Origin of the sequence: Micromonospora sp. NPDC049497 (assembly GCF_044465805.1) — a bacterium.
GTDB lineage: Bacteria > Actinomycetota > Actinomycetes > Mycobacteriales > Micromonosporaceae > Micromonospora.
Genome location: NZ_JBITMC010000024.1, coordinates 1 through 56809, shown reverse-complemented (window position 1 = coordinate 56809; position 56809 = coordinate 1). Strand labels below are relative to the sequence as shown.

Annotated in this window: 49 protein-coding genes, 2 tRNA genes, 1 rRNA gene and 1 other RNA gene (1 of these 53 cut by a window edge); 22 read left to right on the top strand and 31 right to left on the bottom strand. The window is 72.5% G+C overall.

What is annotated here, in order from left to right:
* Positions 1-44, top strand: partial view of a diguanylate cyclase gene (locus ACIBR0_RS25615; protein WP_396719783.1) — the final stretch only. 1378 nt of this gene lie to the left of the window's left edge; 44 of the gene's 1422 nt are visible here — the last part of the coding sequence; its start codon lies off the left edge, out of view; the stop codon is at positions 42-44.
* Between the two features lie 203 nt (positions 45-247).
* Here ACIBR0_RS25615 and ACIBR0_RS25610 read toward each other — a convergent pair whose 3' ends face one another.
* Complete coding sequence (locus ACIBR0_RS25610; protein WP_396719781.1) at positions 248-1309, bottom strand: aspartate-semialdehyde dehydrogenase; 1062 nt, start codon at positions 1307-1309, stop codon at positions 248-250.
* A 5-nt stretch (positions 1310-1314) separates the two neighbouring features.
* Positions 1315-2580 (bottom strand): aspartate kinase, encoded by a 1266-nt coding sequence (locus ACIBR0_RS25605; protein WP_396719779.1) that lies wholly within the window; start codon positions 2578-2580, stop codon positions 1315-1317.
* 219 nt (positions 2581-2799) lie between these two features.
* Here ACIBR0_RS25605 and ACIBR0_RS25600 point away from each other — a divergent pair, with 219 nt between their 5' ends.
* From ACIBR0_RS25600 to leuA, 3 genes are all read left to right on the top strand, one after another.
* Entirely contained in the window at positions 2800-3681 is an 882-nt protein-coding gene (locus tag ACIBR0_RS25600; protein ID WP_396719777.1) for a hypothetical protein, read from the top strand.
* A gap of 83 nt (positions 3682-3764) precedes the next feature.
* Complete coding sequence (locus ACIBR0_RS25595; protein WP_396719775.1) at positions 3765-4304, top strand: nitroreductase family protein; 540 nt, start codon at positions 3765-3767, stop codon at positions 4302-4304.
* Between the two features lie 257 nt (positions 4305-4561).
* Positions 4562-6319, top strand: coding sequence for a 2-isopropylmalate synthase (leuA, locus tag ACIBR0_RS25590; protein ID WP_396719773.1), 1758 nt, complete (start codon positions 4562-4564; stop codon positions 6317-6319).
* Between the two features lie 62 nt (positions 6320-6381).
* On the opposite strand, the gene ACIBR0_RS25585 is transcribed toward leuA, so the two are convergent.
* Both ACIBR0_RS25585 and ACIBR0_RS25580 read right to left on the bottom strand, forming a co-directional pair.
* Positions 6382-6585 (bottom strand): DUF1737 domain-containing protein, encoded by a 204-nt coding sequence (locus tag ACIBR0_RS25585; protein ID WP_396719771.1) that lies wholly within the window; start codon positions 6583-6585, stop codon positions 6382-6384.
* 110 nt (positions 6586-6695) lie between these two features.
* Positions 6696-8156 (bottom strand): MFS transporter, encoded by a 1461-nt coding sequence (locus ACIBR0_RS25580; protein ID WP_396719769.1) that lies wholly within the window; start codon positions 8154-8156, stop codon positions 6696-6698.
* Positions 8157-8264: 108 nt separating this feature from the next.
* On the opposite strand from ACIBR0_RS25580, the gene ACIBR0_RS25575 reads away from it, so the two are divergent.
* Both ACIBR0_RS25575 and ACIBR0_RS25570 read left to right on the top strand, forming a co-directional pair.
* Positions 8265-8921, top strand: coding sequence for an HNH endonuclease family protein (locus ACIBR0_RS25575; RefSeq protein WP_396719767.1), 657 nt, complete (start codon positions 8265-8267; stop codon positions 8919-8921).
* Positions 8903-9346 (top strand): hypothetical protein, encoded by a 444-nt coding sequence (locus ACIBR0_RS25570; RefSeq protein ID WP_396719765.1) that lies wholly within the window; start codon positions 8903-8905, stop codon positions 9344-9346. Before ACIBR0_RS25575 ends, ACIBR0_RS25570 begins: the two co-directional genes overlap by 19 nt.
* A 93-nt stretch (positions 9347-9439) precedes the next feature.
* Here ACIBR0_RS25570 and ACIBR0_RS25565 read toward each other — a convergent pair whose 3' ends face one another.
* The 8 genes from ACIBR0_RS25565 to ACIBR0_RS25530 all read right to left on the bottom strand — a co-directional run bounded on the left by ACIBR0_RS25565 (position 9440) and on the right by ACIBR0_RS25530 (position 16819).
* Positions 9440-10570, bottom strand: a complete 1131-nt coding sequence (locus ACIBR0_RS25565; protein WP_396719763.1) for an ABC transporter ATP-binding protein — start codon at positions 10568-10570, stop codon at positions 9440-9442.
* The gene (locus ACIBR0_RS25560; RefSeq protein ID WP_396719761.1) at positions 10567-11682 is read right to left on the bottom strand and encodes an ABC transporter ATP-binding protein; all 1116 of its coding nucleotides are present in this window, start codon (positions 11680-11682) and stop codon (positions 10567-10569) included. Before ACIBR0_RS25560 ends, ACIBR0_RS25565 begins: the two co-directional genes overlap by 4 nt.
* Positions 11683-11690: 8 nt before the next feature.
* Entirely contained in the window at positions 11691-12647 is a 957-nt protein-coding gene (locus ACIBR0_RS25555) for an ABC transporter permease (protein ID WP_396719759.1), read from the bottom strand.
* A complete protein-coding gene (locus ACIBR0_RS25550) occupies positions 12644-13648 on the bottom strand; it encodes an ABC transporter permease (protein WP_396719757.1) in 1005 nt (334 codons plus the stop codon). Before ACIBR0_RS25550 ends, ACIBR0_RS25555 begins: the two co-directional genes overlap by 4 nt.
* A gap of 77 nt (positions 13649-13725) precedes the next feature.
* Positions 13726-15390, bottom strand: a complete 1665-nt coding sequence (locus ACIBR0_RS25545) for an ABC transporter substrate-binding protein (RefSeq protein WP_396719755.1) — start codon at positions 15388-15390, stop codon at positions 13726-13728.
* A gap of 265 nt (positions 15391-15655) precedes the next feature.
* Positions 15656-16249: a recombination mediator RecR gene (gene recR, locus ACIBR0_RS25540; protein ID WP_396719753.1), complete on the bottom strand. Its 594-nt coding sequence runs from the start codon at positions 16247-16249 to the stop codon at positions 15656-15658.
* An 8-nt stretch (positions 16250-16257) separates the two neighbouring features.
* On the bottom strand, positions 16258-16566 hold the full coding sequence (locus tag ACIBR0_RS25535; RefSeq protein WP_357035122.1) for a YbaB/EbfC family nucleoid-associated protein: 309 nt from the start codon (positions 16564-16566) through the stop codon (positions 16258-16260).
* A 67-nt stretch (positions 16567-16633) separates the two neighbouring features.
* The gene (locus ACIBR0_RS25530) at positions 16634-16819 is read right to left on the bottom strand and encodes a hypothetical protein (protein ID WP_396719751.1); all 186 of its coding nucleotides are present in this window, start codon (positions 16817-16819) and stop codon (positions 16634-16636) included.
* Between the two features lie 311 nt (positions 16820-17130).
* On the opposite strand from ACIBR0_RS25530, the gene ACIBR0_RS25525 reads away from it, so the two are divergent.
* Complete coding sequence (locus tag ACIBR0_RS25525; protein WP_396719749.1) at positions 17131-17670, top strand: peptidoglycan-binding protein; 540 nt, start codon at positions 17131-17133, stop codon at positions 17668-17670.
* 270 nt (positions 17671-17940) lie between these two features.
* The gene (locus ACIBR0_RS25520) at positions 17941-18219 is read left to right on the top strand and encodes a DUF2332 family protein (protein ID WP_396719747.1); all 279 of its coding nucleotides are present in this window, start codon (positions 17941-17943) and stop codon (positions 18217-18219) included.
* 214 nt (positions 18220-18433) lie between these two features.
* On the opposite strand, the gene ACIBR0_RS25515 is transcribed toward ACIBR0_RS25520, so the two are convergent.
* Positions 18434-21013, bottom strand: a complete 2580-nt coding sequence (locus tag ACIBR0_RS25515) for a DNA polymerase III subunit gamma and tau (protein WP_396719745.1) — start codon at positions 21011-21013, stop codon at positions 18434-18436.
* A 174-nt stretch (positions 21014-21187) separates the two neighbouring features.
* An RNA gene (ffs, locus tag ACIBR0_RS25510) (signal recognition particle sRNA small type) lies at positions 21188-21277 on the bottom strand.
* An 81-nt stretch (positions 21278-21358) separates the two neighbouring features.
* Between ffs and ACIBR0_RS25505 the strand changes: the two genes are divergently transcribed.
* From ACIBR0_RS25505 to ACIBR0_RS25495, 3 genes are all read left to right on the top strand, one after another.
* Positions 21359-21443, top strand: a tRNA-Ser gene (locus ACIBR0_RS25505).
* A gap of 139 nt (positions 21444-21582) precedes the next feature.
* Positions 21583-22197 (top strand): hypothetical protein, encoded by a 615-nt coding sequence (locus ACIBR0_RS25500; protein ID WP_396719743.1) that lies wholly within the window; start codon positions 21583-21585, stop codon positions 22195-22197.
* A gap of 32 nt (positions 22198-22229) precedes the next feature.
* Positions 22230-22724, top strand: coding sequence for a hypothetical protein (locus ACIBR0_RS25495; protein ID WP_396719741.1), 495 nt, complete (start codon positions 22230-22232; stop codon positions 22722-22724).
* A 76-nt stretch (positions 22725-22800) separates the two neighbouring features.
* Here ACIBR0_RS25495 and ACIBR0_RS25490 read toward each other — a convergent pair.
* Positions 22801-22887, bottom strand: a tRNA-Ser gene (locus ACIBR0_RS25490).
* Positions 22888-22962: 75 nt separating this feature from the next.
* On the opposite strand from ACIBR0_RS25490, the gene deoD reads away from it, so the two are divergent.
* The 3 genes from deoD (at position 22963) to ACIBR0_RS25475 (ending at position 24913) form a co-directional block, all read left to right on the top strand.
* Positions 22963-23670, top strand: coding sequence for a purine-nucleoside phosphorylase (gene deoD / locus ACIBR0_RS25485; protein WP_396719739.1), 708 nt, complete (start codon positions 22963-22965; stop codon positions 23668-23670).
* Between the two features lie 122 nt (positions 23671-23792).
* On the top strand, positions 23793-24428 hold the full coding sequence (locus ACIBR0_RS25480) for a TetR/AcrR family transcriptional regulator (RefSeq protein WP_396719737.1): 636 nt from the start codon (positions 23793-23795) through the stop codon (positions 24426-24428).
* Entirely contained in the window at positions 24428-24913 is a 486-nt protein-coding gene (locus tag ACIBR0_RS25475; RefSeq protein WP_396719735.1) for an acyl-CoA thioesterase, read from the top strand. Before ACIBR0_RS25480 ends, ACIBR0_RS25475 begins: the two co-directional genes overlap by 1 nt.
* Before the next feature lie 20 nt (positions 24914-24933).
* Here the strand turns inward: ACIBR0_RS25475 and ACIBR0_RS25470 are convergent, their stop codons facing one another.
* From ACIBR0_RS25470 to ACIBR0_RS25455, 4 genes are all read right to left on the bottom strand, one after another.
* A complete protein-coding gene (locus ACIBR0_RS25470; RefSeq protein WP_396719816.1) occupies positions 24934-25380 on the bottom strand; it encodes a nucleoside deaminase in 447 nt (148 codons plus the stop codon).
* Between the two features lie 178 nt (positions 25381-25558).
* Positions 25559-26083, bottom strand: coding sequence for a tRNA adenosine deaminase-associated protein (locus tag ACIBR0_RS25465; protein ID WP_396719733.1), 525 nt, complete (start codon positions 26081-26083; stop codon positions 25559-25561).
* A gap of 123 nt (positions 26084-26206) precedes the next feature.
* Positions 26207-26374: a hypothetical protein gene (locus ACIBR0_RS25460; protein WP_357029524.1), complete on the bottom strand. Its 168-nt coding sequence runs from the start codon at positions 26372-26374 to the stop codon at positions 26207-26209.
* Between the two features lie 121 nt (positions 26375-26495).
* The gene (locus ACIBR0_RS25455) at positions 26496-26876 is read right to left on the bottom strand and encodes a hypothetical protein (RefSeq protein WP_396719731.1); all 381 of its coding nucleotides are present in this window, start codon (positions 26874-26876) and stop codon (positions 26496-26498) included.
* Between the two features lie 60 nt (positions 26877-26936).
* Here ACIBR0_RS25455 and ACIBR0_RS25450 point away from each other — a divergent pair, with 60 nt between their 5' ends.
* From ACIBR0_RS25450 to ACIBR0_RS25440, 3 genes are all read left to right on the top strand, one after another.
* Positions 26937-27671: a M23 family metallopeptidase gene (locus ACIBR0_RS25450; RefSeq protein ID WP_396719729.1), complete on the top strand. Its 735-nt coding sequence runs from the start codon at positions 26937-26939 to the stop codon at positions 27669-27671.
* A 205-nt stretch (positions 27672-27876) separates the two neighbouring features.
* A complete protein-coding gene (locus ACIBR0_RS25445; protein WP_396719727.1) occupies positions 27877-30819 on the top strand; it encodes a glycosyl hydrolase in 2943 nt (980 codons plus the stop codon).
* A 72-nt stretch (positions 30820-30891) separates the two neighbouring features.
* Positions 30892-31962, top strand: a complete 1071-nt coding sequence (locus tag ACIBR0_RS25440; protein WP_396719725.1) for a PHP domain-containing protein — start codon at positions 30892-30894, stop codon at positions 31960-31962.
* Positions 31963-32021: 59 nt separating this feature from the next.
* Here the strand turns inward: ACIBR0_RS25440 and ACIBR0_RS25435 are convergent, their stop codons facing one another.
* Positions 32022-32993 (bottom strand): DMT family transporter, encoded by a 972-nt coding sequence (locus tag ACIBR0_RS25435; RefSeq protein ID WP_396719723.1) that lies wholly within the window; start codon positions 32991-32993, stop codon positions 32022-32024.
* Positions 32994-33194: 201 nt separating this feature from the next.
* On the opposite strand from ACIBR0_RS25435, the gene ACIBR0_RS25430 reads away from it, so the two are divergent.
* Positions 33195-34865: a DUF885 domain-containing protein gene (locus tag ACIBR0_RS25430; protein WP_396719721.1), complete on the top strand. Its 1671-nt coding sequence runs from the start codon at positions 33195-33197 to the stop codon at positions 34863-34865.
* Positions 34866-34929: 64 nt separating this feature from the next.
* Here the strand turns inward: ACIBR0_RS25430 and ACIBR0_RS25425 are convergent, their stop codons facing one another.
* From ACIBR0_RS25425 to ACIBR0_RS25400, 6 genes are all read right to left on the bottom strand, one after another.
* A complete protein-coding gene (locus tag ACIBR0_RS25425; protein WP_396719719.1) occupies positions 34930-36378 on the bottom strand; it encodes a DUF6114 domain-containing protein in 1449 nt (482 codons plus the stop codon).
* Between the two features lie 79 nt (positions 36379-36457).
* Positions 36458-37096: a DUF6230 family protein gene (locus ACIBR0_RS25420; protein WP_357029503.1), complete on the bottom strand. Its 639-nt coding sequence runs from the start codon at positions 37094-37096 to the stop codon at positions 36458-36460.
* A 367-nt stretch (positions 37097-37463) separates the two neighbouring features.
* On the bottom strand, positions 37464-38654 hold the full coding sequence (locus tag ACIBR0_RS25415) for a DUF3068 domain-containing protein (protein ID WP_396719717.1): 1191 nt from the start codon (positions 38652-38654) through the stop codon (positions 37464-37466).
* 92 nt (positions 38655-38746) lie between these two features.
* The gene (locus ACIBR0_RS25410) at positions 38747-39544 is read right to left on the bottom strand and encodes a class I SAM-dependent methyltransferase (protein WP_357029497.1); all 798 of its coding nucleotides are present in this window, start codon (positions 39542-39544) and stop codon (positions 38747-38749) included.
* A complete protein-coding gene (locus tag ACIBR0_RS25405) occupies positions 39541-43797 on the bottom strand; it encodes an alpha-(1->3)-arabinofuranosyltransferase family protein (protein WP_396719715.1) in 4257 nt (1418 codons plus the stop codon). Before ACIBR0_RS25405 ends, ACIBR0_RS25410 begins: the two co-directional genes overlap by 4 nt.
* Positions 43794-45461, bottom strand: coding sequence for a substrate-binding and VWA domain-containing protein (locus ACIBR0_RS25400; RefSeq protein ID WP_396719713.1), 1668 nt, complete (start codon positions 45459-45461; stop codon positions 43794-43796). Before ACIBR0_RS25400 ends, ACIBR0_RS25405 begins: the two co-directional genes overlap by 4 nt.
* Positions 45462-45720: 259 nt before the next feature.
* Here ACIBR0_RS25400 and ACIBR0_RS25395 point away from each other — a divergent pair, with 259 nt between their 5' ends.
* Positions 45721-46878, top strand: coding sequence for a glycosyltransferase family 4 protein (locus ACIBR0_RS25395; RefSeq protein WP_396719711.1), 1158 nt, complete (start codon positions 45721-45723; stop codon positions 46876-46878).
* A gap of 57 nt (positions 46879-46935) precedes the next feature.
* On the opposite strand, the gene ACIBR0_RS25390 is transcribed toward ACIBR0_RS25395, so the two are convergent.
* Together ACIBR0_RS25390 and ACIBR0_RS25385 are read right to left on the bottom strand one after the other, a co-directional pair.
* Positions 46936-47103: a hypothetical protein gene (locus ACIBR0_RS25390; RefSeq protein ID WP_396719709.1), complete on the bottom strand. Its 168-nt coding sequence runs from the start codon at positions 47101-47103 to the stop codon at positions 46936-46938.
* A complete protein-coding gene (locus tag ACIBR0_RS25385) occupies positions 47100-48818 on the bottom strand; it encodes a hypothetical protein (protein WP_396719814.1) in 1719 nt (572 codons plus the stop codon). Before ACIBR0_RS25385 ends, ACIBR0_RS25390 begins: the two co-directional genes overlap by 4 nt.
* A 138-nt stretch (positions 48819-48956) precedes the next feature.
* On the opposite strand from ACIBR0_RS25385, the gene ACIBR0_RS25380 reads away from it, so the two are divergent.
* Positions 48957-51158, top strand: coding sequence for a hypothetical protein (locus ACIBR0_RS25380; protein ID WP_396719707.1), 2202 nt, complete (start codon positions 48957-48959; stop codon positions 51156-51158).
* Between the two features lie 43 nt (positions 51159-51201).
* Here ACIBR0_RS25380 and ACIBR0_RS25375 read toward each other — a convergent pair whose 3' ends face one another.
* Positions 51202-51957, bottom strand: a complete 756-nt coding sequence (locus ACIBR0_RS25375; protein WP_396719705.1) for an FkbM family methyltransferase — start codon at positions 51955-51957, stop codon at positions 51202-51204.
* A 169-nt stretch (positions 51958-52126) separates the two neighbouring features.
* Here ACIBR0_RS25375 and ACIBR0_RS25370 point away from each other — a divergent pair, with 169 nt between their 5' ends.
* Positions 52127-53344: a polysaccharide biosynthesis protein gene (locus ACIBR0_RS25370; RefSeq protein ID WP_396719703.1), complete on the top strand. Its 1218-nt coding sequence runs from the start codon at positions 52127-52129 to the stop codon at positions 53342-53344.
* 25 nt (positions 53345-53369) lie between these two features.
* On the opposite strand, the gene nudC is transcribed toward ACIBR0_RS25370, so the two are convergent.
* Positions 53370-54290, bottom strand: coding sequence for an NAD(+) diphosphatase (gene nudC / locus ACIBR0_RS25365; RefSeq protein ID WP_396719701.1), 921 nt, complete (start codon positions 54288-54290; stop codon positions 53370-53372).
* 194 nt (positions 54291-54484) lie between these two features.
* Between nudC and ACIBR0_RS25360 the strand changes: the two genes are divergently transcribed.
* A complete protein-coding gene (locus ACIBR0_RS25360; protein ID WP_396719699.1) occupies positions 54485-56302 on the top strand; it encodes a VanW family protein in 1818 nt (605 codons plus the stop codon).
* A gap of 418 nt (positions 56303-56720) precedes the next feature.
* Here ACIBR0_RS25360 and rrf read toward each other — a convergent pair.
* Positions 56721-56809 (bottom strand): 5S ribosomal RNA (gene rrf / locus ACIBR0_RS25355); the annotation flags it as partial.

The window sequence follows — 56809 nt, the reverse complement described above, 5'->3', positions numbered from 1 at the left end:
TGAAGCGCCAAGGCCGCGACGGCGTCCGCCTAGCCGCCGCCTGAGCGGGAAACGCTGGAGGCTCAGCAGCCGTCCGGATCGGCCCCGCGCGCCTGACGTGGGCCGGCGCTCTCTGATCCACGCCTCGACCGCCGAGCGGTGCACCCGTGGACCGGCCCCTTCTCTGGCGCAGTTTCGGGGAAAGAGTGGCCATTTTTCGGCGAATGGCCACCCTTTCCCCGAAACTGCTGCCCGGGAGGGCGGAGGGTCAGGGGTGGGTTAGTTCGCGGGCCAGGAGTTCGGCGATCTGGGCCGTGTTGAGGGCGGCGCCCTTGCGCAGGTTGTCGCCGGTGACGAAGAAGTCCAGCGCGCGCGGGTCGTCCAGGGCGCGGCGGATGCGGCCGACCCAGGAGGGGTCGGTGCCCACGGCGTCGATCGGCATGGGGAACTCCCCGGCCACCGGGTCGTCGACCAGGATCACGCCGGGGGCGTTGCGCAGCACCTCGCGGGCGCCCTCGGCATCGACCTCGGTGGCGAAGACGGCGTGCACGGCGATCGAGTGGCCGGTCACCACGGGTACGCGGACGCAGGTGGCGGAGACCTTCAGGTCGGGCAGGCCGAGGATCTTGCGCGACTCGTTGCGCATCTTCATCTCCTCGGACGACCAACCGCCGTCGGCGACCGAGCCGGCCCAGGGCACCACGTTGAGCGCCAGCGGGGCCGGGAAGGGGCCCAACTCGTCGCCGACCGCCTGGCGTACGTCGCCCGGACGGGAGCCGAGCGCCCGGTCTCCGGAGATCTTGGCGAGCTGGGTGTGCAGGGCGTCCACGCCGGCCTGACCCGCGCCGGACACCGCCTGGTACGACGAGAGCACCAGCTCGCGGAGGCCGTACTCGCGGTGCAGCGGCGCGACCGCGACGATCATCGCGAGGGTGGTGCAGTTGGCGTTGGCGATGATCCCCTTGGGCCGGTTGCGTACCTGCTCGGGGTTGATCTCCGGCACCACGAGCGGGACGTCGCGGTCCATCCGGAAGGCGCCGGAGTTGTCCACCGCGACCGCCCCGCGGCGGACCGCGACCGGCGCCCAGCGCGCGGAGACCTCGTCCGGCACGTCGAACATCGCGACGTCGACGCCGTCGAACGCCGCCTCGGTCAACTCCCGGACGGTCAACTCCTCGCCCCGGCAGCGCACCTTGCGGCCCGCCGACCGGGCGGAGGCGAGCAGCCGGATCTCGCCCCAGACGTTCTTGCGGGCGGTAAGCAGCTCGCACATCACGGTGCCGACGGCACCGGTCGCTCCGACCACGGCCAGGGTGGGCAGCGACGTCACGATGGCTACCGCCCCGTCCCCGCGTACACGACCGCCTCGGTGTCGCCACCGAGGTCGAAGGCGTCGTGGATGGCGCGCACCGCCGCGTCCAGGTCGGTGTCGCGGCAGACCACCGAGACCCGGATCTCCGAGGTGGAGATCATCTCGATGTTGACGCCCGCCGCACCGAGGGCGGCGAAGAAGCCGGCCGCGACACCGGGGTGCGAGCGCATGCCGGCGCCGATCAGCGACACCTTGCCGACGTGGTCGTCGTAGAGCAGGCCCTTGAACTTGACCGTCTCCTGGATCTTGCTCAGGGCGGCCATGGCGGTCGGACCGTCGGTCTTGGGCAGGGTGAAGGAGATGTCCGTACGACCGGTGCCCTCGGTGGACACGTTCTGCACGATCATGTCGATGTTGATCTCGGCACCGGCCACGGTGTCGAAGATCTTCGCCGCGGCGCCCGGCTCGTCGGGCACGCCGACGATCGTGATCTTGGCTTCGCTGCGGTCGTGGGCGACCCCGGTGATCAGTGCCTGTTCCACGGGAAGGTCCTCCATCGATCCGGTGACCATGGTGCCGGTGTTGGTCGAGTATGACGAACGGACGTGGATCGGCAACCCCGCGCGCCGCGCGTACTCGACGCTGCGCAGGTGCAGCACCTTCGCGCCGCAGGCGGCCAGCTCCAGCATCTCCTCGTAGGTGATGTGCTTGATGTGCCGTGCGTTGGGCACGATCCGGGGATCGGCGCTGAAGATGCCGTCCACGTCGGTGTAGATCTCGCACACGTCCGCGGCGAGCGCGGCGGCGAGGGCCACGGCGGTGGTGTCCGAGCCGCCCCGGCCGAGGGTGGTCACGTCCTTGGTGTCCTGGGAGACGCCCTGGAAGCCGGCGACGATGACCACCGCGCCCTCGTCGAGCGCGCCCTTGAGCCGGCCCGGGGTGACGTCGATGATCCGCGCCCGGCCGTGCACCGACGTGGTGATCACGCCGGCCTGCGAGCCGGTGAACGAGCGGGCCTCGTACCCCAGGTTGTGGATCGCCATGGCCAGCAGGGCCATGGAGATCCGCTCCCCGGCGGTGAGCAGCATGTCCAGCTCGCGGCCCGGCGGCAGCGGGCTCACCTGGTTGGCCAGGTCGAGCAGCTCGTCGGTGGTGTCGCCCATCGCGGAGACCACCACCACGACGTCGTCGCCGGCCTTGCGCGCGGCGACGATGCGCTCCGCCACCCGCTTGATCCGCTCGGCGTTGGCGACGGAGGACCCGCCGTACTTCTGCACCACGAGCGCCACGACGGTGCACTCCCTCCCGGTGACCCTGAGCGTGCCGACGCCGCCGGATGAGGGCCGGCGGCGCGTGTCAGACGCGTTCAGGGTATCGGGCGGGCCGATCCGGCGGGTCGGGTGATCCCACGATCCGGCCCCGGGGACGGCCGGGGTGGCGCGGGACACGCCGGAGAGGTCGCGCCGCGCCGCCCCCCACCACGGCACGCGGGTGGCGACAATGTGCGGATGCACGCCCACCTCCGCCCGGCCGGCTCCGCGCCCGCCCCGGCCGCCCCGGCACGGTCGGCCCTCCCGCCGCGCCCGGCCGTCCTGCCGCAGTCGACCGCTCCGGCCGCGACCGCGTCGACGGTCCGGGGGGTGGTCCTCACCCTGGCCCTGCCCCTGATCCTCGTGGCCTGCGGGCCGGACCAGCCGGAGACGGCGCCGGCGACCCCGACACCGGGTACGGCGGAGGCGCCCGCCGGGATGGACGCCGCGCGGGACGAACTGGCCGGCCTCGCGGCAGCGGCGCAGGACCGGCACCTGATCGCCACCTACATCCTGAGCGGTCCGGACGCGCCGGACCGGACGGTCGTGGTGACCAGCGCGAACGACGGCAGCTGGCGGGTCGACGTGCCGGGTGGGGCACTCGGGGGCACGACGGACGTGTCGTTCGCCGCCACCGCCGAGGGTCTGTTCCAGTGCACCCTGCCGTCGGCGACCAGGCCGGAGCCGCCGGCCTGCGTCCGCCTCGGTGACTCCGACGACGCCGTGCCGCGCCGACTGGACCCCCGGGTGCAGCACCCGTTCACCGACTGGCTGGACGTGCTCACCGACCGGCGGTCCCCGCTCGCGGTGTCGCCCGCGCAGCCGCCCCCGGGTGCGGCCGGCACCTGCTACTCGGTGGAGACCACCTCCGCGTCGATCACCGCGCCCCTGGACCCGGGAATCTACTGCTACGACCCGGACGGCACGCCGACCGCGGTGCGCACCGCTTTCGGCACGCTGCTCCTGGCCGGTACGCCCGCCCCGGCTCCGGCGAGCGTCCAGCTCGCCGGCCCGGTCGTGGAGGCCGAGCCACTGGACCTGGCGTCACCGGAGCCGTCGGTCAGCCCGGAAACGTCCTGAGACCGTTTCCGTTACGGGTGCTCTTGCCCACATTCGACCCACCCTGCCGGAAGGATCAATCGCCCATACGGGACGCTCCTCTCATGGCTGACCTCACTCCGCTGCTCGCCTTCCGTTGGAGCCCCCGGTCCTTCGACCCCGCCGCGGAGCTGACCCCGGGCGAGGCGTACGTCCTCCTGGAGGCCGCCCGCTGGGCACCGTCGGCGGGGAACGCGCAGCCGTGGCGGTTCGCCCTCGGGCACCGGGACGACGAGACCTGGAAGCGGATCGTGGTCAACCTCCCGCTCCGTGACCAGCGCTGGGCGGGCCGCGCCTCCGCGCTGGTGCTCGCCGCCCACCTCGCGCCGGACGCCGACCCGACCGGCTGCGCCGCGTACGACCTGGGCCAGGCCGTGGCGCACCTGACCGTGCAGGCCACCGCGCTCGGACTGCACGTACGCCAGCTCCGGGACCTCGACCACGACGGCCTCGCGGCCGACCTGGACCTGCCCGCCGACGTGCTGCCGGCGGTGGTGGTGGCCGTCGGCCAGCTCGGTGACCCGCTCAGCCTCCCCGCCGATCTCCTGCCTGGTGAGACCGGCCTGCGACGGCGCCGGCCCGTCCGGGACCTGCTGCTCGCCTGACCGGCTGCGAAGTCCGTCTCAACCTACGGACCTGCCTTCCCACATCCCGCCCCACCACGTAGGGTGACTCTGTCATGTGGCAGGCGTATCTCCTTCTTGGTTGCCGCGACGAGGCCTGACGGCCGGCACCTCGTCGCGGAGTCGAACCGCGCCGCCCAGCACCGTCCCGGACCTTTTCGCTCGGCACCGACGCCGACCTCCGGCACCGACGCCGACCTTCGACGCTGACGTCACATGACCCTCGGGAGCACTCCGCCATGGCTCACCCAGCCGGCACCACCGACGCCGACACCGATCCGATCGCCCGGCAGCGCCCCAGCCGGATGCCGTACCGGCGCTACCTGCCGTACCACCAGCAGTTCCGCATCGACCTGCCGGACCGCGTCTGGCCGACCCGCCGGATCGAGGCGGCGCCCCGCTGGTGTGCGGTCGATCTCCGCGACGGCAACCAGGCGCTCATCGACCCCATGTCGCCCGAGCGCAAGCGGCGGATGTTCCAGCTGCTGGTGCAGATGGGCTACAAGGAGATCGAGGTCGGCTTCCCCTCGGCCAGCCAGACGGACTTCGACTTCGTCCGGCAACTGATCGAGCAGGACCTGATCCCGGAGGACGTCACCATCCAGGTGCTGACCCAGTGCCGGGAGCACCTGATCGAGCGGACGTTCCAGTCGCTGCGCGGGGCCCACCGGGCGATCGTGCACTTCTACAACTCCACCTCGACGCTCCAGCGCCGGGTGGTGTTCGGGCTGGACCGGGACGGCATCACCGACATCGCGACCCAGGGCGCGCGCCTCTGCCGGAAGTACGCGGAGATCCACACCCCGGACACCGACATCTACTACGAGTACTCCCCCGAGTCGTACACGGGCACCGAGCTGGAGTACGCGGTGGAGGTCTGCGCGAAGGTCATCGAGGTCGTCGACCCCACCCCGGACCGCAGGCTGATCGTCAACCTGCCGGCCACCGTCGAGATGGCCATGCCGAACGTGTACGCCGACTCGATCGAGTGGATGCACCGGCACCTGCCCCGACGGGACAGCCTCGTGCTGAGCCTGCACCCGCACAACGACCGGGGCACCGGGGTGGCCGCCGCCGAGCTGGGCCTGCTGGCCGGCGCCGATCGGATCGAGGGCTGCCTGTTCGGCAACGGCGAGCGCACCGGCAACGTGGACCTGGTGACGCTGGGCCTGAACCTGTTCTCCCAGGGCGTCGACCCGATGATCGACTTTGCGAACATCGACGAGGTCAAGCGCGCCGTCGAGTACTGCAACCAGCTGCCCGTGCACGAGCGCCACCCGTACGCGGGCGACCTCGTCTACACCGCCTTCTCCGGCTCCCACCAGGACGCGATCAAGAAGGGCTTCGACGCCCTGCACGCCGACGCGGCGGCGGCCGGGGTGCCGGTCGACGAGTTCACCTGGGCGGTTCCGTACCTGCCGATCGACCCGAAGGACCTGGGCCGCACCTACGAGGCGGTCATCCGGGTCAACTCGCAGTCCGGCAAGGGCGGCGTCGCGTACATCATGAAGACCGAGCACCAGCTCGACCTGCCGCGCCGCCTCCAGATCGAGTTCTCCGGCGTCGTGCAGCAGGTCACCGACCACGCCGGCGGCGAGGTCGACCCGGGCACCATGTGGGAGATCTTCGCCTCGAACTACCTCGTCGACCACCAGATCGACCCGGCCGTCGTGCTGGCCGACTACACGATCGGCACGGTCGAGGGCAAGGTCGAGATCGACGCGCGGGTCGGTCGCGGCACCGAGCCGACGTCCCTGACCGCGGTCGGCAACGGCCCCATCGACGCGTACGTCAACGCGCTGCAGTCGATCGGCGTCGGCGTACGGGTGCTCGACTACCACGAGCACGCGATGTCCTCCGGCGGCGACGCACAGGCCGCGGCGTACGTGGAGTGCGAGGTCGACGGCCGTACGGTGTGGGGCGTCGGCGTGGACGCCAACATCGTCACCGCCTCCGTCAAGGCGGTCACCAGCGCCGTCAACCGCGCCCACGCCTGAGGTGCAAGGAAGGGCCCCTTATTAACGCCTGGCGTATAGGAAGGGGCCCTTCTTAACGCCCATCAGGCCGGTACGACCCGGGACGGATCGCCGTCGTCGAACACGACCGCCTGGGCGACGACGACGCGTTCCCCGTCGAAGGTCATCGCCGGTGAGCCGTACAACCGGTAGCCGTCGGCCAGCGCCTCGCTGATCCGGCGGCAGAAGTCGGCGTCGTCGGTCCCGGTGAGCAGGCGGTACCGGAGTCGGCCAGAAAGATCACTCATCCCTCGACGGTAGACCGGGCGTCCGCCTCCAGACTCGGGCCCGCAGGTCGCCGGGCGCGGAGCAAGGCCGGGACCGGTGTTAACAGGGGGCCCTTCCTCTACCGCAGGCGTTAAGAAGGTGCCCTTCCTTCCACCGCCTCCCGGGGTGGGCGGTGGATGAGCACGGCCGCCATCACCGCCCCAGCGACCAGCAGCCCGGCGCACCACAGCATCGCTCCCCGGTACGCGTCGGTCAGGTCGGCCTCCTGCTCGTACCCGGTGCCGGAGAGTCCGACCAGCAGCGGCAGCGCGGCCACCGCGAGCAGGCCGCCCGCCCGGGACGCCGCGTTGTTGAACCCGCTCGCCACCCCGGCGAACCGGTCCTCCACGGCGGCCAGCACCGAGGCGGTCAGCGGCGCCACCACCAGGGTCAGCCCGGCGCCGAAGAGCAGCACCCCCGGCAGAACGTCCCGCCAGTACGACGCCCCCGGGTCGACCTCGCGCAGCAGGACCAGCCCGAGGGCGGCGACCACCGGTCCGACGGTCAGCGGGAGCCGGGGCCCGATGCGTGCCGAGAGGGCACCGGCCCGGGCGGACCCGACCAGCAGCAACACCGTCATCGGCAGCAGCGAGATCCCGGTGAGGAACGCCGACCAGCCGACCACGTTCTGGAGGTAGACGGCGAGGAAGAAGGTGAAGCCACCGAGGGCCGCGTACACGGCCACGGTGAAGATGTTCAGTACCGAGAAGAGCCGGCTGCCGAACAGCCCGGTGGGCAGCATCGCGCTGTCCCCCCGGCGCCGCTCGACCAGCACGAAGACCACCGCGCCGACCACCCCGACCAGGGCCGCGACCAGCACCGGGGCCGAGTCGAAGCCGCGCGCGGGGGCGTCGATCAGGGCGTACGTGACGCCGGCCAGGGCCACCGCGCCGAGCAGCGCCCCCGCCACGTCGAACCGGCGGCGCCGGCGACCCGGCCCCTCGGTACGCGACGCCTCCACGTCCCGACTCTCCGGCACCCAGCGCAGGGCGGCGAGGACCACGAGCACGGCCAGCGGCACGTTGAGGAAGAAGATCCACCGCCAGGAGAGCGCGTCGATGAGCAGCCCGCCGATGAAGGGGCCGAGCGCGGTGGACACGCCGGACAGGCCGCTCCAGGCACCGATCGCCCTGGCCCGGTCGTCGGGGTGGAAGCTGGCCTGGAGCACCGACAGCGAACCGGGAGTGAGCAGCGCACCTCCCGCGCCCTGGAGGAAGCGGGCCGCGATGAGCTGGGTGGTGTCCTGGGCCAGGCCGCAGAGCAGGGAGGCGAGTGTGAACCAGACCACCCCCAGCAGGAAGATCCGCCGGCGGCCGAACCGGTCGCCGAGCGCCCCACCGAGCAGGACGAAGGCGGCCAGCATCAGCAGGTAGCCGTTGACGGTCCACTGCAGACCGGCCACGGTCGCCCCGAGGTCGCGCCCGAGCCGGGGCAGGGCCACGTTCACCACGGTACTGTCGAGGAAGACCATCCCGGAGGCGAGGACCGCCGCCAGCAGGGTTCCCCGTCCGGAGGCGGTGCCCATGCGCAGAGCGGGCGCGGGTGGAGCCATGTTCACCAATCTGCCCTGCGCCATATGACAGACGCCACGAAACGCCGAAACCGTGTCCGGGTACTGTGCGGGATCGCCGGGAGCCCGCAAGCTGGAAAGGTGTCGTCTGTGCGTACCAGATCAGGACCGCGTGCCGCGGTGACCGCGGCGCTCGCCGCGGCGCTCGCCCTCGGCGCGGGCGGCTGCGTCCCGGTCGAGGAGCCCGAGCCGACGCCGACGGGCGGCGGCAACGCCGTGCAGATGCTGGAGCAGCTCGCCGTCGCCAAGGCGGGTTCGATGCGCGGCTACAGCCGCGAGAAGTTCCCGCACTGGCGGGACACGGGTAAGAACTGCGACGTCCGCGACACCGTCCTCAAGCGCGACGGCGAGGACATCGAACTGTCCGGCTGCAACGTGGTCGCCGGCCGCTGGGAGAGCGTGTACGACGGGCGTGCCTTCACCGATCCGTCCGACGTGGACATCGACCACATGGTTCCGCTGGCCAACGCGTGGCGTTCGGGTGCCGACGAGTGGGACGACGCGAAGCGGGGCGATTTCGCCAACGACCTGGACCAGCCGCAGCTCATCGCGGTTTCCGCGAGCTCCAACCGGGCAAAGGGTGACCAGGACCCGTCCCAGTGGAAACCGGCGAACCGGTCGTACTGGTGCCAGTACGCCGAGAACTGGGTCACGGTCAAGCACCACTGGCGGCTCACGGTGACGACAGCCGAGAAGGCCGCCCTGACCGAGATGTTGGAGGGCTGCACATGGGCGAGCAAGCCGTGACCGGAGCCGGGGCGACGCCCGCCCCGGAGCAGACGCCGGACGCCGGCGGCGACGACGCGGCCGCCGCGACCGGGAGCCCGCCGGCCGGGCCGAGCACCGCCGGGATGACCGCCGACGGGGCGGCCGGGGCCGCCGTGCCGGGTGCCGGCATGAGCGCGGACGCCGCGGCCGGCGGGGCACAGAGCCGTACGGCCGACGTCGTGGCCGGGCCGGGCGGGGTGATGACCGACGAGGTCGGCGTGGTGACCGGCGAGCTGACCGTACGCACCGAGTACGCGGCCGGCCAGGTCACGCTGAAGGTGCAGTACAAGGACGCCGAGGAGTGGTATGCGGTGACCGGCGGGAGGGCCGCCCTGGCCGACCCGGCTGCCCTGGACGCGGTGCACACCATCGCCGTCGCCCTCGTCAACCGCCCCGAGGGCTGAGTCCCACACCATCGGACAGGGCCCCTTCCCGACGCCGCGAGGCGTTAAGAAGGGGCCCTTCCTCTACCGGAGGCGTTAAGCGGGGGCCCTTCCTTACACGTACGAGCCGGGTTCGGTGGGCGCGGAGACGGTGTGCGGCTCCTCGCCCTCGCCGGCGGGTCGGGTGAGCTGGACCTCGACCTTGTGCGGGCGCAGCTCGCCGCTGGCGATCCGCTCCGCCCAGTGGCAGGCGACCCGGCTGCCGCCGATCTCCCGCAGCACCGGCCGCTCGTCGGCGCAGCGGGTCGGCTGCGCCCACGGGCAGCGGGTGTGGAAGCGGCAGCCCGACGGCGGGTTGGCCGGGGAGGGCAGGTCGCCGGCGAGCAGGATCCGCTCCCGGCGGTCCTCCACGTCCGGATCCGGCACCGGCACCGCCGACATCAGCGCCCGGGTGTACGGGTGTAGCGGCTCGGTGTAGAGCCGGTCGGCCGGCGCCTCCTCGACCAGCGCGCCCAGGTACATCACGCCGACCGTGTCGGAGATGTGCCGGACCACGGCCAGGTCGTGGGCGATCACCAGGTAGGTCAGGCCGAGGGTGTCCTGGAGTTCGTCCAGCAGGTTGACCACCTGGGCCTGGATCGACACGTCGAGCGCGGAGACCGGCTCGTCGGCGACGATCAGCTCCGGCCCGAGCACCAGGGCGCGGGCGATGCCGATGCGCTGCCGCTGACCGCCGGAGAACTCGTGCGGGTAGCGGGACAGCGCCCAGCGCGGCAGCCCGACCTTGTCCAGGGTCTCGCCGATGATCCGCCGCCGGTCGTCGCGGTCGGCGCCGATGCCGTGGGTCTGGAGGCCCTCGGTGAGGATCGACTCGACGTTCTGCCGGGGGTCCAGGCTCGACATCGGGTCCTGGAAGATCATCTGCATGCGGCGGCGCATCTCCCGGAGCTTCCCCGCCCGCAGCGTGGTCAGCTCGACGCCGTCGAAGCTCACCTCACCGCTCGTCGGCGGGGTGAGCTGGAGCAGCGCCCGTCCGAGCGTGGACTTGCCGCACCCGGACTCGCCGACCAGGCCGTAGGTCTTCCCGCGCGGGATGCGCAGGTCGACGCCGTCGACCGCCTTCACGTGGCCGACCGTCCGGTCGAAGATCACGCCGCGGCGGATCGGGAAGTGCACCTTCAGGTCGCGGACCTCGACCAGGATGTCGTCGCGCTCGACGGTCGGCTCGACAGTCTGCTCGCTCACGCTGATTCCTCCTCGCGCGGCGCGGGGCCCAGGCCCGGCACCGTGGGCGGGTCGTCCGGGACGGCCTGGGCCGGCACCGAACCGGGCTGCGCGTCCGTCGGCACCACGGCCCGGACGTCGTCGGCCGGCGTCAGCCCGGGAACCGGTGCCGGGTTGACGCAGCGGTAGCTGCGACCGTCGTGGGTGAGCACCAGGGCCGGCGGTTCACCTACGCACGCGTCGACCCGCCGCGAGCAGCGGGGGGCGAACGCGCAGCCGTCGGGCCAGGGCAGGACGTCGCGGACCGAGCCCGGGATGGGGGTGAGCCGTTGGCCGCGCCCCGCGTCCAGGCGGGGCACCGACCCGAGCAACCCCACGGTGTACGGGTGCCGCGGCTCGCGGAACAGCGGACGACGGCGGGCCGTCTCCACCACCCGGCCGGCGTACAGCACGTTGACGGTGTCGCACATGCCGGCGACCACACCCAGGTCATGCGTGATCATCAGCAGCGCGGTGCCGGAGTCCCGGACCAGATCCTTGAGCAGTTCCAGGATCTGCGCCTGGATGGTGACGTCCAGCGCGGTGGTCGGCTCGTCGGCGATCAGCAGCCGAGGCTGGCAGGCCACCGCCATGGCGATCAGGGCGCGCTGCCGCATGCCACCGGAGAGCTGGTGCGGGTACTCCTTGAGCCGCCGCTTCGGGTCGGGGATGCCGACCCGGTCCAGCAACGCGGCCGCCTCCTTCTCCGCCACCGCGCCCTTCATGCCCCGGTGCCGGGTGAGCACCTCGGTCACCTGAAGCCCGATCGGGATGACCGGGTTCAGCGAGGACAGCGGGTCCTGGAAGATCATCGCGATGTCCCGGCCCCGGATGTCACGGCGGGACCGGTCGTCCAACTGGAGCAGGTCGGTGCCGTCGAAGACGGCCTTGCCGCCGACCCGCAGGCCCGGCTGCTTGGGTAGCAGGCCCATGATGGCCAGCGAGGTGACGCTCTTGCCACAGCCGGACTCGCCGACCAGACCGACGACCTCACCGGCGTCGACGGAGAAGGAGACCCCGTCGACGGCGTGCACGGTGCGCTGGCCGCGCCGGGCGAACGTGACGGAGAGGTCGTCCACTTCGAGCAGTGCCATGAGGGGACCTACTTCCGCAGCTTCGGGTCGAGTGCCTCACGCATCGCCTCACCGAGCAGGGTGAAGCCGAGCGCGGTGATGATGATGGCCACCGCCGGCAGGATCGCCAGCCGGGGCGCGGAGTCGAGGTACTGCTGCGCGTCGGCGAGCATGACGCCCCACTCGGGGATGGAGGCGTCGTTGTTGCCGAGTCCCAGGAAGGACAGCGCCGCCGCCTCGATGATCGCGGTGGCCAGGGTGAGCGTGGCCTGAACGATGACCGGGGCGAGCGAGTTCGGCACCACATGGGAAAGGGCGATCTTCGGCTTCTTCACGCCCAGCGAGGTGGCGGCCAGGACGTAGTCGCTGTTCGACTGGGAGATCATCGAGCCGCGCAGCAGCCGCGCGAAGACCGGCACCGACACCACGCCGACGGCGATCATGACCGTGGTCAGACCGGAGCCGAGGATGGCCGCGATGCTGATCGCCAGCAGCAGGCTCGGCATGGCCAGCAGCATGTCGATGAAGCGCATCAGGACGTTGTCGACCGCCCGTCCCCAGCGACCACCCAGGCCCGCGGCCGCGCCGGCGACGCCACCGAGCAGCGACCCGACGGCGAGACCGATCAGAGTGGCGACGATGCCGACCAGCAGGGTCTGCCGGGCACCGACGATCATGCGGCTGAACTCGTCCCGACCGAGTTGGTCGGTGCCGAACCAGTTCTCGGCCCGCGGCCCCGGGAATTCGCCGAGACGGACCTCGCCCTTCCAGAGCTGGGCGTCGGGAGCGTGGGGCACGAGGAACGGCCCGATCAGGGCCACCAGGACGAAGATCACCAGGATGGCCGCACCGACGATCGCGGCCGGGTTGCGGCGCAACCGGCGGAACGCCTCCTGCCAGAGGCTGACGCCGCGCTCGTCGTCCCGCGCGGCCAACTCGGCCAGCCGGTCGATCTTTTCCTTCTTCTTGCCGCCGGTGATCGTCATCGGACCCTCACCCTCGGGTCGATCAGGCTGTAGGAGAGGTCGACCAGAAGGTTCACCAGCACGTACACCACCGCGATGATCAGGATGAAGCCCATCAGGACCGGGTAGTCGCGTTGGCCGATGGCCTCGGCGACGAACGCCCCGATGCCGCTGAAGGCGAAGACGGTCTCGGTCAGCACCGCGCCGGAGAGCAGGCCGCCGGTGAGTAGACCGATGGACGTGACCACCGGCAGCAGCGAGTTGCGCAGCACGTGACGACCGCGGACGGTCCGCTCGGTCAGGCCCTTGGCCTCGGCGGTCCGGACGAAGTCCTCGTTCAGCACCTCCAGGACGCTGGCCCGGGTGATCCGCACGATGATCGCCAGCGGGATGCTGGCCAGCGTGATACCCGGCAGCACCAGGTGCCACAGGGTGTCGGCGGCGGCGTCCCACTCGCGGGTCATCAGCCCGTCGAGGACGAAGAAGTTGGTGACCCGCGTCGCCTCGAGCGTCGGGTCCTGCCGACCACTGGACGGGAACCAGCCGAGGTTCTCGGCGAAGATCGCCTTGAACACGAAGGCGAGGAAGAACACCGGGATGCAGATGCCCATCAGCGAGCCGCCCACCGACAGGTGGTCGAGCAGCCGGCCGCGCCGCCGGGCGGCCAGGTAGCCCAGCGGGATGCCGATCCCGACCGCGATCACCATCGCCGTGATCGACAGCTCCACCGTGCCGGGGAAGCGCTCAAGGAACTCGGTGACGACCGGCCGCTTGGTCGAGGTGGAGGTGCCGAGGTCGAACCGGATCAGGCGACGGACGAAGCGGCCGTACTGCACCAGGATCGGCTCGTCCAGGCCCATGCTGCGGCGGATCGCGGCCCGCATCTCGGGCGTACCGCGCTCGCCGAGGATGGCGGTCTCGGGACCGCCGGGTAGCCGGCGGAGCCAGATGAAGAGCAGGAGGGAGAGCCCGAACAGCGTCGGTATCAGCTGGAGCAGGCGTCTGACGATGAACCGGAACACGGTGACCTCGAAGGGGGTACGGAGGCCGAGGGCGGGCGCTGTGCAATACAGCGCCCGCCCACGGTCTTTGCGTCAGGTCAGGACTTGAACTCGGCGCTGGCGTACCGCTCGTCGGTGAGCGGGCTCGCCTTGATGCCGGTCACGTCCTTGCCGAACACGATCGCCGGCGGCGAGTGCGACACCGGCACACCCGGCAGGAAGTCCATGATGGCCTTGTTCAGGGCCTTGTACTTCTCCATCCGGGCCGCCGCGTCGGCGGTGGTGTCGGCATCCTTGAACTGGGCGAAGAGCTGGGGGTTGTTGTAACCCCACTCGTCCTTGCGACGGTCGAAGAAGGTGCCGATGAAGTTGTACGCGTCGCCGTAGTCACCGGTCCAGCCGAGGAAGTGCAGGTCGTGCTTGTTGCCGGAGGTGGTGGCGTTGAGGTAGTCCGGGCTCCACTTGAGCGGGATCGGCTGGACGTTGATGCCGGCCGCCTTGAGGTCCGCCGACAGCAGCTCGAAGAGGTCCTTCGGGTTCGGCATGTACGGCCGGGTGACCTCGGTCGGGTAGTGGAACCGCAGCGTCAGGTTCGACGCGCCGGCCTCGGCCAGCAGCTTCTTGGCCTTCTCGACGTCGTACTCGTACTTGGTGACGTCGCCGTTCCACCCCTCGACGGTGTCCGGCATGAAGTTGACCGCGACCTTGGCGCCCGGGGGCAGCTTCGAGTCGACCAGGGCCTGCCGGTTCAGCGCGTGCGCGATCGCCTGGCGGACCTTCAGGTCCTTCAGCTTCGGGTTCCCGTCCTGGTTGATCGCCAGGTAGAGGATGTTGAACGCCGGACGGGTGAGGACGTTGAAGCCCTCGTTCTTCAGCGGCTCGACGTCGGCCGGGCCGACCAGGTCGTACCCCTGGATGTCGCCGGAGCGCAGCGCCTGCTTGCGCGCGTTCTCGTCGGAGATGGTCTTGAAGATCAGGGTCTTCAGCTTGGCCTTGTCGCCGGCGTAGTCCTCGTTGCGCTCCAGGGTGAGCGTCTTGTTGGCGACGTCCCAGGCCTTGAACTTGAACGGACCGGTGCCGGTCGGGTGCGCCGTGGCGTAGGCCGGGTACTTGATGTCCTCGGCGGTGCCGCCGACGTTGCTGGCGTCGTACTGCTCCAGCGCCTTCGGGCTGTGGATGGAGAACGACGGCAGCATCAGGGCCGACGGGATCTTGCTGGAGACCCGGGTGAAGGCCAGGTCGACGGTGGTCGCGTCCTTGGCGGTGCAGGACTTGAAGAGGCTCTCCGGCAGGTCCGGGGACTCGTTCTTGGCGAAGCCACCCATGATGTCCTGCCAGTACGCGGTCACGTCCGGGCTCTGCATGAGGCCCTTGGCGTTGTACCAGCGGTTGAAGTTGGCGCAGACGGCCTCGGCGTTGAAGTCGGTGCCGTCGTGGAACTTCACGCCCGAGCGGAGCTTGAAGGTCCAGGTGGTGCCGGCCGCGTCGGGCGTCCAGGACTCGGCCAGGCCGGGGGTGACCTTGGTGCCACCCTCCTCCGGGCGGACCAGGGTCTCGAAGACCTGACGCGCCACACGCAGCGACTCACCGTCGCTGGCGAAGCTCGGGTCGAGCACCTTCGGGTCTCCGGCTACGCCGAAGACGAGGGTCTCCTTCTTGCTACCGCCGGATGAATCATCGCGGTTGCTCTCGGCGCAGCCTGCTACCGCGAGGGCCGCGACCGCAACGGCCGCGATAGCGGCCTTCGGCCTGGTTGCACGCATGGTGCTTCACCTCGTCCTTGGGGGTACGGACAACGTGGTGACAGGGGTCACCGATGGCGGTGACCATAGCTCCCGCGCCGACACTGCGGAAACCGCCGGATGGACGGTTGGTATCGGATCGTGTCTTTGAGCAGCCCTCACCGAAGAATCGAAGGTAAACGGGGCCGACCGCCGAACGATCCGGATACGCGATGCCAAACTGTTACGTCGAGCGAGGCCGTTCGGCCACCGGGTGTCAGAAGATCCGTCCCAGCTCAGCGGGCGGTCAGACCGCCCGGCGGCCCTCGAACGCCCGGCCCAGCGTGATCTCGTCGGCGTACTCCAGGTCGCCGCCGACCGGCAGGCCACTGGCCAGCCGGGTCACCGCGATCCCCATCGGCTTGACCATCAGCGCCAGGTACGTGGCGGTCGCCTCGCCCTCGGTGTTCGGGTCGGTGGCCAGGATCAGCTCCCGGACCGTGCCGGTGCTCAGCCGGGTCATCAGCTCGCGGATGCGCAGGTTGTCCGGCCCGATGCCCTCCAGCGGATTGATCGCGCCACCGAGCACGTGGTAGCGACCGCGGAACTCACCGGTCCGCTCGATCGCCACCACGTCCTTGGGCTCCTCGACCACACACAGCACCTCGTCGGTGCGGCGCGGGTCACGGCAGATCCGGCACTGGTCGGACTCGGCCACGTTGTAGCAGCTGGTGCAGAACCTGACCAGCTCCTTGACCTTGCGCAGCGCACCGGCCAACCGGTTGACGTCGGCCGGGTCCGCGGACAACACGTGGAAGGCGATCCGCTGGGCGCTCTTCGGGCCCACGCCCGGCAGCCGGCCCAGCTCGTCGATCAGGTCCTGGATGGCGCCCTCGTACATCTGGTGGCTCAGAAACCGGGCAGGCCGAGGCCGCCCATGCCACCGGAGACCGGGCCCATCTTCTGCTCGGTCAGCTCCCGCGCCGCCTCGGAGGCGTTGTGCACGGCGGCGACGACCAGGTCCTCCAGCGTCTCCACGTCCTCTGGGTCGACGGCCTTCGGGTCGATCCGGATGGACTTCAGCTCACCGGTGCCGGCGACCGTCGCGGTCACCAGGCCACCGCCGGCGGTGCCGGTCAACTCCGCCTCGGCCAGCTCGGCCTGCGCCTTGGCGATCTGCTGCTGCATCTTCTGCGCCTGCTTCAGCATCTGCTGCATGTTCGGCTGTCCACCTGGGCGCACGGATGGCTCCTTCTCGCACTCGTCTACTGGGCCACCGCCCAGCCTAATCGCCCGTTGTGACCAGCCTCGCCCGGCGCGGCGCTTCCCCGGCCGGCGGATCCCGGCGCACGATGACGGTATCCGCTTTCGTCCCGGTACCGCAGGTTGCGCTCAGGTTGGGCAGCAACGGCTCGATGTGTTGCCACAGCCCGTCCGGCACGATCCACGGCGGCTGCTCACCACGCCTCACGGCCGAAAACTGTAGATCATTCTCTACAGGGACGAAAGACCCATAGACCATTTTGTTTGGGCCTCTAAGCAGACTGATCCGCCCGGGTCGATTCCGTCATGCCCGATGTCATGGACATCGGGGCACCACGCCCGGCCGGACATCGCCACGCCCCTGACACCGATTCGATCACCGAGCTAAGCGGCCGGCGCAAGCACGCCGTGCGTTTTCACGCCGTTCCTCACCATGGTGAGCTGCCCCCCACGACCGGATTGAGTCCTGTAGGGTTCGGCCAACGCAAATGATCGTCGGAGGTTCATGTGCATCTTTCAATGAGGGTTGGTCTGCGCAAGGCCCTGGTCACCGGAGGGGCTGTAGCCGCGATCGTGCTGGCCGCCGGGCTGATCAATGCCGCGCCGGCGCAGGCGTCGGCCTCGCAGGGGTACGTCATTGGTAGCGGTGACGTCACCGACGACTTCGGCGACGAGGGGACACTGCGGCGGGGCGGCGCGTACGCCAACAGCGGCGCCACCGGACTGTGGCAGTGGATCCTGTACGCCGACGGATACCTCACCTCGTCCGACATCGACTGCGAGTTCGGGCCGACGACCGAGGCGGCAACCAAGAAATGGCAGGCGGCCCGTAGCCTAACCGCCGACGGTATTGTCGGAACGGCGACCTTCGGCTATGCGGACTGGAAGCTTTATGTAACAGGCCAGAGCGGCGAAACCCTCGATGTGCGGTACTCCGGGACGGCGCGCAGCGTGTATTTCACGCGCAACTGGCAGGGCAAGTACAGTTTCCGCAGCAACGCGGGTACGCCCTACTACATGCTGCCCACTTTCTACACCAGCATCCCAACCGGCTGCTAGTCTGAGCCACAGTGACAATGGACTCCCGGACCCGCTTTAGCGGGTCCGGGAGTCCATTGTCACTGTCGTGCAGGTCGGTCGGTCAGGTTGCCCGAGCATCAGTCGCCAGGCTCGTCCCGTCACCGGCGCCCCGCCCCGGCTCCTGCCGGGTCCGACACAGGCCTAGCAGATGCCCGCCTCCCTGATCCTCTCAACGCCGAACGCCTCGAGGAGCAGCCGTACCGCCTGCTCCTCGCTCGACTCTCGGGCGGTCTTCTCCTCGATTACCTCGTGACGACTCGCCGGTGCTGCTGCCCGAGGCCTGGCGGGACGAGGTGCCCGGTCCCGGGCAGCGCGGACGACGCGCTCGCGCTGCGGGCCTACCTCTGGCCGGCGCACACCGCCCGGGCCACCCGGCTGGCCGGAGCGCTCGAGCTGGCCGGACGCCTGTCGGCCCGGGTGGTCCCGGTCGGTGCGGCGGACTTCCTGGCCGGGATCGAGCCGTGCCCCGGCACACTGACCGTCGTGTGGCACTCGGTGCTGCGGCAGTACGTGCCGGCCGAGGAGTGAGCCCGGGTCACCGCCGAACTCGACCGGCTGGCCGCCGCAGGCGGCACCGACGCGCCGGTCACGCACCTGCTGTTCGAGCCGTATCCGGTGCATGCATGGCTGGCACCGCTTCCAGCTCCGTGCCCGGATCGGCACCGGGTCGGAGCGGCTACTCGCCGAGGCGCACCCGCACGGCCTGCCCGCCTGGACCACCTGACCGGAGCGACCCGCCGCCCTACCGGGCGTCGACCTCGTTGATCTTCTCGGCGCCGAACGCCTCGCGCAGCAACTGCACCGCCTGCTCCTCACTGGACTGGCGGGCCGTCCGCTCGTCGATCACCTCGTCCAACGGCTCGTCACCCGGGTCGAAGCCCTCGTAGACGGGTGCCGCCGGCTGGGCGCCCCCCGGGCGTCCACCGCCGCCGCGCACCGGGCCGTCGTAGTCCGGGTCGTACGGGGGCTCGCCCGCCCACTCGGCGTCCGCGGTCCTCCGGTCCGCCTGCGAGGTACGCGGACCCTTCGCCGCACCGGTCCCCGCCGCGGCGGCGGCGGCGCGGGCCGCGGCGATGGCGCTGCTCACCGGGGCGACGGGCGACGCGGCCGGTGGTGTCACCGACGGACCCGCCGGCTTCGGTACGGCCGGCGCGCTCGCCGTCGCGGTGGCGGTGGCCCCGCCGGGACGGGCCGCCTCGGGCCAGTCGGCACCCTCGCCGGCTGCCGCCGGTCCCGGTCCGCCGGCTGCCGCCGGTCCCGGCCCACCGGGTCGGGCCGGCTCGGGCCAGTCGTCGTCCCCACCGGCGCCGCCGGGCCGGGTCGGCTCCGGCCAGCCCTCGCTGTCACCGTTGCCCGTACCGCCGGCCGGGGCCGGGCGGGTGGCACCGCCCGACGGGCCGGACGGGCTCGTCCCGGGCGGACCGGACGGGCCACCGGAGGTCGGCTGGACCGGTGCCGGACGGGCGGGGGCGGTCTGCCGACCCGGGCCGGGCAGGGAGGCACCACCGCGCTCGCCGGCCACCTCGCAGCGGATCTGCCAGCGCCCGCCCAACTCCTCGTAGAGCGCGTCGGTCAGCACCGCGGCGTGGTCGGACAACATCTTCGCCAGCACCGACGACTTGACCGTCACCACCAGCGTGTCGCCGTCCAGGTCCCGCACGACCGCGTCGCGCATCAGCGCCGCGATCTTCTTGTGGCTCCGGTTGACCTTGCCGACCACCTCGGGCCAGGCCCGGCGCACCGCCACCGCGTCCAGCGCGCCGGGCGCCTCGGCACCGGGTCGCGGCGGCGCGGGGGTCGACGGGTCCGGCATGACGGCCGAGGGCGGCACGGCACGACGGGAAGCCGGAGCGGCCGACGCGGGTCCCGTCGGTGCCGGGGCGACGTGCGAGGCGGACCCGGCCGGTGCCGGGACGGAGTGCGGCGCGGGGCCGCCCGGTGGCGGGGCGACGTGCGGACCGGGGGCACCGGCAGCCGCGTCAGCGGTCGCGCTGGTGGGCGGGGGCGCCCCGGTGTCGGGCCCGGTCGCCGCCGGCGTGCCGGCGGTCCCGGCCGGGATCGCGGCGGCAGCCGCGGGCGGGGCGGGAGGCTGTGGGCGTACCGCCGGGGGGTGGTCGGCGGGCGCGGGCCCGGCGGCGGCCGGCGGCGCGTCGGTGCCGGCGAGGGTGAGCCGGCGCTCCATCCGTTCCAGGCGCTGGAGCAGGCCGCCCGTCGAGTCGTCGGCACCGGGCAGCAGCATCCGGGCGCAGATCAGCTCCAGCAGCAGCCGGGGCGCGGTGGTGCCGCGCATCTCGACCAGGCCGTCGTGCACGATGTCGGCGCAGCGGGACAGGGTGCCCGGGCCCAGGCGCTGGGCCTGGGCGGCCATCCGCTCGATCTGGTCGGCCGGGCCGTCGATCAGCCCCTTGGCGGCGGCGTCCGGCACCTGCTGGAGCACGATCAGGTCGCGCAGCCGCTCCAGCAGGTCGGAGGCGAACCGGCGGGGGTCGTGCCCGGCCTCGGCCACCCGGTCGACGGTGGTGTAGGCGGCAGCCCCGTCCCCGGCGGCCAGCGCGTCGCACATCTCGTCGATCAGCGCCGAGTCGGTCACGCCGAGCAGCGCCGCCGCCCGGGCGTAGGTGACGCCCTCCGGCCCGGCGCCGCCGATGAGCTGGTCGAGCACGGAGAGGCTGTCCCGGGCGCTGCCGCCGCCGGCGCGCACCACCAGCGGGAACACCGCCGGCTCGACCTGCACGCCCTCGGCCTGGGTGAGCTGCTCCAGGTACGGGCGGAGGGTCTTGGGCGGAATCAGCCGGAACGGGTAGTGGTGGGTCCGCGACTTGATCGTGCCGAGGACCTTCTCCGGCTCGGTGGTGGCGAAGATGAACTTGACGTACTCCGGCGGCTCCTCGACCAGCTTGAGCAGGGCGTTGAAGCCGGCCGACGAGACCATGTGCGCCTCGTCGATGACGTAGATCTTGAAGCGGCTGCTGGCCGGCGCGAAGAACGCCTTCTCCCGCAGCTCACGGGCGTCGTCCACGCCACCGTGGCTCGCCGCGTCGATCTCGATGACGTCGATCGAGCCACCGCCGTCGACGGCGAGCGAACGGCACGACCCGCACTGGCCGCACGGCTCCGGTGTGGGGCCCTGCTCACAGTTGAGCGAACGGGCCAGGATCCGGGCGCTGGAGGTCTTGCCGCACCCGCGAGGACCCGAGAAGAGGTACGCGTGGTTGAGCCGCCCGCTGCGCAGCGCCTGCGACAACGGCTCGGTGACGTGCTCCTGCCCGATGACCTCGGCGAAGGTACGTGGCCGGTACTTGCGGTAGAGCGCCAGTGCCACCCGTCCCGCCTCCTCTCGACCGAGCCATTCTGCGCCGGTCCGCCCCGGCCGACCACCCACCCCGCCGCTCCAGTGCAAGGAAGGGCCCCCGCTTAACGCCTCCGGTAGAGGAAGGGCCCCTTGTTAACACGGGAGCGTCGCGTGAGATCCGGACGTAAAGGGCTCCGGAGACAGAAAGGCCTCCCGTGCACCCGGCAGAGCTCGCTTATCCTTGCTGCCTTCCGGCCCTGGGGAGGTTCACGAGGTACCGCCGCACGGGAGGTGACTCCACCCTACCCGACGGCCGGGCGATCTCCAGGGGGTGGTGGGGTGGGCGCGGCCGCGAGGTCCTGTACCCTGTTCGACGGAGGATTCGCCTAGAGGCCTAGGGCGCACGCTTGGAAAGCGTGTTGGGTTCACACCCTCACGAGTTCGAATCTCGTATCCTCCGCTCTCTGGAGCAGCAAGGGCCGGTCCCGGCGGGACCGGCCCTTCGTCGTACCGCGGACATTCCGGACGGCCCTTAGGCTGTGGGGGTTCGCCGGGAGCCGACCGTCCCAGGTGACGTGTACGACGCCGAAGGGCCCGGAATGAGTTACCAGCTCAGCGCGGTGATCGCGGACATCGACCTGCTTCGCGAGGAGACCGGCGACCTGGACCACGCCGTCCTGGGCGAACTGCGCCAGGACTTCGCCCTGCTGCCCGTGACGCCGCTCCTGGTGGAGGAGCTGACCGGGGCGCCGCCGGACTTCACGGTCGAGGATCTCGGGCCGGCCCACCCGTTCGCGCTGGTGCTCTCTCCGCCGTTGACCGAGGTGCTGGTCCGCTGGTCGCGCCGGGGCCCCGTGGCGTACGTCGAGGCGGAGTTCTCCGGCGGGGCCGGGCACCAGGCGGCGGCGGTCTGGCTCGGCGGCACGCTGTCGTGGGGGCCACGCTTCGACGCCGCGTTCGACGGTCCCCGCGACGACTGGCCGATCAACGGCGCGCTCGTCGAACTGGGTGTCGAGCCCGGCGCCTGGATCGACCCCTTCGCCGAGGTGGGTCTGCACGTGGAGCGGAGCACGGAGGGCTGGCTGGCCCACGGGCGTCGCCGGCTGAGCGCCGACTACTGGGACGAGCTGGCCGAGGAGTGGGAAAAGCGGCAATCTCCCGCGGGGCAGCAACCTGAGGGCGGCGGTCCCGTTGGGGACTGGGGGATTCCATGAAATTGCGACAATTTGCGTTCATCGCAACACTATTGACGGCTGCCTGGATCTCGGGCAGCGATGCGCGTACGCCCACGTTGCCCCGCCCCGGTGAACCCATCGGGACGAGCGAGGTGGTCGACCTCAACGGGCTGCGGAACGTCGAGTTCGGCGACACCGAGGACGAACTGACCCGCCGGGGCATCCTACGGACCGACGTCGATGCGTGCGGACCCGCGCTCGCCGGTCACGACACGGTGAGCCCGATATTCGTCGACGACCGGCTCGTGCTGCTCTGGGTGGGCGACACGGTGGGCACGCCCGAGGGCGTCACCACCGGCACCCCGGTGACGGATGTCCAGGCCCGCTATCCGGACGTCCGGGTCCTCGACACCCCGCCGGGCACGTACCGGTTCGACGGACTGCTCGCCCGGCAGGGCGACCGGGCGTACCTGTTCCTGCACGACGGTGACGTGGTCCGCAAAATCATCGCCGGGTACGCCGACTGGGCCGAGCGCCTCTTCGCCGACGGCCACAGCCCCTGCTGACACAGGACAGCGGTGTGACGACGAGAACGCCCGGCCGGTCCTCGCGGACCTGCCGGGCGTTCTCGCTGTTCACGAGCGGTGGCGGCGGGATTTGAACCCGCGGAGGGCGTAAACCCTCACACGCTTTCGAGGCGTGCTCCTTAGGCCACTCGGACACGCCACCGCCGAGTAGGCTACAGGACCACCGGTCCGGACGCCGAACCGGTATGCCGCCCGCTGGCCTGGCAGGATCTTTGGCATGAGTACGCACATCGGCGCGAAGCCGGGAGAGATCGCTGAGCGGGTCCTGATGCCGGGCGACCCGCTGCGGGCCAAGTGGATCGCGGAGACCTACCTCGAGGACGCCCGGTGCTACTCGACGGTCCGCGGCATGCTGGGCTTCACCGGCCGCTGGAACGGCGTCGAGGTCTCCGTCCAGGGCTCCGGCATGGGCATGCCCTCCGCCTCCATCTACGCCCACGAACTGATCAACGAGTACGGCGTGAAGTCGCTGATCCGGGTGGGCTCCTGCGGAGCTCTCAGCGAGGACCTTCAGCTGCGGGACGTGGTGGCGGCGATCGGGTCGTCCACCGACTCGAACATGAACCGCATGCGCTTCGACGGACTGATCGACTACGCGCCCGTCGCCGACTTCGGGCTGCTGCGTACGTCGGTCGAGGTGGCCGAGCGGCGCGGCATCACGATGCGGGTCGGGCCGATCCTGGCGGCGGACGCCTTCTACTCCGACCGCCCGGACCTCTACGACACGCTCGCCGACTACGGCGTGCTGGCAGTGGAGATGGAGTCCGCGGCGCTCTACACGATCGCGGCAAGGTTCAGGGCCCGGGCGCTGACGATCCTGACGGTCAGCGACCACATCAAGACCGGCGAGAAGACCACGTCGCAGGAGCGTGAGCAGACCTTCAGCCAGATGGTCGAGATCGGCCTGGACACCATCATCGCCTGACCCAAGTGTTAAGAGGGGCCCCTTGTACAACGCCAGGCGTTAACAGGGGGCCCTTCCTTGTGTGGCCGCGATCACCGGCAAAAACTATACGACCGGTCGTGCTTATTGATTACGCTGCTGCCATGACAGTCGACGGCCGCGTCGCGCGGGGCGACCGCACCCGCATCGCCGTGCTGGACGCGGCGGTGGTGCTGGCCTCGGAGGTCGGCCTCGACGGGCTCTCCCTCGGACGGCTCGCGGAGACGCTCGGTGTCAGCAAGTCCGGCCTCTTCGCCCACTGGCGATCCAAGGAGGCCCTCCAGCTCGCCACCGTGAACCGGGCCGTCGAGCAGTGGCAGGAGCGCATCATCGGACCGGCGTTGCGCGCGCCCCGCGGGGTACGCCGCCTCTGGGCGCTGCACGACGCCCGGATCGCCTTCTACGCGGCACGGGTGCTGCCCGGCGGGTGCTTCTTCGCCACCACCGAGTTCGAGTTCAACGCCCGACCCGGCCCCGTGCGGGACCGGCTCGCCGAGGTGTTCGAGCGGTGGATCGCGTTTCTCCAGCGCCTCGTCGGTGAGGCGGTGGAGGCCGGCGAACTCCCCACCGACGTGGACGTCGCGCTGCTGGCGTACGAGATCGACGCTCTCGGTGTCGCCGCCGCCATGCGGTCCCGGCTGCTGGACCCGGAGACCGCCTACCGACTCGCCCGCCACGGCGCGCTGGCCCGCCTCCGCGCGCTGTGCCCCGATCCCACCCTGCTACCGGAAGGCCCGTGATGAGCAACGCCACCATCGAGCAGCCCGCCGTCGAGTTCGGCCACGTCGAGCGCGTCCCCGTGCACTTCGACGACCTCGACGCCCTGGGGATCCTGCACAACGCCCGGTACGCGGTCCTCCTGGAACGTGCCCTCACGCCGTACTGGGCGGACCGGGGGGTTTCCTACCAGGGTGGGCGGACCAGCGCTCCGGACGTGTTCCACGCCGTCCGCGAGTTCACCATCACCTACCGGACCCCGATCACCGGGACCGGGCCGGTGGCGGTGCACTTCTGGCTCGAACACTTCGGCACCAGCAGCGCCGAGTACGCCTTCCAGTTCCGTTCGGTGGACGGTCGCACCCTGCACGCCGAGGGTCGGCGGGCCATCGTCCGCCTCGACCCCGCGACGCTGCGACCCACCGCCTGGACGGAGACCGGTCGGGCCGTCGCGGCGACCCTGCTCCGACCCGCGCCGGCCGGTCTGACGCCGGACCAGGGCCGCTAGGGGCCGGGCCGGCTGCCGGTTCAGCGGAAGAACGCCCGGAGCACCGCCGCGCTCTCGGCCTCCAGCACCCCGCCGTAGACCTCCGGACGGTGGTTGAGGCGACGGTCGCGCAGCACGTCCCAGAGGGACCCGGCCGCGCCGGTCTTGGGCTCCCACGCGCCGAAGACCACGGTGGAGACCCGGGCCAGCACCAGGGCGCCGGCGCACATCGTGCACGGTTCCAGGGTCACCACCAGCGTGCAGCCGTCCAGCCGCCACCGGCCCAGGCGTTCGGCGGCGCGGCGCAGCGCCAGCACCTCGGCGTGCGCGGTCGGGTCACCGGTCAGCTCGCGTTCGTTGCGTCCGACCGCCAGCTCGACGCCGTCCGGCCCGTAGAGCACCGCGCCCACCGGCACGTCACCGGCGTCGCCCGGGTCCGTCGTCGGCAGGTCCGGCCCGGTGACGGCGACCTCCAGGGCCCGGCGCATCCAGAGATCGTGCCGAAGCCGGCGACCGGCGCCGGCCGGGTCGGCCAGGCCCTCGTCGGCACCGGGGCCGACCCGACCGGTCCGACCGGGCGTGGGCTGGCCGGGCCGCACGGTCTCCAGCGCCGGGTCGGTGGCATCGGCCGGCTCCCCGCCGCCGGCCGGGACGGGTCCGCCGGGCTCAGACCTCACGCAGCTCCTCGATCTCGTCGGCGCAGCCGAGCACGGCGGAGATCTCGGCGGTGACGTCCGCGGGCATCATGCCCTCGTGACCGCAGAGCTTCAGCAGCTTCTGCGCCGAGATGCCCAGGTCGGCGAGGATGTCGGCGTCGCCGACCGGGTCGGCCTCCGGGTCCACGGCGGGCTGCTCGCTGTCGTCGTCGCCGGCCGCCGGACGGGCCTCCTCGGGCTCGTCCAGCCCGGTCACCGAGGTCTTGAGGTCACCCACGAGCAGGGCACCCAACCGGGACTCCTCCGCGTACGCGGAGTCGGAACCGAAGACCCGCAGGTCCTCCCCGTCGTCGAGCCGCAGGATCACCAGGTAGGCGTCGTCCGCCTCGACGAACAGCACCGACAGGTCGGCGTCCACGTCGACGTCACGCAGGCGGTCGGCGACCTCCTCCAGGTCGGTCACACCGCGCAGGCTCACCTCGGAAGCGGTCCAGCCGCTCTCGTCGCGCACCACGGCCGCCGCGAAGTACGACACGGTCCCCCCAAAATGCCTCGGCACCAGCACGCCGATCCGTTACGCGTGCACGTTAGCCGGTCCGATCGGCAGGGGAACGGTCAACGCCCCGAAGGGCTCGTCAATCGTGGGAAAGTCCGGTGATCAGCCCGCGACGCGGCGGCGCGTGGCGATCAGCTGACGCAGCTGCTCGGTGCGCAGGCGACGCGGTCGGTCCCGTTGGCGTACCGCCCTCGCACCGGCCAACTCGGCGAGGAGCTGCTGGCGACGGCGGCTGCGCTCGGGGTCGAGCCGCGGAGTGGTCCAGGCCATACCGCCGAGGGTGCCGAGTCCCGACCGCCACGTCAAGATGGGCTTCGTGCCGCAGCCGGACCACCACAGAACGCAGTGGCCGGGCCGCCGCACAGGGCCCGGCGAGGCGGCCGGACCGGTGTCACCAGAGCGGCCAGTCGCCGCTGGTCGCCCAGCGCACGGCCACCACCGCCGCCGCGATGCTCCACCCGCCGGCGGTGACGATGGCGATGCCGGCGGCCACTCCCCGGTCGCCGAAGCGGACCAGCAGCAGTGCGACCAGCCAGGCCAGCCCACCGGCGAGGACGGTCCACCAGGCGTACCCGGTCACGCTCGTGCCGAGCAGCCCGAACAGGAGCAGCCAGGCGGCCGCGCCGGCTCCGCCGAGGGCGACGCCCGCGCCGGTCACCGGATGCGGTTCCCGGTAGGTGGGCCGCGACGGGGGGCCGGACGGGAAGAGACCCGAGGGGGTACGCGGGCGGAAGTCGGGATGGGAGTGGGGCGTGAACGGCTGACCGGCCACCGTCGCTCCTCCCGCCGTAGGGACCTTCGTCCACCGTACTGGTTCTGTCAGGATGATCCGATGCCCCCGCCGCCGATCGGACGCCGTCGCGCGTACCCGGTCCTGCTGTTGCTCGTGCCGCTGGTGGCCGCCGCCTGCGCGACGACCCGTCCCGGGGCGACGCCGGGCACCGCCTCCGGGCCCCCGGACACCCCGGCCACCGCCGCTCAGCCGGGCCCGGCGGGCGCCGCGGCCCCGGACCGTCCGTCGGCCGCGCCGACCCGCGCCGGGGCTCCCCACGTCTTCCCGGTACGCGCCGGCAAGGTCGACTACCACCCGACCCACTCCGCGTACCCGGGGACGGACATCTTCGCCGACTGCGGCGCACCGGTCGTGGCGGTGACCGACGGGACGATCCTGGAGGTCAGCCGGGTCGACCGGTTCGACCCGCGCGGCCCGCGCGGGCCGCACAACGGGGGTTTGTCGGTGTCCCTGCTCGGCGACGACGGGGTGCGTTACTACGGCTCGCACCTGACCGAGGTCGCCGCCGGCATCGACGCCGGGGTGCGGGTCCGGTCGGGGCGGCAGCTCGGGACGGTCGGCCGCACCGGCAACGCCAACAACGTGTGCCACCTGCACTTCGGCATCTCCCCGCCGTGCACGGGTCAGGACGGCTGGTGGATCCGGCGCGGCGTCGTCTGGCCGGCGCCCTACCTGGACGCGTGGCGCCGGAAGGTCGACCGGGAGCCGGCCGCCGAGGTGGCCGCCTGGCACCGCCGGTACGGCTGCCCGAAGGCACCGGCCGCGGCCCGGTAGCCGCCCGGCCCGCACCGTCCTCAGGGGAGCGGGCCCGGTCCGCGGGTTTTCCGACATACGTGCTTCATCGACCGGAAACATTGACGCAAGTCTTGCCTCTGAGTTAGCGTCCCGCCTCAAGAGAGCGCTCTCTGAAGCAACTTTCCTCACAATTCCGACTCAGCGACGCGCCCGGCGGGACCGGGCGCCCCGCGATGGAGGCACCGTGAAACCTCCCGCGTCACACCGCAACCGGACCCTGGCCGCCACCACCACCGCCCTGGCCCTCGTCCTCGGCGGGCTGGCCGTCGTCCACACCACCCCGGCTGCGGCTGCCACCGTCGGCGCCGGCAGCTACACCACCGACCGCGTCGGCCCGCTCCCCGCCGGCTGCGGGGACCTGTCCACCAACCCCCGCCAGTTCGTCACCGCCGACGCTCCGGCCGGTCCCGTCCCCACCAACGACTGGTGGTCGTCCCTGCTCTGGAAGAAGACCAACTGCGCGTACAGCGAGCCGCTGCACGCACACCCCGTCTCCTACCAGCCGTTCAGTGACGGCCTCGGCTTCTCCGCCACCTCCACGCCGACCATCACCGGCACGGCGACCGGCGTCGGCGAGTACAAGTACGCCTACGCCGAGGACATCCGCGTCGGCGTGGCCGCGCTCGGCGCACCGGTCGTCAGGGTGGACGGCTGGACCGACTGGACGGTCACCCCGTACTGGGGCGACGGCGTCCGCACCATGCGCGCCACCATCGGCCACGGCCTGCCGTTGACCTACTTCCGCACCACCGGCGGCGCCGCGCAGATCAACCCCACCGGTGGCAGCCCGACCATCTGGACGAACAGCGGCTCCACCATCGGCTTCACCGTCCGGGGCCACGACTACGTCGCGTACGCCCCGACCGGCGCGAGCTGGACGGTCAGCGGTGGCCGGATCACCTCCGACCTGGCCGGCAGGGGCTACTTCTCGGTCGCCCTGCTGCCCAGCCAGGGCCTCGACGCCACCGCGCGGGCGCAGCTCGCCACCACCTTCGGCACGTACGCGCACGCCCACGTGACCGGCACCAAGGTCTCCTACGCGTACGACCAGGCGGCCGGCCGTGTCGACACCACGTACGCGTTCACGACGACGCCACGGGAGGGGACCGCCACCCGGACGGTGGTGAGCCTCTACCCGCACCAGTGGAAGGCGCTGGCCGGCTCCACCCCGCTGGCGCAGACCTACCCGTCGGCGCGGGGCCGGATGAAGGTGCTCACCGGGGTGAACCAGTTCCGCACGTCCATGCGGTTCCAGGGGGTGCTGCCGGAGGTACCGGCCGTCGCCACCGGCACCGGGGCGGACCTGGCCACGCTGCGCAGCCACCTGGCGGCGGTGCGGGCCAACCCGATGGACCAGCGCGGCGGCGACACCTACTGGACCGGCAAGGGACTCGGACGGGCCGCCCGGATCGCCGAGATCGCCGACCAGGTCGGTGACACCGAGACCCGTACGGCGGCGCTGAACGCCATCCGCACCACCCTCAACGACTGGTTCACCGCCACACCCGGCGAGGCCGCCAAAATCTTCTACTACGACCGGAACTGGGGCACCCTCATCGGCTACCCGGCGTCGTACGGGTCCGACCAGGAACTCAACGACCACCACTTCCACTACGGCTACTTCATCGCCGCCGCCGCGACCCTGGCCAAGTTCGACCCGGCGTGGGCCAAGCAGGAGCAGTACGGCGGCATGGTCGACCTGCTGATCCGGGACGCCAACAACTACAGCCGGACCGACAACCGCTTCCCGTACCTGCGCGACTTCGACATCTACGCCGGCCACGACTGGGCGTCCGGGCACGGCTCCTTCGCCGCCGGCAACAACCAGGAGTCGTCGTCCGAGGGCATGAACTTCGCCAACGCCCTCATCCAGTGGGGACAGGCGACCGGCAACACGGCCGTGCGCGACGCCGGTGTCTTCATCTGGACCACACAGGCGGCGACCATCCGCGAGTACTGGTTCGACGCCGACAACGAGAACTTCCCGGCGGCCTTCGGGCACTCGACGGTCGGCATGGTGTGGGGCGACGGCGGAGCGTACGCCACCTGGTTCAGCGCCGAGCCGGAGATGATCCAGGGCATCAACATGCTGCCCGTCACCGGCGGCCACCTGTACATGGGCCAGGACCCGGCGTACAACACGGTCAACTACGCCGAACTGGTGCGCAACAACGGCGGGGAACCGACCGTGTGGCAGGACATCCTCTGGCAGTTCCTCGCCCTCGGCGACCCGGACGCGGCGCTGGCGAAGCTGCGGGCCAATCCCGGGTACGTCCCGGAGGAGGGGGAGAGCCGCGCGCACACCTTCCACTGGGTCCGCAATCTCGCGGCGCTGGGCACCGTCGACACCGGTGTCACCGCCAACCACCCGCTGGCGGCGGTGTTCACCCGCAACGGCGCACGGACGTACGTCGCCAGCAACATCACGTCCGCGCCGCTGACCGTGACGTTCTCCAACGGCACCCGGGTGGACGTGCCGGCCGGTCGTACGGTCGCCACCGGCGCGGTCACCTGGAGCGGCGGCAGCGCCGACGGAGGCGTACCGCCCACCACCACCCCGCCCACGACGGCGCCCCCGACCACCGCGCCGCCCACGACGGCGCCGCCGACGACGGCGCCCCCGACGACTCCTCCGCCCACAACCCCGCCCCCGACGCCGGACTCGCCGACGCAGTTCCTGCTTCCCAGCGGTCGCATGGGAGCGTCGGGAAGCGCCGCGACGGTCACGGTGGCGAGCGCGGGCGGCACCAACCACGACGGCACGCCGACCAACGCCCAGGTGTTCACGGCCACCGGCCTGGACCTGGCGTACGCCGGCGGCCAGACGACCTTCGACCTGTTCCTCGACGCCGGCGGCGCGGTCGGCAACGGGGTCCAGGCACGGGTCTCCTACGACCTGACCGGCGACGGGAGCTGGGAACGGGTGGAGACGTACCGCTACTTCGCCACCGATCCGGTCCCCGGCTTCGAGCACTACACGCAGAACACCGGTCTGCTCTCCGCCACCGGCACGCTCGGCAGCCTGTCGAACGGCACGGTCAAGGTGGAGGTCTGGTCGGCCATCGGGGTCAACCCGACAACCCTCGGTATCGGCGACAGGTCCCTCGTGAAACTGCCCCACTCCTGATCCGCACCACCACCCGTCCTGCGCCGCCGGTCGTCCCCCGACCGGCGGCGCAGGCGCGTAGGTTGGGTGGTCATGAGCGACCGGGACCCCATCGCCGATCTGCGCCGGATCGCCTTCCTGCTGGAACGGGCGAACGAGGCGACGTACCGGGTGCGGGCCTTCCGGTCGGCGGCGGCCGCGCTGGCCGCGCTGCCGGCCACCGAACTGAGCGAGCGGGCCCGCACCGGGAAGCTCACCGAGCTGTCCGGGGTCGGTGACGTCACCGCCCGTTGTGTCGCCGAGTCGCTGGCCGGCGAGGAGCCGGTCTACCTGCGTCGCCTGCTCTCCACCGAGGGCACCGACCTGGACGCGGCGGCGACCGCGCTGCGTACGGCGTTGCGCGGCGACTGCCACACCCACTCCGACTGGTCCGACGGTGGCTCGCCGATCGAGGAGATGGCGCTGGCGGCGGTGGAGCTGGGCCACGAGTACGTGGTGCTGACCGACCACTCGCCGCGCCTGAAGGTCGCCCGGGGGCTGACCGCCGACCGGCTGCGCCGGCAGCTCGACCACGTGGCACAGGTCAACGAGGCACTGCCCGAGGGTTTCCGGATCCTCACCGGGATCGAGGTCGACATCCTCGCCGACGGCTCGCTGGACCAGGACGAGAAGCTGCTGGCCCGTCTCGACGTGGTGGTCGGCTCGGTGCACAGCGGACTGAACGACGAACGCGGGAAGATGACCCGGCGGATGCTCGCCGCGATCGCGAACCCGCACCTGGACATCCTCGGCCACTGCACCGGACGGATGGTGTCGTCCCGGCCGGCCGGCGTGAAGGGCCCCGGCGACCGGGCCCACCGGGCCCGGAGCCGGGCGGAGAGCGACTTCGACGCTGACGCGGTCTTCGCCGCCTGCGCGGAACGGGACGTGGCCGTGGAGATCAACTCCCGTCCGGAGCGGCAGGACCCGCCGAAGCGGCTGATCCGCCGCGCGCTGGAGGCGGGCTGCCGGTTCGCCATCAACACCGACGCGCACGCCCCGGGCCAGCTCGACTGGCAGCGGTTCGGCTGCGAGCGGGCCGCGTTGTGCGGCGTACCCGCCGACCGTGTCGTCAACACCTGGTCCGCTGAGGACCTGGTCGCCTGGGCCGCTTCCCACGCCTGACCCCGCCCCGTTAACAGGGGGCCCTTCCTCTACCGCAGGCGTTAAGAAGGGGCCCTTCCTTACACCCGGGCGGCGGGGACGGCGGGCGTGGCGACGCCGGCCGGGGTCGGGGTCCGGCGGCGGCCGACCAGGCCCTGGGAGACGGCGACGCCGAGGAGGACGACCAGCGCGCCGACCGGCTGGTGCCAGGTCATCCGCTCATCGAGCACGACCGCGCCGACCAGCACCGCGAAGAGCGGGATCAGGTACGTGACCATGGAGGCGGTGCTCGCCCCCGCGACCCGGATGTTGCGCAGGTGGATCACGAAGGCCAGGCCGGTGCCGAGCGCGCCGAGGGCGACCACGCTGGCCAGGACCTCGGGCGACAGTGCCGTCGGCACCGGCGGCGCGCCGGCGACCAGCGGCGCGACCACGGCGAGCTGGGCCGCCGCCATCAGGAGCTGGGCCGCCGAGAGCGAGACACCCGAGAGCGCGCTGCCCGCGATGAACTTCTTCTGGTACGGGATGGCGACGCCGTAGCAGGCCGCCGCGGCGAAGCACAGGAGCTGCCCGGTGAAGTGGGCACCGCCGACGCCCTCCCACACGCCGAGCACCACCAGCACACCGGCGAAGCCGAGCGCGAGCCCGGTCGCGCTGCGGGCCGTCAGCCGCTCGGTGCGGAACACCAGGACCGCCATGGGCAGGACGACCAGCGGGGTGGTCGCGTTCCAGATGCCGGCGAGCATCGACTCGACACGCTGCTCGCCGTAGCCGAAGAGGGTGAAGGGAATCGCGACGCCGAGCGCGGCGATCACGAAGAGATGCCCCCAGACGCGGGGCTCGCGGGGCAGCCGGTCGCGCAGCACGGCGAGCACCACCAGCAGCGTCACCGCGCCGGCGGCGACCCGGTAGAGGGTGAGGTGCAACGGGTGCAGCTCCGCCACGCCGACCTTGATGAACAGGAAGCTGGATCCCCAGATCGCGCCCAATGCGACGAAGCCGGGCAGCCAGCTCCGCAGAGCCGCCCGGTCAGGGGTCAAGTCGGTGGTCACCCCTGACACTCTGCACCTGGGGTACGACGAAGTCCCGCGCTTTTCGGCCACCGTGTCCTGCGCCACAGAAACCGCCTACGCGGGTGACGCGTTGACCACCCCGAGGAGGTGCGCCCATGGTCATCGACCCCGCCGACCTGCTTCCCTGAACACCGCAAACAGGGTCGACAACCGGCCCGTGGAGTCCCGTAGGGTCGCAGCGTGGGACGAATCGATGACATCGCGAACCGGTACGTGGCCGACTGGGCGCCGCTGAGCCCGACCGGCGCCACCTACGTCGGCATCGCCGGCTACGACGACAAACTCGACGACCTGTCGCCGGACGGGTACGCGGCCCGCGCCGAGCTGACCCGGCGGACCGTCGCCGACCTCGACGTGACGGAGCCGGAGTCCGAGGCGGAACGGACCGCCCAGGAGGCCATGCAGGAACGACTCGGCCTCGAACTGGCCCGGTACGACGCGGGCGAGTCGACCAGCGAGGTCAGCGTGATCACCAGCGGGCTGCACGACCTGCGCTCGGTGTTCGACCTGATGCCGACCGACGGTGCGGACGCCCAGGCCAACATCGCGGCCCGCCTCAACGGGTTCGCGGGCGCCGTCGAGGCGTACAAGACGACGCTTCGCGAGGAGGCCGCGGCCGGGCGGGTCAGCGCGAAGGCGCAGTTGCTGGAGGTCGCCAAGCAGTGCGACATCTGGGTCGACCCGAACGGCGACAACTTCTTCCACGGCCTGGTCGAGCGGTTGGGCGTCGACGGCACCCTCGGTGCCGAGCTGCGCCGGGGAGCGGCGGCGGCCACCGCCGCGACCGCCGAGTTCGGGCAGTTCCTCCGCACCGAGTTGGCGCCGCGGGGGCGGGACAAGCAGGCCGCCGGTCGGGAGCGCTACGAGCTGGCCTCGCAGTACTTCCTCGGCGCCAAGGTCGACCTCGACGAGACGTACGCGTGGGGGTTCGAGGAACTGGCCCGCCTGGAGGCCGACATGCGGACGGTGGCCGCGCGGATCGTCGGCCCCGGCGCGACGATCGACGAGGCCGTCGCGGCTCTGGACGCCGACCCGGCCCGGACCATCCAGGGCAAGGAGGCGTTCCGGGACTGGATGCAGGCCCTCGCCGACAAGGCGATCAGCGAGCTGCACGGCACGCACTTCGACATTCCGGAGCAGGTCCGCCGGATCGAGTGCTGCCTCGCGCCGACCAGCGACGGGGCCATCTACTACACCGGTCCCAGCGAGGACTTCTCCCGGCCGGGTCGCATGTGGTGGGCGGTGCCGCAGGGCATCACCGACTTCTCGACCTGGCGTGAGGTGACCACGGTCTACCACGAGGGCGTGCCGGGTCACCACCTCCAGGTCGCGCAGACCGCGGTCCGGGCCGAGAAGCTCAACCGCTGGCAGCGGCTGCTCTGCTGGGTCTCCGGGCACGGCGAGGGCTGGGCGCTCTACGCCGAGCGGCTGATGGACGAGCTGGGCTACCTGGAGGACGCGGGCGACAAGCTCGGCATGCTCGACGGGCAGGCGTTCCGGGCCGCCCGGGTGATCGTCGACATCGGCATGCACCTGGAGCTGGAGATCCCGCGGGACAACCCGTTCGGGTTCCACCCCGGTGAGCGGTGGACGCCGGAGCTGGGCTGGGAGTTCATGCGGGCGCACTGCCGCGTGCCGGACGAGACCCTGCGCTTCGAGCTGAACCGGTACCTCGGCTGGCCGGGCCAGGCCCCGTCGTACAAGGTCGGCGAGCGGATCTGGTTGCAGGCCCGGGAGGACGCGAAGGCCCGCAAGGGCGCCGACTTCGACCTCAAGGAGTTCCACCGGCAGGCGCTCGACCTGGGTTCGCTCGGGCTCGACCCGCTGCGCACGGCGCTGGGCCGGCTCTGATCGGAGAGGGTGGTGCGGGGCCGGTGGGACGGCCGGCCCCGCACCCGGTGGTGGTGGAGCGAGGTCAGTCGAGCGTCAGCTTCAGCTTCGGCCGTGCGGTGAGCACGTCACTGGTGACGAACGCCAGGTCGATCACGGGGTCGGTGAAGGTGACCGGGAACGGCACCGTGATCGGGATACCCCCGGGGATCGGCAGGTCCGGGGTCAGCGTGATCTTGATCCCGAGCAGCCGTCCGACGAACCGGGTGGCGTAGAAGGCGACGTCCCCCTTCACCGTCAGCCGGTCGGTGGCGAACCGCATGGTCCGGCCGGCCGGACCGGGTGAGGAGAGCAGGAAGTCGTCGGTGACCGCCCGGTCCATGCTGAACTTGAGCACCTTCAGCGTGCCGTCGGCCGTCGGCAGGTCGACGATGCCCTCGAACCGGAGCGCGGTCATCGTCACCTTCGAGCCGGTCAGCTTCGACGGCGTGGCCGCCACGACCGGCTGGCCCGGGTCGGCGGCTATCCGCGGCAGCACCCTCCCCTCCTCCTTCGGGGCGGGACGGCTGGGCTCCGGCTTCGGGGTGACGCATCCGGGGGCGGCGGTGGCCGACGGACGGACGGGCCGGCCGGTGGCGCCCGGACGTCCGCTCGGCGTGGCGGACGGGGTCGGTTCCGCCTTCTCCGGCTCGTCGGTGTTCCGCCCGCCGCCGAAGATGTCCCCGATCCCGTCGAGGATCTCCTCGATCAGGCCGCCGTCGTCGTCCTGGTCGGAGTCCGCCGACTGGGTGGGGCTCGGGGTGGGGGCGCTCGGGGTGGCGCTGGGCGTACCGCTCGGGGTCACGGTGCCCGACGGCGGCCGGACCGGGCAGGAGGGCCGCGCGGGGGCCGCGCTGACCGGCGTCGCGTCCGGCACCGCCAACGCCACCGCGGCGGAGAGCCCCAGCAGGGCGAGCAGGACCGCGAAGAACCGGGGTCCGCGCGAGCCGGGCCCGTCCGGCCCGGCGGCCTCCGGCGCCACGCCAGGCCCCTCGTCGTACGCGGGAGGCGCCTCCTCGCCCACCCGGGACGTCGGCACGGGGGATTCGGGGCCGCCGGCCGGGTCGGTCGGCGCCTCGGCGGCGGCGCCCGGGGTGTCGACCCTGGCGTCCGGGGTCCAGGCGAAGCCGAGGGCGCTGCCGACCATGCCGAGCAGCAGGCCGATGAAGAAGCCGCCGAGGTTGACCCCGATGAGGGAGAACAGCGCGGTCACCGAGGCGACCACCGCGTAGAAGACGCGTTGCTGCGGGCTGAACCACATGAGCAGCCCGCAGGCCACCAGGATGGTGGGGATCAGCCAGGAGAGGAAGCCGGTCGGTCCCATCTGGAAGGACAGCCCGCCGAGCGACATCTGGGTGGTGCCGAAGATCTCCAGGCCGGCCAGGGCGGTGAGCAGGCCGCCCCAGAACGGGCGGACCCGCCGCCAGCGGCGGAAGCCGCGCCACGCCTCGGCGAGCCGGCCGGACCGGGCGTGCTGCGGTTGCGTGGTCGTCACGTACGTCTCCTGCGCCGGGGTGAGGGGATGAGACCGGACGGGCCCGCGGAGCGTGCCTTCTCCGCGGGCCCGGGTCAGCTCAGAAGCATTCCTTGGCTTCCGCGCCGACGTTGACCTTGAGCTTCAGGCCGTTGAGGGTGAACGTCCCGGCGTGGGTGGAGCGGGCCACCTGGCGCAGGCCCTTGATGGAGACGGTGTCGGCCTGCTGGCCGAACGCCTTCCGGTCGCCGACGGCGCCTCCGGGCCCGCCCTTGAGCGTCGAGGCGTCCTGCCCGATGTTGATGTTCTTGAACTCGGCGTCGCCCTCCAGCGAGTCCATGTCGATCAGCAGGCCGCTGGCGGTGGCGGGTTTGCCGCCGCCACCGGCGTTGATGGTGAGCACGACGGGCGCGCCGGGCACCTTCACCGACTGGCAGAGGTCGTAGAGCTTCGCTTCGCGGATGCCGGACACGGCCACCGGGTGCCGGGTGCCGTCGCTCTCCTCGGCGATGCCGCCGTACTGGACGAAGCCGGTGCCGCTCAGCTCGGAGGCGGAGACCTTGAACGTCTGGCCGGAGACGGCGAACGATGCCGCGATCGCGCCGTTGGACATGCCGAAGACGATCGCCCCGGCGACGGCGGTCGCGGGCACCATCATGGCGGCGAAGCGCCGCCACCGGGTACGACCCGGGTTCTCGATCGGATCATGCACGGATTCCTCCTCGGGGTGGTGGATCATCGCGCGGGTAGCCGGTCGTTGCGGAGGCGACGGACCGCACCGGACGACGTCGCCTGTTACCGGCGGGTAACGAACGTGCGATGATGGTGCACCCCTGAGGCGCACGTCACAAGCCCTCCCCTACCTGCCGGTAACGCTGAACGGCGGCTGTGAGCGGAAGGCATCACGGACGGCAATATGGATCATCGGTTGACGGCCAGAACGAACAATCCAAAGCGGACACAAGGTGCGGATGGCCGCCACGGAGAGTTGCCGAAACATCGATGTATAACAGTTCGATAACGGACACTGAATGTGTATTTGTAAAGCACGGAGGGGTGGACCGTGGCGGTCCACCCCTCCGTCGTGCGTGCGACTCAGCGTACGGTCAGCGCTTCTCCGCCTCGTCGGTCGCGGAACGCTGGGCAGGCACCGACGGGTCGTCGTCGCCCTTCCAGTTGGTCGATGCCGGCGGAATCTCGTCCTTCAGCACACCGCCGGCCGGCTCCGTCGTCGGCTGCTCCACGGTCGCGGTGTCGTCGTGCACCGGCTCCTGGTCCACCCGGGTCGGGGTGGGGTCGGCGACCGGAGCCGTCTCGGCCCGGTGCCGCGGCTCCCCGGCCACCGCCGGGGCGCCCCGCCGGCCCACCAGCAGCCCGACGAGCATCAGCACGACGCCGAGCAGGGCGGCACCCGCCGGGGCGAACACCCCGAGCAGCGTCAGGCTGTCGCGGCTGTCCTTCGCCCGCGCCACCGACCCCTTGACCGTCTCCTCGTTGTACGCGAAGTCCGCGTTCAGCAGGTCCACCGGCGCGCCGGTGTTCGGGACCAGCGTCTTGCGCTGCACCTCACGCACGTTGATGAAGGAACCGGTGACCGGGTCCACCCACACCGTACGGGTGTTGCTGTACTTCACCTCGCCGGCCGTCGCACCCGGCGCAAGCTTCGGCAGCAGCAGCGCGAGCCGGTCCGCCGGCAGGTTCAGCGTCTCCTCGGAGATCACCTGCTCGAAGCGGTACGCCTCGATGCCCTGGATGTCCTCGGTGCCCTTGAACTCGGCCGTCCGCTTGGCCCGCAGGTCCCGGTCGAAGATCTCGTACGTCTTCTTCTCGGTGTTGAACGGGAACTTGTAGATCTGCCCGGAGAAGTTGACGTCCTGCCGGGTGCCGGAGTCGTCGAGGTACTCCTTCTCCCAGTCCAGGGCGGCACCGGAGACCCGGTCCAGCGCGAGAGCGGCACCGTACGCGCTGACCAACTCCTTCCGGTCGGTGCGGTCCACGGTCTGACCGACCTCCCAGACCACCGCCTTGCCGTCCAGGTCGCCGGTCAGCTCGCTGGTCGCCTTCGGGTTCGGCGACACCAGTACCGTCGACTTGAGGTCGGCCTGGTTGATCTCGATGTTGCCGTCGGCGATCTGGAGGAACGTGGCCCCCTTCGCCTCGGCGACCGAAGTGGTGGGCTTCAGATCGTAGGGCAGCTTGGTCATCGCGGGCTTGACGATGAACACCAGTCCGGCGGCCAGCGCCAGGAGCAGTACGCCGCCGCCGAACAGCACGGCACCGATGGCGCGGTGCTTCATGTTTCCTCCCTGGAGGAGCTAATTTTCGCCGCTGTCGATCAGTGAGATGGCCGGGAGGTTACTACTCGGTCACATAGCAACGCGACCCCCGGTCAGCTCTGTTTTTCCGCCGCGCCACCCGGTATGGGACCGGTCCGGCGCAGGACGATCAGAAAGTTCCACGCCACGATCTCGCGTACGCCGGGCACGCGGATCACCCAGCGCGCCCACCACGGGTGGTAGCGGGGCAGCGCGTCGACCACCTCGACCTGACCGCTCGACCGCGCCCAGCGGATCGTGTCGGAGATCGAGGTCGGGAAGAGGGTCTCCCGGAAGCGGTTCTTCGGCGGCCGGCCGTTGCGACGCTCGTAGCGACGCGCCGCCCGGTCCCCGCCGAGGTAGTGCCAGGGTGCCGTCTCGTGCCCGCCCCACGGCGACAGCCAGGGCGTGAACGAGACGAAGAGCGTGCCACCCGGGCGGGTCACCCGGACCATCTCGTCGAGCAGGCGGGCCGGCTCCGCGACGTGCTCCAGCACGTTGGACGAGAACGCGACGTCGACCGCGCCGGACCGGACCGGAAGGGCGGTGCCGCTGCCCCGCAGCATCCCGGCCGACTCCCCGGCCTGGGCGAAGTCCCCCACGTCGGGGTCGAGCCCGACGTACGTCGCCCCGGCCTCCCGGAAGGCCGCCGCGAAGTACCCGGGACCGCCGCCGACGTCGAGCACGGTGCGCCCGGCCAACGGGGTGTACCCGGAGACCTGCCGGACGGAGTCCGCGGCGAGCAGCCCGTAGAACCGGTCCGGATCGGTCTGCTCGACGAGGAAGGCCTTGAAGAGGGCCACCGAACGGTCGAGCGTGGCGAACCGGCGACGGTCCGTCCGTTCCCCGACCACGTCGTGTGCCGTACTCATCGCGCTCCCGTCCCGCCGTCGTCCCGAGGCGTGCCCGGCGTCACATCATCCGGGTCGGCCGTCTCCGGCCGCACGCGGGGTGGCTCCTCGTCGCCGGTGGTGGGACGGACCCCCGGCACCGGCACCACGGCGGCGACCACCGCGCCGACCGCGACCAGCATCGCGCCCTGCACCCACGGGCCGTACGCCCACTCCTGGCCGTGGCCCTGCAGACGTCCCGCCACGGCGCCCACGGTGGCGACCGTGATTCCGCCGAACACCACCACCGGCAGGGCCCGCACCGCCAGTTGCCGCAGCAGCATCGCCGCCAGCACGATCGCCACCGGCAGCACCCCGCCCAGCACGGCCAGCAGCGCCACCAGCAGCGCGCCGACGAACCAGCCCGGTGCCTCGGCCGGGAGCGCCGGCCCGGCGGGCACCCGGCGACGCACCGGCAGCGCCGCCAGCACCAGCACGGCCAGCGCGGTCAGCGCACCGACCGCCAGGCTTCCCCGGTACGCCCGGTCCGGCGCGAACACCAGCCGCACCTCGCCCGCCGCGCCGGCCGGCACCACCCACGCCTGTTGCCAGCCGTCGACCCGGGTCGCGGTCAACGCGCGCCCGTCCAGCGTGGCCGTCCAGCCGGCGTTGGCGTTCTCCGGTACGACGAGCAGCGCCTCGTCGCCCGCGCCGATCCGCACCCGTCGGTCGGTCGGGTCCCAGTCGAGCACCGAGACCTCCCGCTGCCGGGGCGGGGCGCCGGCACGGTCGGGACGCAGCGAGGCGTCCTGCACCAGGAAGCCGGCCGACGGCGTGGTCACCAGGCGCTGCCCGCCGGCCGGGAGGTCCATCACCGCACCGGTCGCCCCACACACGGTGACCGGCACCGGCCGGCCGGCGACGACGTCGGCGAGGGTGGCCTGCACCGCGGTGTCGTACCGCACCCCGGCCAGCTCCACCCGCGGACCGGCGCCGCAGCGCTCGACGACCCGCGCGGTGCCGGGCACCGGGCGGAGCAGATCGGCCAGGGCCGGGATCTCCACCTCGGCCACACCGGTGGTGGCGGTCCAGTCGCCGCGCCGGTCGGCCACCCGCGTGGCGCTGTCGAGCACCGCGATCTCGATCCGGTCGGTCGGCACGGCGGGGAACCGGACCCACCCGTCCGCGCCGACCGGCAGCTCCCGGGTGACGCCCCCGGCGCGTACCTCCACCCGCTCCGGCACCGAGCCCACCGGCACCACGGCCGGGCGCAGTCGCAGGCCGTCGACGCGCCGCGCCCCGGACCAGCTCAACCGCAGGGTGGGACGCAGGTCCCCGGCGCCGGCGAGCCAGGCCGTGCCCGGATCGCCGTCGACCGCCGCGTACGCCGCCACCGCCGGGTCACCGGCCAGGTGGGACGACGCGGTCGCCGCCACCGGCACCCCGGTCAGCGTGACCGGACCACCCGGTCGGGGCACGGCGGTCAGCGCCATCCGGTACGTCCCGGCGGCCGGGCTGCGGAACAGCCGGTCGAGGCCGAGCGGCTCCTCGCCGACCCGGGCGAGGAAGCGGTCGCACCGGACCACGGTCTCGCCGACCGGAGCGTCCCCGCCAGAGCCGGCGGACGGTCGGGTCGGCACGCACGCCGGCCGGTCGGCCGGTCCACGGCTGAACGACCAGGCGACCGGGCCGGCGAAGTCGTTCGGCAGGTCGGCGGGCACGCGCAGGGCCCGCCGCGGCTCGGTGTCCGGGATGGACAACTCCCGGATGCCGACACCGCCGTCGACCCGCCCGCCGGCCACCTCCACCACGGTCACCCGGATCCGGCTCGTCGAGCCGGGCAGCGTGTAGTAGGGGTGGGCGCCCAGTGTCTGGGCCACCTCGTGCTCCACCGTTCCCCGGTCGGTGGAGAGCCGGAAGCGGGTCACCGGCCAGCCCACCGCGAGGTCGTTGACGAAGGCCAGGGACACCTTGTCGACCTGGCGCGGGGTGTCCAGGTCCACCTCCAGCCACTGCCCCACCGGGCCACCGAGGGGCGCCGAGTGCCAGGCGGTGGCGTTCTCGCCGTCGACGGCGGCGAAGGGCAGGTGCGAGGGATCGGCGGGGGTGAGGGCGTCCACGAAACTCGCCGCCGAGGACGCGGTCACCGCCCGGACGCCCTGATAGGTGGCGACGGTCTGGTGCCGGCCCGCGGAGAACGGCAGCAGGTCCAGGGCGACCCGTCTCTGCCGGCCCGCCTCGTTCGCGGTCAGGGTCTGGCTGAGGTTGTCCCGCACCCGGCCGATGTCGCGCTCCCGGCGGCGCAGCCCGTCGGTGACGATCCACGTGTCACCGGTGCCGGCCCGCTCGGTCCCGGCCGCCGGCCGGTCACCGGCCAGCACCACCGGGCGGTTCCGCTCGACGAGTCCCTGTTCGAGCAACGGCAGCAGGGACTCCGGCCCACCGCTGACGGTCGGCACGTCGGCGGTCAGCACCGCGGCGGCGACCGGCACGTCCCCCCGCACCTCGTACACCTCGACCGCCGGCAACTGACCGGCGTCGTCGTCGACCGGGCTGCCCGGCGTACTCCCGAAGCGGGTGGTGGTGCCGAAGGACGCCACCCGGGTGATCCCGGGCGACTCGGCCAGGGCCCGGCGCAGCACCCCGACCGGGGGGGCGTCCACCTGCGTACGGTCGATGTCGTTGCGCAGCACCACGTGCCGGAACCCGGCACGGGCCAGGAAGTCGGCCAGGCCGGCGGACCCCCGGCCGCCGGCCAGCACGGCCTCGACGGTGTCCATCATCCGGGTGTTGCCGGCCGACCCGAGCGGGATCTGGTGGCGGACCGCCCACGGGGCTCCGGCCAGGGCCTGCAACGGCTCGTCGATCGACCGGCCCCACTCGTACTGGCCGAAACTGGAGCCGGGCACCATCAGCGTCCGGGCCAGTGCGTCCCGCTCGGCCAACCAGGTCGCCGTCGCCCGCCAGTGCGCCGGCAGGTCCGACCAGCCCGGGCCGGGTCGCAGGAGCCCCAGCCAGGCCGGCGCGGCGGCACCGAGGACCAGCAGGAGCACCGGTACGAACACCAGGGGTCGCAGGCGCAGGCCGGGGCGGCGGCGGGCGGTGGCGTGGTGCAGTCGGGTGACCCACGCGTCGACGCCGTGGGCGAAGCCCAGCATCAGCGGCAGCCGCAGCACCGGGTCCAGCTTGTGCACGTTGCGGAACGGCGCGAGAGGCCCGTCCAGGAGGTTGCGGACCTGCTCCGAGACCGGGCTGTCGAGGCTGCCGACGTAACCCACGGTGAGCAGGGTCAGCCCGGTGAGGAAGCCGAGCACCAGGAAGCGGCGCTCGGGCAGCAGGTTGCCGGCCAGCCCGGCGAGGCCGATGAGCGCCACCACCGCGGTGAGCGTCATCAGCACCGGGTCGTCGATCAGCATCCAACCGGCCGGCCACCACGGGTCGCCCTGCACGATGTACGCGACCCACTGGTTGGTGCCCCGTACGCCCTGGAACAGCGAGGCGACCGCGGTGGTGGTGGTGGACGACTCGATGTAGTCCAAGAACGGCAGGCTGTACTCGCCGAGCAGCAGCAGCGGCACGATCCACCACAGGCTGACCGCGACGACGCAGACGCACCACCAGCCGACCAGCCGCAGATGGTCGGCGTCCCAGCGGCGGCTGAGCAGCCAGACCCCGGGCAGCAGCAGGGCCAGCAGCACCACCGCCGCGTTGATGCCGCCCATGCCGAGCACGGCCAGCGCGGACAGCGCCGCCGCCCGCCGTGGCGAGCCGATCCGCCGGACGGTGACCAGGGGCAGCAGCACCCAGGGCAGCATCGCGGCGGCGAGCGTCTCGGAGGACAGCGCCCCGATCTCGGTGAGGATCCGCGGGGCCAGCGCGTAGCCCAGCGCCGCCGCGTACCGGGTGGGCTCGGTGCCGACGTCCAGCGCGCGGGCCAACCGCAGCAGCCCGTAGAACGCGGCGGCGAGCAGCAGTGCCATCCACAGCCGCTGGGTGATCCACGGCGGTACGCCCAGCAGTTGACCGCCGGCGAAGAAGGGCCCCATCGGGAACAGGTAGCCGTACGCCTGGTTCTGCAGCTCGCCCGAGGTGGCCTCGGGGTTCCACAGGTGCAGGGCACGCGCCATGAAGTGCACCGGGTTCGCGGCCAGGTCGAGCTTGGTGTCGAAGGTGACCTGGCCGGGCCGCTGCACGAACGCGAGAACGGTGAGCAGCAGCAGCGACAGGGCCGTGCCGGGTGCCTCGCGTACCGCCCGCGCGAGCCGGCGCGCCGGCCACGGCCACGACCGGGTCACCGGCGGCACTCCGGCGGCAGGCAGCTCAGGTCGGCGAGCGCGGAGAAGAAGATCTGGCGGATGCCGCTCGGCTGCTCGGTACGGAACACCTGCCCACCGGTCACGGTCGTGATGGCGTTCAGCTCGTCCGGGTCGACGTCACGACCCAGGCCGATGAACACGATCGGCAGCGGCCGGCGCGGGTCCTGCAACTTCGTCAGCTCGGCGAGGAACGCCGCCCGCCCGATGCTCTCCTCGTCCTCGTTGCGGCCGTCGGTCATCACCAGCACCAGGTTGATCCGGCCGGGCGTCCAGTTCCGCCGGGCGTCCCGGTAGGCGGCGAGCGTGGTGTCGTACAGGCCGGTGCCGCCGCGCGGCTTCACCCGTACCTCCGCCAGCCGCTCGGCCAGGCGTTGCCGCTGGGCGCTGGTCAGCGGGCCGACCGGCAGGATCTCGCGATGGTCGCGATCTCCGTCCACCCGGGTGGAGAAGACCCACACCCCCAGCTCACTGGTGTCCAGTAGCAGGCCGGAGCCCTCCCGGGCGGCCTTCAGGGTGGCGCCGAGGCGCGTCTCGCCGCCGGACACCCGGGCCGCCATCGAGCCGGAGATGTCGAGCACGGTGAGGATGCGGGCGCTGCGCTGCACACCGCTCCACCCGGTCAGCAGCTCGGTGACCACGTCCTCGGCGGGCAGCGGCGTGGGACGCAGCTCCTCGGCACGCAGCCGGCCGTCCCGGGGGATCGCCGGTGGGAAGCCCGCCGGGGTGCGGAAGCCGAAGCCGGCCAGGATGTCCCGGGCCCGGGTGGTGAGCAACTCGGCCAGCAGCCGGCTGGCCGCGTCGCGGACCGCGTCCCGCGCGTTGGGCAGGACCGCGTACGGCAGGTCGAGGGCGGGGACCGCCACCTCCGGGTACGCGCCGACCAGTTTGGCAGGACCGGCCAGCGCGTTGTGTTCGAGTACCGCCTGCTCGGTGGTCGCGACGGCGTCCGCGCGTCCCGGCAACCGCTGTCCGGGCACCAGCGCCGACCCCTCGTTCGGAGGCGCGAACGTCCGGCCGGCGAGCCGTCGCAGCGCGGCCGTCACCGCGCCGGCCGGCTCGCGTTCGGCGGCGGCGAGGGCCCGTACGCCGACCAGCGCCGCCACCCCGGCCGGGTCGGCCGCCGGGTCGGGCAGTCCCACCGTCACCTTCGTCGCCGGGCCGAGCAGGCTCCGCCAGGTCAGCGCCCGACCGGGCCAGCCAGACCGGCGGGCCGACGCCTCGGTCACCGCGAGCACGACCGGCGTGCTCGCCACCGAGGTGCCCTGGGCGGGGACCTCGAAGGCGCCGGCCGCCCGCGCCCGGCGCAGCCAGAACGTCGACTCGGGCAGCCACGCGTCGGCGACGTCCGCGCCGTCGGCCAGGTCCCGGACCATCGCGGCGGACTGGCGGGCCTCCACGACGACGGACACGCAGGGTTGGCTGCCGACGCTCGCCCGCGCGATCCGGTCCAGGGCCGGCGCCACCACCGGGGCGGCGGCCAGCCGCAGCCGCACCTGGTCGCGGCAGGCCGGCTCGCGCCGCTCGGACGCGACGTACAAGACCGTCGCCCAGCCGAGCAGCACCATGGCCAGGGCCGCGCTGAGCAGCACCACCGGGGAACGGCGGAAGAGGTCACGCACCGGAGCGGAGAGGTCACGCAACACCGCCCGGGTCACCTCCTCGATGTCCGCGCCGGCGAGTCCGGCCGCAGGTCACGACCGTCGGTCGGTGGGACAGCGCATGTGGCGCCCGCCACCGTACGGGGTCGCGGTGCACACCCTGCCAAGGTTTTCCGCCGTCGGCAAACCCCCGTTCGACCGGCCTGCTCCGACGATCTTGCTGACGGTGTGACCCATTGCGCAGCACTCCCGACCCGCCCTAGGGTGGCGCGATCGTGCCCGCTTACTCGTCGGTAGGAGCAGCGTGGACAACTCCGGCACCCCCTCGCGCCACGTCCTGTTCCTGAACTGGCGGGACACCACCAACCCGGAGGGCGGCGGCTCCGAGGTCTACATCGAACGCATCGCGGCCGAGCTGGTCACGTTCGGTCACCAGGTGACTCTGCTCTGTGCGGCGCACGAGGTGGCCGGGGAGTCCAGCACCACCGACGGGGGCGTCCGCGTCCTGCGCCGCGGCTCCCGCATGTCCGTGTACGCGCGGGCCGCCCTGACCTGCGTCGCCGGCCGCCTCGGCTTCGGCCCGCTGAGCAGGCGCGGGTACGGCCGACCCGACCTGGTGGTCGACGTGTGCAACGGAGTGCCGTTCTTCGCCCCGCTCTACGCCGGCCGGCCGGTGGTGTCCCTGGTGCACCACGTGCACCGCGAGCAGTGGCCGGTGGTGTTCGGCCCGTTGATGGCACGCCTCGGCTGGTGGATCGAGTCGCGGCTGGCGGTGCGGCTGTACCGCCGCTGCCGGTACGTGACGGTCTCCGGAGCGAGCCGCACCGAGCTCGCCGACCTCGGCGTCGACCCCGGGCGCATCGACGTCGTGCCCAACGGCACCCCGCCGGTCACCGGCCCGTCGCTGCCCCGTACGCCGCACCCGTCCCTGCTCGTCCTCGGCCGGCTGGTCCCGCACAAGCGGGTCGAGATCGCCCTGCGGGCGGTCGCCGCGCTGGTCGACGAGCTGCCCGACCTGGAACTGGTGGTGGCCGGCCAGGGCTGGTGGGAGACGCCGCTACGGGAGCTGTCCGAGCGGCTCGGCATCTCCGACCACGTCCGCTTCACCGGCTTCATCAGCGAGGAGGAGAAGCACGCGGCGCTCTCCTCGGCCTGGCTGGCGCTCACCCCCTCGCTCAAGGAGGGGTGGGGGCTCACGATCGTGGAGGCCGCAGCCCGCAGCACCCCGACGGTGGCGTTCCGCTACGCCGGTGGTGTCGCCGAGGCGATGGTCGACACGGAGACCGGCCTGCTCGTCGACGACGAGGAGGAGTTCGTGTCGGTGGTCCGGGAACTGCTCGCCGACGACGTGCGCCGCAAGGCGATGGGTGAGGCGGCGTTGCAGCACGCGGCCCGCTTCACCTGGACCGCCGCCGGTGCCCGCTTCGCCCAGCTGGTCGCGGGGACGGCCGCCCGGGACTGACGGAGACCACGCCGAAAAGGCGCCCGCGTCAGCGGGCGCCTTTTCGTTCGTCAGGGCTCAGCGAGCGCCGTACTCGATCGGCTGATCGACGGTGCTGGCGTTGCCGGCCTTATCCGCAGCGTCCTGCGCGGACGTGCCGAGACCGTTCGCCAGACCGACGCTCAGCAGCAGACCGAGCACGACTCCGAGTACCCCCACGGCGACGAACGCGGGCAGGTTCTTCATCCACCTTCTCCTTCCGCGGGACTCGCGTGCCGGGACGCTACCACGGGGCGACGCCTCCGCGCAGTGCCCGAAAGACCGATGCCGATCATCACCGCTCCGGCGAGCAGATGGGCCAATCCGACCGGTCCCGGCCCGGTCGCGGTGGGTGACGGCGACCAGACCGGGTTCTCGTAGAGGGTCAGGTCCGGTCCGGCGTGGACGATCCGCAGGCCGGCCAGCGCGGACGCCCGGGGCGCCGGACCCGGGACGTGCTGCACCAGCACCCATCGGACATCCTCGGCGGCCAGCGGGCGGCCGTCGGCGATCAGCATCCGTACCCGCGCCGCCCGGGGGTCCTCGCCGGCCACCGCACGACCGCCGACCCAGAGGGTGTCGTCGACCAGCACCGGCACCGCGAGGTACCGGGGCGCCGGGTCGATCACCACCACGTCCCGGTTCCAGGCCGGACGCTGGTACTCCTGGAACGGCAGTGAGATCACCGGACCCGGACGCGCCGCCGTCAGCCGGGCCACCGTCGCCCAGTCCGCCGGCCACTGGACCGGCCGCAGCCGGCCCGCCGCGCCGAACGCGAGGTCGGGCAGGACCGCCACCGGCAGCAGTACCGCGGCGGCCAGCACGACCCGGCCGGTCACCGCGTCGAAGCGGGCGGCGGCCCGGTCGGCCAGCCGTTCCGCGCCGAGCGCCCCGGCCACCGCCAGCGCCAACGCGTACGGCAGCAGCAGCTTCTGCCCGTCCCGGACCAGGCCCGCGCCGGGCACGGTGGCCACCAGCCAGCCGAGGGCGGCGGCACCACCGGGCAGCACGCCGACGGCGGCGGCCAGCCAGGAGCCGCCCGCCAACACCCCCAGTCGTACCGCGAACGCCCCGGGCCAGCGCCGACGCAGCAGCGGCACCCCGCAGCCGGCGACGGCGAGCAGGAGCACGGTCGCCACCGGCACCAGCACCGATGCCCGCGAGGCCGGCGTGGCCTGCGCGTTCCAGATGCCGCCGGTGCCGGCCAGCGAGACCAGCGGCCCGGCCCAGTTCTCCGCCCGCGCGGCGAACGCCTCCACACCGGCCGGATCGGACCGGCCGGTACCGGTGCTGACCGCGCCGGCCACCAGCCAGGGCGTGTTGAGCAGCACCGCCGATCCGAGCACCAGGGCCGTCGACCGGCCGGCGCGCGGGTACCGTCCGGGCACCAGGATCCCGGCCGCGACCAGAGCCAGCACACCGCCGGTCGGGGTGATCGCGGACGCCGCCACCGCGAGCAGCAGCCGCCGGGCCGCCCCCGGCCGGCCCGTCCGCACCTGCAGCGCCGCCCGCACCAGCCACGGAAACGCGGCGTACGCGACCAGCAGGCCCCACTGCCCGATCAGCAGCCGCTCGGCGAGGTACGGCGTCCAGGCGTACCCGAGGGCGGCGACCACCCGCACCCCGGTCCGGTCGGTGGGCACCAGCCGGGCGGCGCCGAGCGCGGCGAACCAGACGATCGCCACCAGCACCAGCCGTTGCAGCGCCCATCCCGGCAGCGCCTGGCCCAGCAGCGCCACCACCGCGTCCTGCGGCACGGCCCGGGGCAGCGCCGTGACGGGGGCGATCGCCTCCCAGCTCAGCGTGGGGCGGGGCACGAAGACCATGTCGTAGCGGAGCACGTACCCGGGCAGCGCCAGCGGCGCGAGGACCACCGCCGTGACCACGGCGGCGACGCCGTGGGGCACCAGCCGTTCCCGCATCCGACCGTCCTCACCACCGTCGCCGTACGCGACCACCACCACCGGTGGCGGACACTGTACGCGGCGAGCGCGTACCCGCCGCGAACCATCCGTTGACCTGATGGGGGATGCCGGTCGCGGTGTGGCAGTCTTCCCGCCATGGCAATGACGGGGGCGGCCACGACGGGCGCGCGTGGGCAGGCCGACGGGTGGCTGGGGCGGGATCCCTTCCGCACGGTGGCGCTGGCGATGATCACCATCGGGGTGCTGTGGCGGGCGCAGCTGGCCGCCCGGGGCTACCTCGCCGCCGACGACTTCGTCCTGATCACCCAGGCCAGCGAGGCCGACCTGACGCCGGAGCACCTGCTCTCGCTGTACAACAACCACCTGATGCCCGGTGGCCGACTGCTGATCTGGCTGGTGACCGAGTACGTCGGCCTGGCCTACTGGCCGTACGTGCTGCTCATGGCGATCGGGCAGGCCGTCCTCGGGCTGGCCTTCCTCCGGCTGCTGCGCCGCCTGCTGCGACCGGGCTGGCTGATGCTCCTGCCGCTGGGCGTGCTGCTGTTCAGCCCGCTCACCCTGGAGGCGACCTCGTGGTGGGCGGTCGGGGTCAACATGCTGCCGATGCAGATCGCGATGGTGCTCGCGGTCGGCGCGCAGGTGGCGTACGTGCAGACCCGCCGCCGCCGGCACCTGGTCACGCTGGCCCTGTCGGTGCTCCTCGGGCTGTTCTTCTTCGAGAAGGCCGTGCTGGTCGTACCGCTGGTCTTCCTGCTGACCGCCCTGCTCTACGCCGAGGGTGGGGTGGTCCGCACCCTCTGGACCACGGTCCGCCGCTGGTGGCAGTCCTGGCTGGTGCTGACCGTGGTGACGCTGGTTTTCCTGGCCGCCTACCTGACCCGCTCCGAGTCGTCCCTGCGACGGCCGGAGTCGCCGGGCGAGGTGCTGTCCTTCCTCCAGCAGATGCTCGGCTCCAACCTGCTGCCCGGTCTGGTCGGCGGTCCGTGGCGGTGGTTGGGCGCCGGTGACGGTGCGCCGGTCGCCTCCCCGCCGGAGCTGGGCAGTTGGCTGGCCTGGGTGCTGGTGGTGGCCCTGATCCTGGCCACCGTACGACGGGACCGTCGCGCCGGCCGGGCCTGGTTGCTGCTCGGGGCGTACCTGTTCATGGTGGCGACGATCCTGGCCGCGACCCGGCTGGGTTCGGTGTTCAGCGCCGTCGCCGGCGGTGTGCCCCGGTACGTCAGCGACGTGGTCGTGGTCGCGGCGCTCTGTCTCGGCGTGGCCCTCTGCGGCCTCGCCCGCGGCCCGGCCGAGGGATGGGCGGCCGGTGCCGTACCGGAGGTTCCGGAGCCGGAGCCGGCGGACGACGCGCCCGCCGCCGAGTCGCGGCCGGCGCCGCAGCCGGTCGCCGTTACGGTGCCGGCCGCCCGGCAGAAGCCGCTCGTGGTGGCCCGGGCCGGCGTCATCCACGCCGAGGCGGACGACGAGCCGGAGCCGGAGCCAGAAGCAGAGCCGGAACCCGAGCCGGTGTCCACCGTCCCCGACGCCTCCGTCCCCGACGCCACCGGTCCGGGTGGGCCGAGGTCGGATGACGTGGAGCGGCCGGCCGGCGACACCCCACCGTCCGCCCCGGTTCCGTCCCGCACGCCACCGGGGGACAGCGGGCCGCCGCCGGCGGACCTGCTCGCGCCCATCCCCTCCCGGTACCGCGACTCGGTGACCGTCATGCTGGTCCTGGTCCTGATGGCGGTCTGCCTGGGCACCGCTTGGACGACGTCCCGTTACGGCGACGAGTGGGCCCGCAAGTCCGCCCGCACGTACGTCGAAACCGTCCAGCTCGAGATGGCCAGCGCCCCACCCGGCACGGTCTTCTTCGAGACCACCGTCCCGGACAACGTCGTCCCGTCGCTGTCCAACCCGTACAACAAGCAGTCGCGCTTCTTCCGGTCGTTCGGCGCCCGGCCGGTCTTCGTGGACGAGGCCGAGAAGCCGTCGGTGCTGGACCACCTGGGCCGGATCCAGGAGGCCACCATCCAGGGCAGCGTCGTCCAGCCCGGTCCCGAGGCGTCGTGCGGTTACCGCGTCACCGCCGGCCAGACCGTCCGGATGCCGTTGGACAAGCCGCGTGACGAGTGGCACTGGGTGGTCCGGGTGGGCTACCTGAGCTCCGGCACGGGCACCGCCGTCCTGCGCCTCGGCACGGGCACCGCCACCTTCCCCGTGAAGCCGGGCCTCAACCAGCACTTCTTCCGCATCGTCGGCGGCGGGGACACGGCGGAGCTCAGCGTCTCCGGCGACGGTGTGTCGTTCTGCACCAACGAGGTCGCCATCGGCGATCCGGTGCCCAAGCCGGAGTAGCGGCGGCCGGCGTCCGCGCCGGCCGCCCGGCCTCCGCCGTCGGTCACTCCGGGCGGAACAGCACCGAGTTGACGTAGCGCGGGCGCGGCCAGACCACCCGCCGGGCGAAGCTCTGGCCGACCCGGGCGATCGCGGCACGCTGGTGCCCGCCGAGGTCGAAGTCCTCCAGCGGCACCCAGGTACGGCCCGGCAGCACGGACCCCCGGTAGCCCCAGCCGGCGAGCAGGTCCAACAACGGCGTGACCGGCTGGATCCGCTCCTCGACCTCGATCAGCAGCACCGGCCGGTCACGCCGCACGGTCTCCTCGGCGCCCCGCAGGGCGGGCAGCTCGTGGCCCTCGATGTCCAGCTTGACGAAACGCACGTCGGTCAGCCCCAGCGAGTCCAGCGTGATCCGCCGGACCTCGACCGGCTCGCCCTGTCCCACGTCCTCCAGCGACGACGTACCGACGATCGCGCCACCCGCCGGCAGGTGCAGGGCCGCGGTGCCGAGGTGGTCGGAGACGGCCGCCTCGACCACCTCGACCGACGGGAAGGCCGCGCGCAGTTGCCGCGCCAGCGGCGGGGTCGGCTCCACCGCGACCACGCGGTCGGCCCGTCGGAGCAGCCGGGCCGTCCAGGGCCCGTACCAGGCCCCGACGTCCACGGCGGTGCCGCCGCGCGGCACGAACTCGGCCAGCCGGGCCAGTTCCGGTTCCACGCGGGGGTAGACCCACCGGATCGCGTTGCCGACGAGACGTTCGGGAAGGACCGCGGCCAGCCCGGAGGTCGCTGCCGGGACCGCTTGCGTCGACGCCATGGGCCAGGACACTAGACGTTTTCCGCCCCCGGGGGCAGGGGGTCGGCCGTTCGGGGCTGTCGGGCCGGTCGGGTGACCGGTACCGTCTCCCCGGTCGGGCGGTCGGCCCGACCGGTCCGCCGATCACGACACGTACGGCTCGGCCGGCGGCGGGGAGACGCGGGGTGGCATGACTCAGACGGCGGGCGGCGGGACCGCGGTGGTCCGGCTCGGCGCGGCCGGCGTCGCCGTCACCGTCGCCACCGTGCTGACCAACGCGCTGGCGTACGTCGTGCCGGTCCTCGGTGCCCGTCGACTCACCCCCGCCGACCTGGGCGCGCTGGCCACGGTGCTCGCCCTGGCGGCCATCGCGGCGGTACCCGGCTTCGGTCTCCAGATCGCGGTGGCGGCACATCGCGCCCGGCAGGGAGCCACCGGCTCGGCCCGGCTCGCCGGGCGCACCGCCGCGCTCACCGCCGGGGTGACCGCGCTGGCCGCGCCGGCGTTGAGCTGGGCGCTGCGCCTGCCGCTCGCGCTGACGCTGCTGCTCGCCGCGAGCACCTTCGCCACCGTGCTGGCCGGTCGCCGGCTCGGGGAACTCCAGGGCGACCAGCGGTTCCTGCGACTCGCCGCCGCGATGACGGTCCTCGCCGCAGGCCGGTACGGGGGGCTGGTCGTCGGGCTCACGCTCGGTTGGGACCCCGTGGGCTGCCTGCTCCTCGGCACGCTCACCGGCTTTCTCGTCCTGCCCGTCCTGGCCCACCTCGCGGGCCCGGTGCGGACCACCGCCGGCACCGGCCCGGACGGCAACGACCCGGCGTACGACGAGCTGCGTCCCCGCCAGGTGCTGACCGCCTGCGCGGCGTCCCTGGCGATGCTCACCATCTCGTACGCGGACCTGATCCTCGCCCGCCAACTGCTCACCGCCGACGCCTCCGGCGGGTACGCGGTCGGCTCCGTGCTCACCAAGGGCGCGCTCTGGGCGCCTCAGGTGGTCACCCTGCTCGTCCTGCCCCGGCTGGCCCGGGGTGACCGGCGGGCGCGGACGCGGGCGCTGGGCCTGATCCTCGGCTGCGGGGCGGTGCTCGTGGGCGCGTCCGCGGTCGCCGGTGACCTCGCGTTCCGGCTGGCCGGCGGCGCCGACTACCTGCACCTGGCCGGCGAGGCACCGCTCTTCGCGGCGGTCGGAGCCCTCTACGCGGTGGTGTTCATGCTTGTCAACGACCGGGTCGCCACGGGTGCGCGGTGGGCGGGCGCCCCGCTGTGGGCGGCCACCGGCGTCCTCGGCGTCGCCGCTCTGCTGCTGGCCCCGCGCACCGTGGAGGGGGTGCTCGCCTGCTCCCTGGGCACCGCCGCGCTGACCACCGCCGCGATGGCCTGGCTGACCCTGCGTCCCGCCCGCCCCTGACCGTCGCCCGCGCCCTGCCGGTGCGTCAGTCGCCCTCGGCGAGCCAGGTGCCCAGCAGGTGGTGGTCGATCGCGTCGACGCGCCCGAGGGTACGACCGGAGGCCACCCGCTCCCGCAGCTCCGCCCGGGTGAACCAACGCGCCGCCAGCAGCTCCTCGCCGTCGACGCGTACCTCCTCGGAGGTGGCGGTGGCCCGGAAGCCGACCATGAGACCGGCGGGGAACGGCCACGCCTGGGAACCCTGGTAGGTCACGTCGGTGACGGTCACCCCGGCCTCCTCGGCCATTTCCCGCCGGACTGCGTCCTCCATGCTCTCGCCCACCTCGACGAAGCCGGCCAGCGTCGACCAGGCGTCCTCCGACGCGCCGGCGTGCCGTGCGAGCAGGCAGCGCCCCGGCGAGCCGGGTGCCTCGACCAGCACGATGACCGCCGGTTCGATCCGGGGGAACAGGAGCCGCCCGCACTCCCCGCCGGTGCAGGTCCGGACGTGCCCGCCGCCGCCGGCGACGGCCGGCGCCCCGCAGGTGCCGCAGTACCGCTGCTGCCGGTGCCAGTGCAGCAACCCCCGCGCGTACGCCTGGACGGCCGCGTCGTCGGTGTCGAGCCGACCCACCAGCGCCCGGACGTCGACGGCCCGTGCGGCACCGGCCATCTCGACGGCGGACTGCTCGGTCAACGCGGAGAGGTCCACCGCGAACACGGCGGCGTCGCCGTCGAGGCCCAGGAAGACGGTCTCGCCGGAGGCGGCCCGGACGAGGGACGCCCGGTGGCCGGTCAGCCGGACCGGACCGTCGGAGTCGACGAGGCAGTGGTCCCGCCAGAGGGGAAGCACCGCGGTGGCGGGGTCCGCCAGCAGCCCCTCGATCCGGGCCGGATCGGTGCGCAGGGCTCCCGCCCGGTCCAGTCGACCACCGCCGTACGCCAGGACCGCCTCGCCCATCCGCATGATCACACCCTGCCATGCCGCGCCGCCGACGGCGCCACCGGTACGAAAGGCCCGACACGCCGACCGACACGCCGTGACCGCGCCGGCCGAGAGCAGGCTGCCATCACGCCCCGGCGTTGGTTACCGTAGTTGTCTTCCGGCCGGGAGGAACCGCTTCCGCTTCCCCCCGTGGTACGTCTCCGATCGAGGTGCCTGTGACGCTGTACGGCGATAGACATCCGCCCGCCGCCGACGACCGGCCCACCGTGCAGGTCGCCGCGGTCACCTGGCCCGCCGACGAGCCGGGGGCCCCGGTGCAGGCAGGTCCTCCCACGGGTGGGGAGAAGCGCCCACGCCGGACGAAACTGCTCGTCGCGGCCGGTGTCGCCACGGCGGTGCTGGCCTCGGTCGGCGGAGCGGGCGCCTGGGCGTACGCCGGTGACGTGCCGCGCGGCACCACCGTGCTCGGCACGGAGCTGGGGGGCCGGAGTCGCGCGGACGCCGTCCGGGAGCTGCGCGCCGAGTTGGACCGGCGCAACGCCGCGCTCACCGCTCCGCTGACCGTCCGCGTCGGGGAGCGCAACGCCCAGATCGACCCGGCCTCGGTCGGGCTTGCCATCGACGTGGAGGCGACCGTGGCGGCGGCGGCCGAAGCCGAGGCGCACGCGGTGGACCGGCTGGTCGGGTCGCGTGAGATCGACCCGGTGGTGACCGTCGACGTGGCGCGCCTCGACGCCGCGCTGAAGAACGTGGTCGGCAGCCAGGGCCGGAAGATGACCATGCCGGCGATCACCTGGAAGGGCACCACCCCGAAGGCGACGCACCCGAAGCCCAGCCTCGCGCTGGACCCGGAGCGCTCCGCCCAGGTCGTCCGCGCCGGCTGGCTCGCCGGGCAGCCGGTCGACGTGCCGCTCGTCGAGTCGCACCCGGCTACGACCGCGGAGGAGGTCGACCGGCTGGTGGCCGAGCTGGCGAAACCGGCGGTCGCGGCGCCGGTGAAGCTGACCACCGACCGTGGTTCGGTGACCATCCCGCCGCAGGCCATCGCGAAGAGCCTCCGCTTCACCGCCGACAAGGCGGGGAAGCTGACGCCCGAGGTGGACGTCAAGCGTCTGCGGACGGCCCTCGGCGACGACCTTCAGAAGGTGGAGGTGCCGCCGAAGGACGCCAGCATGACGATCGCCGGCGGCAAGCCGACGATCGTGGCGGGGAAGCCCGGCCAGCAGCTGGACACCTCGACGCTGGGCGCGGACCTTCTCGCCGTGCTGCCGAAGGCGGACGGCCGGGAGGTCACCGGCACGCTGAAGCCAGCGGAGCCGGAGCTGACCGAGGAGAAGCTCGCCGGTCTGGGCATCAAGGAACGCGTCTCGAGCTTCACCACCCGCTTCACCGGAGGGCTCTCCTCCCCGCGCAGCCAGAACATCGTGACGATCGCCAAGGACGTGGACGGCACGGTCGTACTGCCCGGCGAGACCTTCTCCCTCAACGGGCACACCGGCGAGCGGGGGTACGCCCAGGGCTACCGGGACGCGCCGGTCATCCTCGGCGGCAAGCTCGTGCCCGGCGTCGGCGGTGGGACGTCCCAGTTCACCACCACGCTCTTCAACGCGACGTACTACGCGGGGCTGGAGGACGTCGAGCACAAGCCGCACTCGTACTGGTTCACCCGCTACCCGGCGGTCATCGAGTCGACGATCTTCTGGCCGGACCTGGACTTCAAGTTCCGCAACAACACGGACCACGGTCTCCTGATCGACACGTCCTGGACGTCCAGCACGATCACCGTGTCGATCTGGAGCACGAAGATCTGGGACAGCGTGAAGACCGAGTACGGCCCGCGCCGCGACATCACCAAACCCAAGACCGTCTACCTGCAGCCGGGTCCGACCTGCATCGAGGCCAACGGCAGCGAGGGCTTCACCCAGGACGCGTTCCGGGTCATCAAGAAGGACGGCAAGGTCGTCAAGCGGGAGAAGTTCACCTGGCGCTACGACGCCGAGCCGCGCTTCATCTGCGCCCCGGACCCCTCCTGACCGCCGTCCCCCGCACGCACGTCACAGCCCCGCCGGCACCGCGCCGGCGGGGCTTTCCTCTCCCGTACGCCCACCGCGCTCCGCCCGCGGCCACGCCCCTGGGCATGGGGACGGTGGTGATCGTCCGCTCCCCTCCCGGGCGTGCGTGCCGGCTGGATGTGGGGGCGGGCGGGCCCTGTCGAGCTGAGTTACCTGCGACATCACGGGCTGCGGGGCGAATCTGATCCGTCTCGCCGCCAGCAATGGCGACTCGTCGGCAACGGTGGCTCGTTCACGTCATCAGCTCGAAAGGGCCGTCGCCACCTCACCCGTGCGATGGCGCCTTAAGCCGACCTGCGGATCTGCGGATCTGCGCGAGAAAGGGCCCAGAAACGCGTTCAGGGCCACCCAAGAATGGGTGGCCCTGAACGGGAAGATTGTCCGGCGGTGTCCTACTCTCCCACACCCTCCCGGGTGCAGTACCATCGGCGCTGGAGGGCTTAGCTTCCGGGTTCGGAATGTGACCGG

What these genes read in the sequence shown, in the direction of transcription:
- ACIBR0_RS25545 (WP_396719755.1), bottom strand. Translation starts at nt 15,390, where the DNA reads ATGCGTGCAACCAGGCCGAAGGCCGCTATCGCGGCCGTTGCGGTCGCG.
- ACIBR0_RS25385 (WP_396719814.1), bottom strand. Translation starts at nt 48,818, where the DNA reads ATGCGGGAACGGCTGGTGCCCCACGGCGTCGCCGCCGTGGTCACGGCG.
- ACIBR0_RS25375 (WP_396719705.1), bottom strand. Translation starts at nt 51,957, where the DNA reads ATGGCGTCGACGCAAGCGGTCCCGGCAGCGACCTCCGGGCTGGCCGCG.
- ACIBR0_RS25585 (WP_396719771.1), bottom strand. Translation starts at nt 6,585, where the DNA reads ATGAGTGATCTTTCTGGCCGACTCCGGTACCGCCTGCTCACCGGGACC.
- nudC (WP_396719701.1), bottom strand. Translation starts at nt 54,290, where the DNA reads ATGCGGATGGGCGAGGCGGTCCTGGCGTACGGCGGTGGTCGACTGGAC.
- ACIBR0_RS25560 (WP_396719761.1), bottom strand. Translation starts at nt 11,682, where the DNA reads ATGGCACTGCTCGAAGTGGACGACCTCTCCGTCACGTTCGCCCGGCGC.
- ACIBR0_RS25460 (WP_357029524.1), bottom strand. Translation starts at nt 26,374, where the DNA reads ATGGCCTGGACCACTCCGCGGCTCGACCCCGAGCGCAGCCGCCGTCGC.
- ACIBR0_RS25595 (WP_396719775.1), top strand. Translation starts at nt 3,765, where the DNA reads ATGGCTGACCTCACTCCGCTGCTCGCCTTCCGTTGGAGCCCCCGGTCC.
- ACIBR0_RS25450 (WP_396719729.1), top strand. Translation starts at nt 26,937, where the DNA reads ATGCCCCCGCCGCCGATCGGACGCCGTCGCGCGTACCCGGTCCTGCTG.
- ACIBR0_RS25480 (WP_396719737.1), top strand. Translation starts at nt 23,793, where the DNA reads ATGACAGTCGACGGCCGCGTCGCGCGGGGCGACCGCACCCGCATCGCC.
- ACIBR0_RS25500 (WP_396719743.1), top strand. Translation starts at nt 21,583, where the DNA reads ATGAGTTACCAGCTCAGCGCGGTGATCGCGGACATCGACCTGCTTCGC.
- ACIBR0_RS25420 (WP_357029503.1), bottom strand. Translation starts at nt 37,096, where the DNA reads ATGATCCACCACCCCGAGGAGGAATCCGTGCATGATCCGATCGAGAAC.
- ACIBR0_RS25390 (WP_396719709.1), bottom strand. Translation starts at nt 47,103, where the DNA reads ATGAAGAACCTGCCCGCGTTCGTCGCCGTGGGGGTACTCGGAGTCGTG.
- ACIBR0_RS25525 (WP_396719749.1), top strand. Translation starts at nt 17,131, where the DNA reads ATGAGGGTTGGTCTGCGCAAGGCCCTGGTCACCGGAGGGGCTGTAGCC.
- ACIBR0_RS25440 (WP_396719725.1), top strand. Translation starts at nt 30,892, where the DNA reads ATGAGCGACCGGGACCCCATCGCCGATCTGCGCCGGATCGCCTTCCTG.
- ACIBR0_RS25535 (WP_357035122.1), bottom strand. Translation starts at nt 16,566, where the DNA reads ATGCAGCAGATGCTGAAGCAGGCGCAGAAGATGCAGCAGCAGATCGCC.
- ACIBR0_RS25570 (WP_396719765.1), top strand. Translation starts at nt 8,903, where the DNA reads ATGGGCGAGCAAGCCGTGACCGGAGCCGGGGCGACGCCCGCCCCGGAG.
- ACIBR0_RS25580 (WP_396719769.1), bottom strand. Translation starts at nt 8,156, where the DNA reads ATGGCTCCACCCGCGCCCGCTCTGCGCATGGGCACCGCCTCCGGACGG.
- leuA (WP_396719773.1), top strand. Translation starts at nt 4,562, where the DNA reads ATGGCTCACCCAGCCGGCACCACCGACGCCGACACCGATCCGATCGCC.
- ACIBR0_RS25600 (WP_396719777.1), top strand. Translation starts at nt 2,800, where the DNA reads ATGCACGCCCACCTCCGCCCGGCCGGCTCCGCGCCCGCCCCGGCCGCC.
- ACIBR0_RS25415 (WP_396719717.1), bottom strand. Translation starts at nt 38,654, where the DNA reads ATGAAGCACCGCGCCATCGGTGCCGTGCTGTTCGGCGGCGGCGTACTG.
- ACIBR0_RS25555 (WP_396719759.1), bottom strand. Translation starts at nt 12,647, where the DNA reads ATGACGATCACCGGCGGCAAGAAGAAGGAAAAGATCGACCGGCTGGCC.
- recR (WP_396719753.1), bottom strand. Translation starts at nt 16,249, where the DNA reads ATGTACGAGGGCGCCATCCAGGACCTGATCGACGAGCTGGGCCGGCTG.
- ACIBR0_RS25475 (WP_396719735.1), top strand. Translation starts at nt 24,428, where the DNA reads ATGAGCAACGCCACCATCGAGCAGCCCGCCGTCGAGTTCGGCCACGTC.
- ACIBR0_RS25410 (WP_357029497.1), bottom strand. Translation starts at nt 39,544, where the DNA reads ATGAGTACGGCACACGACGTGGTCGGGGAACGGACGGACCGTCGCCGG.
- ACIBR0_RS25370 (WP_396719703.1), top strand. Translation starts at nt 52,127, where the DNA reads ATGACTCAGACGGCGGGCGGCGGGACCGCGGTGGTCCGGCTCGGCGCG.
- ACIBR0_RS25470 (WP_396719816.1), bottom strand. Translation starts at nt 25,380, where the DNA reads ATGCGCCGGGCCCTGGAGGTCGCCGTCACCGGGCCGGACCTGCCGACG.
- deoD (WP_396719739.1), top strand. Translation starts at nt 22,963, where the DNA reads ATGAGTACGCACATCGGCGCGAAGCCGGGAGAGATCGCTGAGCGGGTC.
- ACIBR0_RS25380 (WP_396719707.1), top strand. Translation starts at nt 48,957, where the DNA reads ATGGCAATGACGGGGGCGGCCACGACGGGCGCGCGTGGGCAGGCCGAC.